Annotated in this window: 44 protein-coding genes, 1 other RNA gene and 4 pseudogenes (1 of these 49 only partly in view); 25 read left to right on the top strand and 24 right to left on the bottom strand. The window is 47.7% G+C overall.

The window, feature by feature from the left end:
* From KUA49_RS07495 to KUA49_RS07450, 10 genes and pseudogenes are all read left to right on the top strand, one after another.
* Positions 1 to 788 carry the end of a DEAD/DEAH box helicase gene (locus KUA49_RS07495; protein WP_218412231.1) on the top strand. It extends 1,051 nt beyond the left edge of the window, so the window shows 788 of its 1,839 coding nt (coding positions 1,052-1,839); its start codon lies beyond the left edge, outside the window; its stop codon occupies positions 786 to 788.
* A gap of 189 nt (positions 789 to 977) precedes the next feature.
* The gene (locus tag KUA49_RS07490) at positions 978 to 2,276 is read left to right on the top strand and encodes a ComEC/Rec2 family competence protein (protein WP_218412230.1); all 1,299 of its coding nucleotides are present in this window, start codon (positions 978 to 980) and stop codon (positions 2,274 to 2,276) included.
* Positions 2,277 to 2,344: 68 nt separating this feature from the next.
* Positions 2,345 to 4,903 carry an ATP-dependent helicase HrpB gene (gene hrpB / locus KUA49_RS07485; protein WP_218412229.1) on the top strand — a complete coding sequence of 853 codons (2,559 nt, stop codon included), beginning with the start codon at positions 2,345 to 2,347 and terminating at the stop codon, positions 4,901 to 4,903.
* Between the two features lie 40 nt (positions 4,904 to 4,943).
* The gene (locus KUA49_RS07480; protein ID WP_218412228.1) at positions 4,944 to 5,405 is read left to right on the top strand and encodes a peroxiredoxin; all 462 of its coding nucleotides are present in this window, start codon (positions 4,944 to 4,946) and stop codon (positions 5,403 to 5,405) included.
* Between the two features lie 9 nt (positions 5,406 to 5,414).
* Positions 5,415 to 5,966 carry a sugar O-acetyltransferase gene (locus KUA49_RS07475; RefSeq protein WP_218412227.1) on the top strand — a complete coding sequence of 184 codons (552 nt, stop codon included), beginning with the start codon at positions 5,415 to 5,417 and terminating at the stop codon, positions 5,964 to 5,966.
* A 13-nt stretch (positions 5,967 to 5,979) separates the two neighbouring features.
* Positions 5,980 to 6,708, top strand: a complete 729-nt coding sequence (locus tag KUA49_RS07470) for a sulfite exporter TauE/SafE family protein (RefSeq protein ID WP_218412226.1) — start codon at positions 5,980 to 5,982, stop codon at positions 6,706 to 6,708.
* Between the two features lie 4 nt (positions 6,709 to 6,712).
* Positions 6,713 to 6,841, top strand: a pseudogene (locus tag KUA49_RS07465) (GlsB/YeaQ/YmgE family stress response membrane protein); the annotation flags it as partial.
* A gap of 45 nt (positions 6,842 to 6,886) precedes the next feature.
* Positions 6,887 to 7,396, top strand: coding sequence for an HD domain-containing protein (locus KUA49_RS07460; RefSeq protein WP_218412225.1), 510 nt, complete (start codon positions 6,887 to 6,889; stop codon positions 7,394 to 7,396).
* 38 nt (positions 7,397 to 7,434) lie between these two features.
* Complete coding sequence (locus tag KUA49_RS07455) at positions 7,435 to 8,736, top strand: dicarboxylate/amino acid:cation symporter (protein ID WP_218412224.1); 1,302 nt, start codon at positions 7,435 to 7,437, stop codon at positions 8,734 to 8,736.
* A gap of 407 nt (positions 8,737 to 9,143) precedes the next feature.
* A complete protein-coding gene (locus KUA49_RS07450) occupies positions 9,144 to 9,584 on the top strand; it encodes an Hsp20/alpha crystallin family protein (RefSeq protein ID WP_153122300.1) in 441 nt (146 codons plus the stop codon).
* Positions 9,585 to 9,753: 169 nt separating this feature from the next.
* Here KUA49_RS07450 and KUA49_RS07445 read toward each other — a convergent pair whose 3' ends face one another.
* The 5 genes from KUA49_RS07445 to KUA49_RS07425 form a co-directional block, all read right to left on the bottom strand.
* Positions 9,754 to 10,974 (bottom strand): glycoside hydrolase family 27 protein, encoded by a 1,221-nt coding sequence (locus KUA49_RS07445; RefSeq protein ID WP_218412223.1) that lies wholly within the window; start codon positions 10,972 to 10,974, stop codon positions 9,754 to 9,756.
* A gap of 212 nt (positions 10,975 to 11,186) precedes the next feature.
* Positions 11,187 to 12,476 carry a hypothetical protein gene (locus tag KUA49_RS07440; protein WP_218412248.1) on the bottom strand — a complete coding sequence of 430 codons (1,290 nt, stop codon included), beginning with the start codon at positions 12,474 to 12,476 and terminating at the stop codon, positions 11,187 to 11,189.
* Between the two features lie 46 nt (positions 12,477 to 12,522).
* Positions 12,523 to 14,160 carry a hypothetical protein gene (locus tag KUA49_RS07435; protein WP_218412222.1) on the bottom strand — a complete coding sequence of 546 codons (1,638 nt, stop codon included), beginning with the start codon at positions 14,158 to 14,160 and terminating at the stop codon, positions 12,523 to 12,525.
* A gap of 444 nt (positions 14,161 to 14,604) precedes the next feature.
* Positions 14,605 to 15,069 (bottom strand): helix-turn-helix domain-containing protein, encoded by a 465-nt coding sequence (locus KUA49_RS07430; protein WP_256624794.1) that lies wholly within the window; start codon positions 15,067 to 15,069, stop codon positions 14,605 to 14,607.
* Positions 15,032 to 15,685 (bottom strand): hypothetical protein, encoded by a 654-nt coding sequence (locus KUA49_RS07425; protein ID WP_256624793.1) that lies wholly within the window; start codon positions 15,683 to 15,685, stop codon positions 15,032 to 15,034. The genes KUA49_RS07430 and KUA49_RS07425 overlap by 38 nt, the downstream gene beginning before the upstream one ends.
* A 198-nt stretch (positions 15,686 to 15,883) precedes the next feature.
* Between KUA49_RS07425 and KUA49_RS07420 the strand changes: the two are divergent.
* The 3 genes and pseudogenes from KUA49_RS07420 to KUA49_RS07410 all read left to right on the top strand — a co-directional run.
* Positions 15,884 to 16,024: pseudogene (locus tag KUA49_RS07420) on the top strand (IS1380 family transposase); the annotation flags it as partial.
* A gap of 174 nt (positions 16,025 to 16,198) precedes the next feature.
* The gene (locus KUA49_RS07415; RefSeq protein ID WP_218412221.1) at positions 16,199 to 17,254 is read left to right on the top strand and encodes an efflux RND transporter periplasmic adaptor subunit; all 1,056 of its coding nucleotides are present in this window, start codon (positions 16,199 to 16,201) and stop codon (positions 17,252 to 17,254) included.
* 20 nt (positions 17,255 to 17,274) lie between these two features.
* A complete protein-coding gene (locus tag KUA49_RS07410; RefSeq protein ID WP_218412220.1) occupies positions 17,275 to 20,427 on the top strand; it encodes an efflux RND transporter permease subunit in 3,153 nt (1,050 codons plus the stop codon).
* A gap of 221 nt (positions 20,428 to 20,648) precedes the next feature.
* Here KUA49_RS07410 and KUA49_RS07405 read toward each other — a convergent pair whose 3' ends face one another.
* From KUA49_RS07405 to KUA49_RS07385, 4 genes are all read right to left on the bottom strand, one after another.
* Entirely contained in the window at positions 20,649 to 20,984 is a 336-nt protein-coding gene (locus tag KUA49_RS07405) for a hypothetical protein (RefSeq protein WP_218412219.1), read from the bottom strand.
* Between the two features lie 346 nt (positions 20,985 to 21,330).
* Positions 21,331 to 22,101 carry an outer membrane beta-barrel protein gene (locus KUA49_RS17635; RefSeq protein WP_218412218.1) on the bottom strand — a complete coding sequence of 257 codons (771 nt, stop codon included), beginning with the start codon at positions 22,099 to 22,101 and terminating at the stop codon, positions 21,331 to 21,333.
* A complete protein-coding gene (locus tag KUA49_RS07390; protein ID WP_318331691.1) occupies positions 22,019 to 22,561 on the bottom strand; it encodes a carboxypeptidase-like regulatory domain-containing protein in 543 nt (180 codons plus the stop codon). The genes KUA49_RS17635 and KUA49_RS07390 overlap by 83 nt, the downstream gene beginning before the upstream one ends.
* Complete coding sequence (locus KUA49_RS07385) at positions 22,495 to 22,731, bottom strand: hypothetical protein (RefSeq protein ID WP_218412217.1); 237 nt, start codon at positions 22,729 to 22,731, stop codon at positions 22,495 to 22,497. The genes KUA49_RS07390 and KUA49_RS07385 overlap by 67 nt, the downstream gene beginning before the upstream one ends.
* Positions 22,732 to 22,911: 180 nt before the next feature.
* Here KUA49_RS07385 and KUA49_RS07380 point away from each other — a divergent pair.
* From KUA49_RS07380 to KUA49_RS07370, 3 genes and pseudogenes are all read left to right on the top strand, one after another.
* Positions 22,912 to 23,799, top strand: a pseudogene (locus KUA49_RS07380) (Rpn family recombination-promoting nuclease/putative transposase).
* Positions 23,800 to 24,215: 416 nt separating this feature from the next.
* On the top strand, positions 24,216 to 25,205 hold the full coding sequence (locus KUA49_RS07375) for a virulence-associated E family protein (protein ID WP_218412216.1): 990 nt from the start codon (positions 24,216 to 24,218) through the stop codon (positions 25,203 to 25,205).
* A 339-nt stretch (positions 25,206 to 25,544) separates the two neighbouring features.
* Positions 25,545 to 26,879, top strand: a complete 1,335-nt coding sequence (locus KUA49_RS07370; protein WP_117663441.1) for an NADP-specific glutamate dehydrogenase — start codon at positions 25,545 to 25,547, stop codon at positions 26,877 to 26,879.
* Positions 26,880 to 26,970: 91 nt separating this feature from the next.
* Here KUA49_RS07370 and KUA49_RS07365 read toward each other — a convergent pair whose 3' ends face one another.
* From KUA49_RS07365 to rnpB, 3 genes are all read right to left on the bottom strand, one after another.
* Positions 26,971 to 27,381, bottom strand: a complete 411-nt coding sequence (locus KUA49_RS07365) for a YkvA family protein (protein ID WP_203041009.1) — start codon at positions 27,379 to 27,381, stop codon at positions 26,971 to 26,973.
* A gap of 80 nt (positions 27,382 to 27,461) precedes the next feature.
* Complete coding sequence (locus KUA49_RS07360) at positions 27,462 to 27,899, bottom strand: hypothetical protein (RefSeq protein ID WP_203049604.1); 438 nt, start codon at positions 27,897 to 27,899, stop codon at positions 27,462 to 27,464.
* Positions 27,900 to 27,986: 87 nt separating this feature from the next.
* Positions 27,987 to 28,414: RNase P RNA component class A (gene rnpB / locus KUA49_RS07355), an RNA gene on the bottom strand.
* Positions 28,415 to 28,887: 473 nt separating this feature from the next.
* On the opposite strand from rnpB, the gene KUA49_RS07350 reads away from it, so the two are divergent.
* The 4 genes and pseudogenes from KUA49_RS07350 to KUA49_RS07335 all read left to right on the top strand — a co-directional run.
* The gene (locus KUA49_RS07350; RefSeq protein ID WP_218412215.1) at positions 28,888 to 30,357 is read left to right on the top strand and encodes a Do family serine endopeptidase; all 1,470 of its coding nucleotides are present in this window, start codon (positions 28,888 to 28,890) and stop codon (positions 30,355 to 30,357) included.
* 201 nt (positions 30,358 to 30,558) lie between these two features.
* Positions 30,559 to 31,422, top strand: coding sequence for an RNA polymerase sigma factor RpoD/SigA (locus tag KUA49_RS07345; protein WP_218412214.1), 864 nt, complete (start codon positions 30,559 to 30,561; stop codon positions 31,420 to 31,422).
* Positions 31,423 to 31,503: 81 nt separating this feature from the next.
* Positions 31,504 to 32,112 (top strand): hypothetical protein, encoded by a 609-nt coding sequence (locus KUA49_RS07340; protein WP_218412213.1) that lies wholly within the window; start codon positions 31,504 to 31,506, stop codon positions 32,110 to 32,112.
* 31 nt (positions 32,113 to 32,143) lie between these two features.
* Positions 32,144 to 33,022: pseudogene (locus KUA49_RS07335) on the top strand (hypothetical protein); the annotation flags it as partial.
* A 537-nt stretch (positions 33,023 to 33,559) separates the two neighbouring features.
* Here the strand turns inward: KUA49_RS07335 and KUA49_RS07325 are convergent.
* The 8 genes from KUA49_RS07325 to KUA49_RS07290 all read right to left on the bottom strand — a co-directional run bounded on the left by KUA49_RS07325 (position 33,560) and on the right by KUA49_RS07290 (position 42,254).
* A complete protein-coding gene (locus KUA49_RS07325) occupies positions 33,560 to 33,826 on the bottom strand; it encodes a PqqD family protein (RefSeq protein WP_203041014.1) in 267 nt (88 codons plus the stop codon).
* A gap of 49 nt (positions 33,827 to 33,875) precedes the next feature.
* The gene (locus KUA49_RS07320) at positions 33,876 to 36,068 is read right to left on the bottom strand and encodes a S9 family peptidase (protein ID WP_218412212.1); all 2,193 of its coding nucleotides are present in this window, start codon (positions 36,066 to 36,068) and stop codon (positions 33,876 to 33,878) included.
* Positions 36,069 to 36,164: 96 nt separating this feature from the next.
* Entirely contained in the window at positions 36,165 to 36,983 is an 819-nt protein-coding gene (locus tag KUA49_RS07315) for a gliding motility protein GldB (RefSeq protein WP_218412211.1), read from the bottom strand.
* A 218-nt stretch (positions 36,984 to 37,201) separates the two neighbouring features.
* A complete protein-coding gene (locus KUA49_RS07310) occupies positions 37,202 to 38,449 on the bottom strand; it encodes a DUF4861 domain-containing protein (RefSeq protein WP_218412210.1) in 1,248 nt (415 codons plus the stop codon).
* Positions 38,450 to 38,480: 31 nt separating this feature from the next.
* Positions 38,481 to 39,497: a glycosyltransferase family 2 protein gene (locus KUA49_RS07305; protein WP_218412209.1), complete on the bottom strand. Its 1,017-nt coding sequence runs from the start codon at positions 39,495 to 39,497 to the stop codon at positions 38,481 to 38,483.
* A 4-nt stretch (positions 39,498 to 39,501) separates the two neighbouring features.
* Positions 39,502 to 40,389: a TIGR01212 family radical SAM protein gene (locus KUA49_RS07300; RefSeq protein ID WP_218412208.1), complete on the bottom strand. Its 888-nt coding sequence runs from the start codon at positions 40,387 to 40,389 to the stop codon at positions 39,502 to 39,504.
* Between the two features lie 112 nt (positions 40,390 to 40,501).
* Entirely contained in the window at positions 40,502 to 41,896 is a 1,395-nt protein-coding gene (gene mtaB / locus KUA49_RS07295) for a tRNA (N(6)-L-threonylcarbamoyladenosine(37)-C(2))-methylthiotransferase MtaB (protein ID WP_218412207.1), read from the bottom strand.
* 184 nt (positions 41,897 to 42,080) lie between these two features.
* Positions 42,081 to 42,254 (bottom strand): hypothetical protein, encoded by a 174-nt coding sequence (locus KUA49_RS07290; protein ID WP_203041021.1) that lies wholly within the window; start codon positions 42,252 to 42,254, stop codon positions 42,081 to 42,083.
* Positions 42,255 to 42,716: 462 nt separating this feature from the next.
* On the opposite strand from KUA49_RS07290, the gene KUA49_RS07285 reads away from it, so the two are divergent.
* A complete protein-coding gene (locus tag KUA49_RS07285; protein WP_218412206.1) occupies positions 42,717 to 43,889 on the top strand; it encodes an MFS transporter in 1,173 nt (390 codons plus the stop codon).
* Positions 43,890 to 44,019: 130 nt separating this feature from the next.
* Here KUA49_RS07285 and KUA49_RS07280 read toward each other — a convergent pair whose 3' ends face one another.
* Positions 44,020 to 46,554, bottom strand: coding sequence for a prolyl oligopeptidase family serine peptidase (locus tag KUA49_RS07280; protein ID WP_256624791.1), 2,535 nt, complete (start codon positions 46,552 to 46,554; stop codon positions 44,020 to 44,022).
* 56 nt (positions 46,555 to 46,610) lie between these two features.
* On the bottom strand, positions 46,611 to 47,237 hold the full coding sequence (locus KUA49_RS07275; RefSeq protein WP_218412205.1) for a phosphatase PAP2 family protein: 627 nt from the start codon (positions 47,235 to 47,237) through the stop codon (positions 46,611 to 46,613).
* Between the two features lie 249 nt (positions 47,238 to 47,486).
* On the opposite strand from KUA49_RS07275, the gene KUA49_RS07270 reads away from it, so the two are divergent.
* The 4 genes from KUA49_RS07270 to KUA49_RS07255 all read left to right on the top strand — a co-directional run bounded on the left by KUA49_RS07270 (position 47,487) and on the right by KUA49_RS07255 (position 54,680).
* Positions 47,487 to 48,671: a trans-sulfuration enzyme family protein gene (locus KUA49_RS07270; RefSeq protein ID WP_218412204.1), complete on the top strand. Its 1,185-nt coding sequence runs from the start codon at positions 47,487 to 47,489 to the stop codon at positions 48,669 to 48,671.
* Positions 48,672 to 48,792: 121 nt separating this feature from the next.
* Positions 48,793 to 49,965, top strand: coding sequence for a MalY/PatB family protein (locus KUA49_RS07265; RefSeq protein WP_218412203.1), 1,173 nt, complete (start codon positions 48,793 to 48,795; stop codon positions 49,963 to 49,965).
* Positions 49,966 to 49,974: 9 nt separating this feature from the next.
* Positions 49,975 to 51,159, top strand: a complete 1,185-nt coding sequence (locus tag KUA49_RS07260; protein WP_218412202.1) for a metallophosphoesterase family protein — start codon at positions 49,975 to 49,977, stop codon at positions 51,157 to 51,159.
* Positions 51,160 to 51,212: 53 nt separating this feature from the next.
* Entirely contained in the window at positions 51,213 to 54,680 is a 3,468-nt protein-coding gene (locus tag KUA49_RS07255) for an AAA family ATPase (protein WP_218412201.1), read from the top strand.
* Between the two features lie 13 nt (positions 54,681 to 54,693).
* Here KUA49_RS07255 and KUA49_RS07250 read toward each other — a convergent pair whose 3' ends face one another.
* Together KUA49_RS07250 and KUA49_RS07245 are read right to left on the bottom strand one after the other, a co-directional pair.
* Positions 54,694 to 56,892 carry a helix-turn-helix domain-containing protein gene (locus KUA49_RS07250; protein WP_218412200.1) on the bottom strand — a complete coding sequence of 733 codons (2,199 nt, stop codon included), beginning with the start codon at positions 56,890 to 56,892 and terminating at the stop codon, positions 54,694 to 54,696.
* Positions 56,893 to 56,911: 19 nt separating this feature from the next.
* Positions 56,912 to 57,424, bottom strand: coding sequence for a nitroreductase family protein (locus KUA49_RS07245; protein ID WP_218412199.1), 513 nt, complete (start codon positions 57,422 to 57,424; stop codon positions 56,912 to 56,914).
* Positions 57,425 to 57,671 lie beyond the last annotated feature (247 nt).

The raw sequence follows: 57,671 nt of genomic DNA, 5'->3' as shown, positions 1-57,671 counted from the left end.
AGGAAGACCAGTACTGGTTCCAGCAGATAGAGAAGTTCCTGGAAAAAGTGGTAGAGAAGATGCCATTGCCGGAAGGTTGCGGCGAAGGCCCTGAATACATCAAGCTCAACAAGCCTAAGAAGAACAACGGCCGTGGTGGAAAGGGCGGAAAGCAAGGCGGAAAAGGCCGTGGCAAGAACGGAGAAAGCCGCAACAAGAAGAACGCCGAGAACAGAAACAACGGAGAAAACAAGAACAACGGCGAAAATGGAAACGAAGGCAACAATGCCAATAGTGAGGGTAAGACCAAGACCAGCGCCAAGAGCCGTCGCCAGAAAGACCGTGACCAAACTTCTCACAAGCGCAAGCCAAACAAACCAAACGACCGAAAGGAGAAGAATCCTCGCAACAACAGCGAGAATGGCGACCAGCCAAATGCTCCAAAGGATGCCAAACAGCAGAATGCCCCTAAGGCAGCCAAGCCACAGAACAACCAGCAGGCTGCTCCACAGAATGGCGAGCAGCAGAGCCGTAACAACAAGCGCCGCAACAACAACAAGCGCCGCTATGATGAGAACGGCAACCAGCAGCCTAATGGCAACCAGCGTCCTGGTACAGAGAACAATGTCCGCCCAGGCAGCAATGGCCGTGGCAGAGGCGTAGCCCAGAAAAAGCAGGGCACTTCCCAGCAGAAGCAGCAGAACACCGAGGGCTCCGGCAACCGCAAGTATGCTCCTGTGGTAAACCCACAGAAGAACGAGAACGCGGTGAAGAAATTCATCAAGCGTATCTTCGGATTCGGCAAATAATGATTAGATAACTCATCTGCAGCATCTGCTGTAGATTTACACATTATTATATATATAGGATAAACACTATATAAAATAGGATAAGCCCGATAAAAGTGTTGGACTATCACCAACCTTTTATCGGGCTTTTACAAAAACCCTGGAATCAGCCTATATCATCCCATCGGCTTTCCTGCAAAATCGGCAACTATGGACAGAATCAAGAAGCAACATTTCACCCCGCTCATGTCCTTCAGCCTCGTACTGACGGCAGGTATCATCACGGCTAAATATAGCTATGATTACCTCAGCATGCGCCATTGGCTCGCCATCTCCATCCTTCCCTGGAGCATCGCAGCCTGCTGCTATATGATGACCCAACTCATCCGCCGACATAACCCGTCTAGCCGCATCATCGACAAGCTCATCCACTATCAATGCCTCAACCTCTATCTTTGCATCTTCTGTCTCGGCAGTTGCATTACCACCCATCACATCGATCACCTCAATGCTCCCGTTCAGATAAAAGCCTACCAATCATTGTCCTCCTTTGAGCGTACCATCCTGAAAGCCCAAGACTTCAGACAACAGGCGGAACAACAACTGCACACCCTGCATATCGGGGAACAGGATTTCGCCGTCATCGCAGCCATGGCAATGGGCGACAAGTCGGCACTCAACCAGGAGACCAAGGAGGCCTATTCAATATCCGGAACCAGTCACATATTGGCAGTTAGCGGTTTGCACATCGGCATCATCTTCCAACTCATTATCCTGCTGCTAGGCGGCAAACGCCGGTCTAAGCTAACCATCATCCTATCCACCACCATCGTTTGGGCATACGTCATCTTTATCGGATTCCCAGCCAGTGCCGTCAGGGCAGCCACCATGCTCAGCATCTACAGTATGGTATTGCTCTCCTTGCGCCCCGACCCAACGCTCAACACACTGGCATTGGCCTACATCATCATGGTGCTGGTCAACCCGTTCAACATCTTCGACATCGGTTTCCAGATGTCCTTTCTTGCCGTGGGTTCCATTCTTCTGTTCTACCCCCTCTTCTTCTGTCTCCTCTCATCCCACAGCAACATCATCCGCGCAATATGGGGTCTTTTCTGTGTTTCCTTGGCTGCCCAGATTGGCACCCTGCCCCTCATCGTCTTCTATTTCGGCCGCATTTCCTGTTACTCCCTGATTACCAGTTTCATCGCCATCCCGGCAGCCACCCTCATTCTCTATCTCTGCGTCCTGCTTTTTATCCTTTCACCCCTTACCTACATCTCTTTTCTAGCCTCATCCATAGAAGGATTAATGCAGTTGGTAATGAACGTTCTCACCTCCATCACCCAATTCATCAACACCGCCTTCCGTCTGACGAGTATGTTGCCGGGGGCAAGCATCGAGCATGTGCATCTTTCCCTGCTCCAGCTAGCCATTCTCTATGTTGCCATCCTAGCCGGCTACTTCGCCTTTGTAAAATGGTACCGGCTGAAAGAGAAGATGGTCTGAAAATTTGTGTATCACAAAAATAATGCGTATCTTTGCAGTATCAATACAAATATTTGTATCTTTGCAGTATGAATTACGATAGAATCAAACAGCAGGCAGGTCATCTTCCTGCATTCCAGATAGCCGACGCCATCAACAGCACCCTGAAGGAGTCGGCAAACCTTGTTGTCACCGCTCCGCCGGGAGCCGGAAAATCCACCGTGCTTCCACTCACCCTCCTCGAAGCCACCCCACAAGGAAAGATTCTGATGCTGGAACCGCGCCGACTTGCCGCCCGACAGATAGCAGAGCGGATGGCAAGCATCCTGGGCGAACCCGTGGGCAAGACCGTAGGTTACCGGGTACGCTTCGAGAACAAGGTTTCCTCAGAAACCCGCATCGAGGTGCTCACCGAAGGAATCCTCACCCGGATGCTCATCCACGATGCCACGCTCGAAGGAGTGAGCGCCGTCATCTTCGATGAGTTTCACGAGCGAAGCATCAACTCCGACCTGGCGCTAGCTCTCTCCCGACAGGCCCAGGAAATCATACGCCCCGACCTGAAGATCATCATCATGTCGGCCACCATCGATGCTTCTGCCATCTGCGAAGCATTACAAGCCCCACTGATAGAGAGCGAAGGACGGATGTTCCCAGTAGAGACCATTTATTCCGAGACCGATATTGCGCGATACGATATATATAAAGAGGTGGCGGCTACCATCCTCAAGGCTGCAGATAAGCACGATGGTGATATTCTGGCTTTCCTTCCGGGACAGTCGGAGATTCTGAAATGCAAGGAGATATTGGATGCAAGCCTCAGCAGGGCTTCAGCTGAACTTACCGTTCCGCAGGTTTATCCGCTCTACGGCAATCTTCCACCCGAGAAGCAGCGCCTCGCCATCGCCCCTTCGAAAGAGGGAGAAAGAAAAATTGTGCTCGCCACACCTATTGCCGAAACCTCGCTTACCATCGAAGGCGTGAGGATCGTGGTGGATTCCGGACTTTGCAGAAAACTGGTTTACGACGCCCGTACGGGATTGAGCCACCTGGAAACCGTAACCATCAGCAAGGATATGGCCACCCAAAGAAGAGGACGAGCCGGACGTGTGGCTGAAGGAATCTGTTACCGATTGTGGACTCAGACCTCGGAGCATCTGATGGAAGACCAGCGCCGACCGGAAATAGAGGAAGCCGACCTTACGTCGATGGTACTCGATATTGCAGCCTTTGGCGAGAACAATCCCCAGTCGCTGCTCTGGCTTACTCCACCGTCAATCAGTAACCTACTCAATGCCAAGGAATTGCTTCTTTCTCTTGAAGCGATAGATCCGAATGGCAGCATCACCCCATTGGGCAGGAAGATGGCAACATTGCCTTGTCATCCGCGCATCGCCAAGATGATGATGAGTACAGAATCTTCTGCGCTCAAAGCTCTAGCCTGCGACGTTGCCGCCCTGCTGGAAGAGAAAGACCCGATGAGTGACTCTGAGGATTCAGACATGTCGCTGCGCCTCTCCATCCTCCGTTCGCAGCGACAGAAAAACAGTCTGGGCAGATGGGCTCACATCGCCCAGATAGCCCAGGAATACCGCAGGATGCTCAAGGTGAAGGAAGACAATGATCCGGTGGATGCAGAAGAGGTGGGCAGACTGATTGCCCTAGCCTATCCTGAGCGCATCGCCATGGCCATCGATAATATCGGCCATTTCAGAATGTCGAATGGTAAGACGTTCTTCATCGATTCAAGCGATGCGATGTCGGCGCAGCAATGGCTCGCCATCGCCTCGCTCAATGTATCTGCCCAGCCGTCGGGCACGAATGCTTCCACCCCGCTTCCATCTTCGGGAAAGGCAGGCAGGGTGTTTCTCTCGGCTCCCGTAAACATCAACGACCTCCCTACCCACGAGTTCGACAACATCTCGTGGGACAGTAAGGCGGGAATAATCAGGATGCAGAGAGAGCGACGCATCGGAACCCTGGTTGTGGATAGCAAACCGCTCCAGGATGCCGACAAGCAGCAGATTATCCATATCCTCTGTACCGCTATCCGGAAGGAAGGACTCAGCATGCTGGATTGGAACGAAGACGTTCAGCGGTTGCAGCGGAGAGTGGCGCAGGTAAGAGAGTGGCATCCGGAAATGGAGTTGCCCGATTTATCCACCGCACACCTGATGGAGACAGCCAGCGAATGGTTGCCCTTCTATCTGGACCAGGGCGGAAAGCTCAAGACGAGCACCGCCGAACTCAGGAAGCTCAATCTCCCGGAAATACTCTGGGCACAGATTCCATACGAGCAGCAGCAGGAAATAGACCGCCTCGCACCCACCCACATCGTGGTTCCATCGGGCAGTCATATCCGCATCGACTATCGTCAGGGAGCCGAGGCACCCATCCTCAGTGTCCGCCTGCAGGAATGCTTCGGAATGACTCAGACGCCAGCTGTTGATGATGGCAGGCAGCCACTGCTGCTGGAGCTGCTCTCTCCGGGTTTCAAGCCCGTTCAGCTTACGCAGGATCTCGCCAGTTTTTGGCAATCCACCTATTTCGAGGTGCGCAAGGAGCTGAAACGCCGCTACCCCAAGCACTTCTGGCCCGAGAATCCATTGGAAAGCGAGGCAGTAAGAGGGGTGAAAAGGAAGAAATAATAGATAGAAGAATAGTATAACTTTTAAATAATATATAATTATGAATGTAGGAGATAAAATACCAGAGATTCTTGGCATTGACCAGGACGGACGTGAGATCAAGGCAAGCGACTATCGTGGTCGCAAGATAGTGCTCTACAGTTATCCGAAGGCTAACACCAGCGGATGCACTGCCGAGGCCTGCTCCCTGCAGGCTCATAAGGAGGAACTGGCAGCAGCCGGTTACGAGATTATCGGCGTGAGCAAGGACAAGCAGGCGCTGCAGAAGAAGTTTGCAGAAACCAAGGGTCTGCAGTTCCCTCTTATTGCCGATACCGAGACCACCCTTTTGCAGGAACTCGGCTGCTGGGGCGAGAAGGTAATCTGCGGCAGAAAGACCATCGGAATCCTCCGCACCACCTATCTTGTCAACGAAGAAGGCATCATTGAGAAGATCTTCACTCCAAAGGAGATCAAGACCAAGATTCATGCAGAACAGATTCTGGATTATATCCATCAATAAAGAACAAAGATGACAGAATTTGAAAAAATGAGAAACAGCGAGCTCTATGATTTCAGCAACAAGGAAGGCATGAAAAGCATAGAGCACGCCAACCGTCTCTGCACCCGCTTGCAGACAATGACCTTGTTTGATGAAGACTATCATCAGGTTATGGAAGAACTGATTCCAGGCTTTCCTGCCTCCTCCACCATCTGCCCACCCTTCCACTGCGACCATGGTCACGGTATCAAGGTGGGTGAGAATGTCTTCATCAACTATGGCGCCACGATGCTCGATGAAGGCTGGATTACCATCGGCGACCGCACCCTGATAGGTCCGAACTGCCAGCTGGTAACCCCTAACCACCCCATCAACTATATGGAACGACGCAAGCCAGTAGAAACAGGCTTCCCCATCACCATTGGCGAGGATTGCTGGCTGGGCGCAGGAGTCATCGTCTGCCCTGGAGTAACCATCGGCAACCGCTGCGTAATCGGTGCCGGCAGCGTAGTGGTCAAGGATATTCCTGATGACTCCATGGCTGTGGGAAATCCTGCAAGAGTTATCAGAAAGCTCAGATAAATAGTACTAGAAAATGGATCAGATAGTAGTAGAACTCTTCCTGTTGAGCATCGGAGCCAGTTTTGTGCAACGCACCACTGGCTTCGGTTTTGGCATCTTCATCATGACGATGCTCCCCTCCATCATGCCCTCTTACGGTGAGGCAACAACCCTCTCAGGCATCCTGGCAATGACCACCTCCCTGATCATCGTTATTCAGAAATACAAGTACATCACCTGGAGGCGACTGCTGCCCATTCTGTTCACCTTCATCATCATTTCCATCGGAGCCATCTTCGTGCTCCGGCGGATGGAATATCATATTCTGAACATATTGCTAGGCATTACGCTGATCATCGTGAGCATCTACTTCGCCTTCTTCAGCAAGCGCATCAAGGTGAAGACTACGCTGCCCGTGCAGGTTACGGCAGGAACATTGAGCGGACTGATGGGAGGATTCTTCGGAATGCAGGGTCCCCCAGCCGTACTCTACTTCGTCAGTTCAGAGCCCGACAAGGATCGCTATCTGGCGATGACGCAGACCTATTTCCTGGCAGGCAATCTGATGATGACACTGGCAAGAGCCTACAATGGTTTCTTCACCACCACGGTCTCCATAGGTTATGTGTATGGAATAGCCGGAGTCTTCATTGGCAACCTGATAGGCTCATGGGTGTTCAGGCACCTCAGCGGTTCCCTACTCAAATACATCATCTATGCCTATATCGGAATCAGCGGATTAACCTTCCTGCTGGAGACGTAGCGTATATGCCGGCGCCATCATCAGCAGTCTGCTGAACATAGAACTGTTTGGCAAGGGTTATCTTACCAACTTCATTTTCTGCGTCATTGGCGCCATAGTGGTATTGTGGATTTGGAAGAAGCTTTTCGATTAACATCTTAAGTAGATATAAATATTGATTTAAAAAAAACATAAGATTATGACAAACAAGGAATTGACACTCGCCCAACTGATGAGGGCGATGATTAAGTACGATGGTGGCGATGCGCCACTCATCCAGCATTTCGTAAAGGTGCACGACTTTGCCCGTATGATTGCGATAGCAGAGGGAATGACCGGAGAAGAACTCTTCGTGCTCGAAGCAGCAGCCATTCTTCACGATGTAGGCATTCACGTTTCACAAGCCAGATACGGCAACTGCGATGGCAAGCACCAGGAAGAACTGGGTCCTGACGAGGCAAAAAAAGTACTGTCAGAAGTAGATGGATTCACAGCCGCACAGATAGAAAGAATCTGCTGGCTCATTGCCCATCATCATACTTATCAAGATATTACCAACCTCGACCATCGCATTCTGCTCGAAGCAGATTTCCTGGTGAATTCCTTCGAAGCCCACCTTGCTCCCGAAGGCATCATCACCTTCCGCGATCATGTTTTCCGCTCGGAGTCAGCAATCAGTATGCTGAATGATATGTGGGGGTTGGAATAAGGAGAATACTTTTGTCTAAAAAATAATAATTTAAAATCATGGTAAAAACAATAAATGATATAGGAAATAGACAGCCGGACAGCAATGCCGGCTGCAGTAACCAAAAAGGAGTGAAGAAAGTGAAGAATAAGCAAACCCGGCAGCTGATGCTTTGGATTGGCGCTTTGATAGTAGGCGCAGTCTTAGGTATGTTCGGCATCAGCTGGCTGGATGGTCTGATGAATTTCATCGCCACGATCTATACCCGCTTATTCCAACTTCTGGCAGTACCAACCATAGCCTTGGCTGTCATCACAACCCTGGCATCCTTGGGCAACCAGGCAGATACCGGTAAGATATTCCGCCACGCCATCACCTACACCCTGCTCACGACGATAGCTGCAGCAGCAGTGGGACTGGTACTCTACAACATCGTTTCTCCAGGCAATTTACCTACAGCCTTGGTGCAGAGCGGTATGGCAGATGTTCCCCAAAAGCTGGGAGAAACCAGCTATTATGACCATATTCTTGGGGTAATACCCAACAACATCATCAAGCCGTTTGCCGAAGGAAATGTACTCTCTATATTGATTTTGGCGGCAGCTGCAGGTATTGCTTTAACCAAAATGCCATCAAGCGATAAGAAAGAAGTCGTGATGAAGGGATTGTTTGGATTACAGGATCTGCTCTTCATGCTGATTCATGGATTAATCTGGGCTCTGCCTCTAGGTATAGTTGCCTTTGCAGCACAACTCTCAGCCCAGTTCTCCGCAGGAATCGTGATGGCTTCTCTAGGAAAGTACGTAGCTGTTATCCTGGGAGGTAATGTCATTCAATTCTTCATCATTCTCCCGCTCTTCCTCTTGGCAAGAGGCTTGAATCCAGTGCGCACTTTGGGCAAGATGATGCCGGCAGTATTAATGGCTCTGTTTACAAAGAGTTCTGCTGCTACGTTGCCGGTGACGATGCAGACAGCAGAAGATAGACTGGGAGTTTCCAATCAGGTTTCCCGCTTCGTATTGCCTATCTGTACTACCATCAACATGAATGGTTGTGCTGCGTTTATCCTCGTAACCTCCTTATTCCTGATGCAGAATGGAGGAATGCCTTTACCTTGGACTACGATGATTCTCTGGCTCTTCATTTCAGTTATCTCAGCAGTGGGGAATGCAGGAGTGCCTATGGGATGTTATTTCCTTACCCTATCTCTGATGTCCGGCATCAATGCTCCTATCGGCATCATGGGTATCATCCTGCCAATCTATACCATTATCGACATGGTAGAGACGGCAGAGAATGTATGGTCAGACTCCTGTGTCTGCGCCATGGTGGATAGGGATTTGAAAGAAGAGTCCACTTGAAAAAGTATTCTCATTAAAAGTTTAACATACATTCATTCTTCAAGCAACAGACGGGAACAACTGAGGAGGGAAAACGGAATATTTTGGCAGAAATGATTAAATTAATTATACTTTGATGCCACTTTTGCAGCATTTATTGCCAGTTCTGGCAAAAACCGTTCACTCCTGATATAAAAATTCACCTGGCACATAACTTGCTAATACCTAAGATGAAAACGGAAGCTGAAAGGGCAAGGGGAACGATAAGAACCCTAAGCAATTACATTAGAGGGTTTCTCGAAGGCCTTGAGTCCCGAAAGCCGAAGCGATCATTAAGAAAAAGGATAAATTAATAAACAATTAGAAATCCCGACAGAGCCGGAAGGCGAAGAGAGGATGAGAAAAATAAAATTCGGAGGTTTTACATTATGTTGTTAGCTCGTAGAAATAACAGTGTTTCAAATTGGTTGAACAGTTGGTTTAATGACAACTTCTTTGATACCGAATTGATGCCACACATGAACGCCACAGCTCCTGCTGTTAACGTAAAGGAGGATGCTACAGCTTACACGATGGAGATTGCAGCTCCTGGGTTGAAGAAGGATATGGTTAAGATGAACATTGATAAGGATGGTTATCTGAATGTATCTATCGAGAACAAGAACGAGAAGAAGGAGGAAAAGAAGGAAGAGCATTACCTGCGTCGTGAATTCTCTTACAGCAGCTACTCTCAGAGCTATGCTTTACCAGAGGATGCCAATCACGAGAAGATTTCTGCTGAGGTCAGCGATGGTGTCTTGAAGATTGAGATTCCTAAGGTAGCCAAGGAGGAGAAGAAAGACGATGTTAAGCACATTGAGGTAAAGTAATCACTCATAACGTGCTAAGCAGCTTTCTGGATGACATTTCATTGCACCCTAGAAAATAATTAAAACGGAGGGCTAGTCCTGGTAATGGGCTAGCCCTTTTTTTGTGCCGGTTCTCATATATATACATATATATAAGTGCCGGTTCCTCTATATCAATATCAAAAAACACCTATTTCAATACGAATACCTTCGTTTCATGGGCAGCTACACTACCCTTCCACTTGCTTGCCTTTCTGGCAATATCGCGATGCTGCCAGACATCTCTTACCGCATACTTGCCATTTAAGCCCAACTGCTTGAAATCTGCCTGTATGCTGATGGCTTTGTCGCTGCAGTTAAGAATGGCTACGGCATGGGTACCATTGGCCAAAGGACGAACATAAACCTGATAATCTGCCTGATTCACCTTGCGCTCTGCAGCTTTGCCCAGCGGATCCTGATTGATGGCGATAATCTCCCTGTTCAGAAGAATGCGCTTGTCCTCAGGCGAAAGCTTTCGAAGGTCGTTGCTCAGTGCCAATACCGACGACATCATGCACCACATACTCATCTGAGTCTGATATTCCGTATAGTTGCACCCTACTCCACCCAAATCGCTGGATGGGCCGCCCTTGCCGTTCAATCCCACTACCAGCATATCCATATCCGGCCACTGACCGTGGCGCACATCCTTGGCAAGCGGCGCGGTGACGTTCACGATATCGAGGATACCCATTCCACCCTGATGAACAATATCCTTCCACATGTCTCTTACATCATAGCTGGTTCGCCAGAGAGAACCGCCTACCTGCTCGCACCAATCTTCGCAGTTGCGCTGTCCCCACTCGCAGATACCGAGCACGATGTTTCTACCCGACTTGCTCAAGGCCTGGGCCATGGTACGATAGCGCTTCCGGGCAGTGGCGCTATCCTCAGGAGCATGGCAGTAATCATATTTCAGATAGTCGATGCCCCACGAAGCAAAGGTGCGGGCATCCTGCTCCTCAAAACCGTAACTGGCTGTCCATCCGCCGCAGGTAAGCTGAGCCGCATCAGAATAAATGCCCAGCTTCAAGCCCTTGGAGTGAACATAATCGGCAAGCGCCTTGATGCCATTCGGAAATTTCTCAGGGTCTGGAATGATGTTGTTGTGGCGGTCACGACCGCCCTGCCACAAGTCATCAATGAAGATGTACTCGTAACCAGCATCTCGGAATCCATGTTTCACCATGGCATCGGCAGTTTCCTTAATCAGTTTCTCGCTGATGTTCCCCTGAAAGAGATTCCAGGTCATCCATCCCATAGGGGGAGTCTTGGCCAACTGGTTACGTTCCAGAAGTGTTTCGCTTTTCTGTGCAAAAGATGATGTTGCAAGTAATGCTGCAAAAGCAATAGATAAGATTTTCTTCATATTGTATTTTAATTATATGGTTCGTATTGAAGGCAAAGATACAATTTATTATCTGAAAATCCTCACTTCATTAAATATATTTAACTAAAACTTAGAAGAAGTGAATATATGGTCTTACCAACGAGAAAAGCGGAAGCCCCCAAAAAGTAGAGAGCCTACCACGCTAACCCTCATTTTTGCGAGTTAGCGTAGTAGGTTCATAAAAGTAGGCATTACTGCAAGAAATCATCGTTGCTTACCTTTACACCAAGTGGTCCATAGTCGCCAAGAGCTTTGTGAGCAAGCTGCTTGTCGGGATCGGTCACATGGTCGATAGGTTCGCCAGTCTTATCCTTGTAAGCAGTAGGTGTCATGGTTGCGATGGAGTGTATCCATTTCCTGTCTGGAAGAATGTTCCTGTACATGACAGCCACAATCTCTCCGATAGGATTGCCGTCTATGTTCTTTTTCTCACTATCCCAAATGAAGAGATTGACATACTCTCCGTTGGCATTCATTTCGTTCACCTTGCTCTGTATGGCTGATAGCTTAGGATTCTTTTTCAGGCAAACCACAAATGTTGCTTTCTTGCCATCGGCATAGCGAGCCTTCGCATCATATACAGACATATATGAGCGTGTGTCGCTTGCTGAGCCAATGCAGATAGACCAGTAACGTGTCACAGCTTTTCTGTATTCCTCAGGCTTTGTTGGCACTGTGGCCGGTATGAAGGAGAATGTGAGCACAGAGTCCTCGCGCAAGTGCGTTCTTCCATAAAGGTATGCCGTGGAGTTGTTTGGATAGTACATGCTAACTGGAGCAAGGAAGAATGGCATCTCCCTGTTTTCGTCGGATTTCTGTGTAAACACCTTCGATGTTATCTTATAGACATTTGATACAACGTGTTCTGGCACGTAGGTCTCATGCAAGTTCATGTCGAGTGCGGTGATAGCTGGAAGTTCTACTCCTGCGTATTCGTCTTTTTGGCTTCCATCAGCAGTAGTTCCCAGGTAATGTCTGAGAGCAATGGCTACTTTGTTCACACCTTCTGCAACTTTCACCACATTCGATGAGCCAAGTTTGTCTATTACGCTTTGTGGCGTTCCGTTTGGCACCACATAGAGGGTGAAATAGTTCTTTCCCATAGTGGTTGCGACGAAAGGATTCGTGCTTCCGTTATCTGCCGAGATGTCCTGGTCATCGATGCCTGCGAAAACGTCTCCTGTCATATCATTGTATAGTGATATGCTGAAATATCTGCAATGAGGATATTCTCCTTTCAGACATAAAATCTTGTCACTATTTTGGTCTGCCTGATAGGTGTATTCCCAATAATTGGAATATAAGTCCGGGTATGCTCCGAGAACCTCACCATCGCCTTTCAGGGTTGGGCCCCATTGCTCCTTAGGCGACAGGGTAGGGATTTTTATATCGTTGTTGCTGTCGTCATCGGAACATGCGATGAATGTCATTGCCATAATACAACTTAGCAATGAGGTCATGATAATTTGTTTAATTTTCATACTTCCTGTTTTTTAAAATTAATATACTTTTTGTTCTCACTCTGTTTTACTTGATTTCCACTCTGAACGGTCCAGATACCGAGTTGTAGAGTAAGTCACCATTGTCAAAGAACTGTATGATGGCATATGCTCCATTGGCCCGATTGTCTTTGCCTAGGATTGTGCGGTGGCGTGTGGTGCCGGTGCGCCAGTCGAGTCCGGTTACTTCCCATCCTGTGGCATCGTTCCATCCACTTACGAATACCATTTCAGACGATGTGCTTACAGCAGGAATCATGCTTGGTGAACTGACGTCAGCACGTGTCCACTTAGCCTCCCACTTGTTCTCCTTTGTGTTCCAGCTCACGCATTCAACACCTCTAGGAGTCTCTATGGTAGGACCGATTGCTAGTACGCCTATAATCTTGTCGTTTATCTTTTCCGTTGTCTGGCTGATGTTGTTTACCACAAAAGCGTCGTATCCTGCGGTTACTACGGATTGCTCCGACTGTACCCATTCGGTAGAGGCTGGTAATCCGCACGTTATGTCGAACGTTCCTGCCAAACGCTTGTTGCCGGAATCTACAGGCTTGGCATCGGCAGGTATGGCGTCACGCCAGAAAGCTACGAGTTTCATTTTCTTTGCTCCGTCTGTTATCACTACGAGTTTGTCCTCGTCGTTGCCAAATCCCATTAGTGTAGGGGTTGCTCCTGTGCCATATCCGAGCTTGATACATGGTGCCATTGGACCTCCGTCATACTCGGCTTTCCATGCTCCATCGCTCTCGCTGACAGAGAACTTTCCATTCTTGCATATCAGCTTTTGCATGAGTCCCTTGCCGTTGGCCTCCTTGGCGTTGCTTGCCACATATACCCCGCCGTTCTCATCCACTGCTATTGAGTTCGTCAATATCTGGGTGCTTGCCAGTGGGTAGGTATCTTCTACCGTGGTCAACTCACGGTTGAGTACAACAAGAGCATTCTGTGCCGCCACGAGCAAATGTCCATCGTATGTCATGGTAGCTCCCACCAGCGTGTAAGAGTTGTTGATATACGGTGTGAGCTTAATCTGACTGTCTAGCTCTATGCCATCCTTCGGATTATTTGGGTTCTTCAGCTTGTATCTTGCCATGATGTGTCCAGCATTGGTATATACATAGTTGTCCTTGTCGCACAACACATAGTTTCCATTGGCTATAGACATTTGTGGGGCAGCGCCTAGCACTCCGGTTACGGCTGTAGCAAGTTCTGAGTAAGATGAGTAGCTGGAAGTCAAGATGTTGAGTTGCTCTTGAGTTTTCATTGTTATTCCAGGCAAACCAGCTTCTGCGAGTCTTTCAAAATTGCCGTTGGATACGTCTATGATAGACACTCTGTCGCTGCTCATTCCCCACATGTATTTTGGGGAAGTGGATGTGAGCGTCATGAGGTTCACAGGACCGCTGCTTGTTGTCTTGCATTTCGTCAGGTCGGCATAGAACGTGCCGTCCTTCACTTTTGCAGTGAAAGCATCGGTCTGAGCCGAATTGAAATGGGTGATGCTGTATTCCTCTTGTGCCAGCCAAGGGTTTGCCTTTGGCTTGGATAGTTCTGCCAGAGGAATGTTGGGATTTCCGTTTCCCCCATTGTTGTCATCATCAGTACAAGCAGTTAACATCGCCGCTCCTATTGCGAGGATGAATAATGATAGATACGATTTTTTCATAATTATTTATTGTTTTAAAATGAATACTCGTTTTGTAACAACAATTCCGAACCTACCAAAAGAAGGAAGAACAACAGTATATAAATATAAAACTGTTCTTGCTTGACGAAATCAGCGAAACTGAATTTCTTTTTCCAATGATTCCCAAGATAGAGACGGTAGTCGCGTATCATCACAAGGATGAACACTATGATAATCACAGTCACGATCACTACAACAATCATGATGAGATTTTCATCTGAAATTGAAATGGTTGGTTCTGCTCTTGTCATTTTCATTATCTGTTATGTTATTGATTCGATTGCAAAAATAGCTTTTTTATTTTGAAAGTGATAGTAGCTTTCCTATGGTAGTTGTAGCTTTTTCACAAAAAAAGTAGTAGCTTTCCTAGGAAAACTACTACTTTTTAAACAGTATTTAATGTATGATTACAAAAACACACACTTAGATGGAGACAAACTGTTTGCGCCATTGGCTAGGTGACATGCCCGTTTTCTGTTTGAATATACGATAAATCCATGTGTGGGATGAGAAACCGCACTCTGTGGAAATAGCGTCAATGCTATATTCGGGGTTGGCTTTCATCATGCGAACTGCCTCATTAAAGCGAATGTCGCTAAGCCAGGTTCTAAAATTGGTATATTCTGACTGGTTGAAGTATTCTGTCAGTTCGATTTTCTTGTATCCCAACTTGGTAGCTAACGAATAGATGCTAACTTCATAGTCCTTATAAAATCCCTCTTCACACCATTTCTTGAGGGCTAATTCTATTTCTATCTTTCTATTAGCTGTCAAGATATTTGTACCATAAGTATTCTTGCCGTCTTTTATATCTTCTGCGTCCGTGACTTTTGCCTCTGCGTCATTTTCCTCAGGAATGACTTCTTTTGGTGTGATGTAATAGCCCATAGCAATGAAAGTGTGGACGAAAAAGATGACAGAGAGTAACATCAAGGGACCTATTATATATAATTAAGGTATTGAAGAGGATTGCTACAGGCAGGAGTCCAGCAGTAAGGTATAGCAAAATGATGCTGGCTTGCGAATAGCGCACGTATGAAATCAAGTCACTTCCGAAATTTTCCATGAGCTTCTGCCTTCGGGTATTTGTTTCTTTGCGAATGATAAAGATAAAATATGCCATGCTAGCCACAAAAAGACCGAGCATCACATAGAGCATATTGCCAATGTGTAAACTATGACTTTTGAATATGCCAATGACGAAAACTAGGGCGATGAGTATGTACGCCATCATACTACGTAAACAATAACGGCGCACTTTGCTGCCTGTGCTCTCTATGTTGATGATGGAGAGAGTGATGGCAAATGCCACTGGGGTATAGAACAGTATGTTGAATGCTGCGCCCACATCGGTACCTTGTGCACGGAATCCATGAACCATCTGCAAGAGGTAGTGGACGGAGAAGAATAGCATGGATGCAACGAGAAGCCATCTTGATATTTCGTAGCGCCACACCTTCCATCTCACCTGCAAACTTGCCATGGCTAATTGCAATGCTAGCATGGCTGTAATGACGCAACATACAAGTTGCAATATGAATAACGATGTCATAATATTGTTATAACCTTAATTCCACAACACTATTATAAATCAAACCTTTTAAGCCCCAGAACAACAAAAAGTTGCTCAGGATTTTGCCATGTGAGAATTTTCACTTATCTTAGTGTTGCGAAAAGAAAACAAGCAAAACTCTGACATAACATGGCAAAGATACAAATTAAATCTGAGAAACTCACTCTTTTTGGAGGATTTTTTCGGGTCATGGAGCAATTTGACTCCACATTGTCTTCTGTAATCGACTCAACCCTCGGTCTAAGGTGTAGATTGTTCGGTTGGATGCATCAGAGGCGTAGTTTCAATGGAAGACGTGATTGAAACTATGAACAGCGTGGAAATCGTAGTAGTAGTAGAAGAAGAACTGTTTTTTTTATTTTTTTAATCCTATTTTCCCTATGCTTTCAGCTAAAATTCATACCTTTGCATTATCTTTGCAAAAAACAACAAAATGTAATCAATATGAAACAGAAAGATGTTATAACGGGATGGCTTGTCGCATTCATTATCAGCTGTATGATGCTGGCGGGATGCACCGAAAAAGCCAGAAAGCTAGAGAAGAAAAACGTGAAAGTTGAGACTATCTCCGTGGGGAATACAAACCTGGGGGGAGCGAAAGACTATGTGGGAACCATCGAGGAAAAGATTGGATCTACACTCAGCTTCGAGATAGCCGGAAACATCACTTCCATACGGGTGGAAGAAGGAGATAGAGTGAGCAAGGGACAGCTGCTCGCCACCATCAACCCTACCACCGTGAAGGAGGCTCACCGGGCAACACTCACCACCCTGAAACAGGCGCAGGATGCCTACAGAAGATTCCTGCCCCTGCACCAGTCGGGAACCATCTCGGATATGAAATGGGTGGAGATAGAAAGCAAACTGGAACAGGCAAAGGCGGCTGAAAGCATCGCCCGCCAGCAACTCTCCCACTCTACCCTCACAGCTCCTTTTGCAGGTGTCATCGCTGCCAAGAACGTGGACTTGGGAACCTATGTGCTCCCCGGACAGCCTGTGCTGAAACTCGCCAATGTGGCACAAGTCAACGCCAAGATATCCGTACCCGAAGCTGAAATATCTCATCTGCACGTGGGCGACAAGGTGAAACTGACGGTAGCCGCTCTTTCGGGTGCCATTTTCCGGGGAACGATTTCAGAAAAAGGCATCGATGCCAACCCCATCTCGCATACCTACGATGTCAAGGTGGGCATCACCAATCCGCAGGGCCGTCTGCTCCCAGGCATGGTATGCAACGCCCAGGTGCAGGGTAGCGCTGCTACCCCATTCCACATCACCGTTCCGTCACAAAGCATTGAACTGGATGTAGATAACTCCCGATTCGTATGGACCGTGGTAAACGGAAAGGCGCATCAGCAACCCGTAACTACCGGCGATTTCGAAGGCGATGGCATCGTCATCCTTTCGGGACTGAAGGCTGGCGACCAGGTTATCATCAATGGCCAGCAGAAAGTTTCGGAAGGAATGAATGTAGATACAGCAAAAAGCGATAACCGATAAAAAAAGTGGAGGGAAAAGATATGAATCAAGAGACAAACAAACCGGAGAGAGACACCGCCCTTCGCGACCACATCAAGGCACGCATCACCAGGAAGCCCAACCGCATCATCAAGCGCTCGTTCATCGAGTCGGCGATGTGCAACCACAACATCGTGATGCTTCTGATGGGCATGCTCGTATTTCTAGGCATACTCGGCATCTGCATCATGCCCAAGCAGGAGATGCCGCAATTCACCATCAGGCAGGGTGCCTGCGTAGCCGTATATCCGGGCGCTACATCCGGAGAGGTGGAAGAACGGGTGGCTAAACCGCTGGAGAACTTCATCTTCGGATACAAGGAGGTGAACAAGAAAAAGACCTATACCCAGAGTAAGGACGGCATGCTGATCGTGTTCCTGGAACTCAACGACGACGTGGAGGACCGGGATGCCTTCTGGAGCAAGTTCAAGCATGGCCTGCAGGCCTTCAAGAGCTCCCTTCCTACTGGTGTCCTTGCCCTGCAGGCTGTGGATGACATCGCCGACACCTCTGCCCTGCTCATCACGATGGAAAGCAAGCAGAAAACCTATAGGGAACTGAATACATACATAGACCAGCTGAAGGACAGACTGCGCCGCATTGATGCCATCTCGAACCTGCGAACCTACGGACTGGAAAACGAACAGATAAGCATCTGCCTGGACCAGAACAAACTGGCCAAATACGGCATCGGTCCCTATAAGATTCTGAACGACCTTGCCCTGCAGGGCTTCACCACCGTGAGCGGAAACCTGGAGATGGGCAACCTCAACCTGCCCATCCACATCACCGACTCCTACAACAACGAGCGGGATGTGGCGGAACAAACCGTATATTCCGACCCCAAGGGTAACATCGTGCGCTTGAAGGACATCGCACAGATTAAAAGAGAATATCCAAAACTGAATAAATACATCAAGAGCAACGGCAACAAATGCGTGCTCCTATCCATTGAAATGCGACCGGGAAACGACATCGTGAAGATGGGAAGAGACGTACACAAGATGATGGATGATTTTGAACAGTCCCTGCCCGGCGATGTACACATCAATACCATTACCGACCAGAGCAAGGTGGTAAGCGAATCGGTGCTAACCTTCCTGCGCGAGCTGCTCATATCGGTCATCTCCGTCATCATCGTGGTTATCCTGCTCATGCCGCGCCGCGTGGCAGAGGTATCAGCCCTCAGTATCCCTATCACCATCTTCTCGTCGGTGGGCATATTCTATCTTTTCGGCATGGAGCTGAACACCGTTACACTGGCTGCCCTCATCGTAACACTGGGTATGGTGGTGGATGATTCCGTGGTTATCATCGACAACTACATGGAGAAGCTGGGCCATGGCATGTCGCGCTGGCATGCAGCCATCGCCGCTCCTAGAGAGTTCTTCATGTCGGTGCTTTCTGCCACGCTCAGCATCTCGCTCACCTTCTTCCCATTCCTCTTTACCATGCATGGCGACATGGGCGATTTCGTAAAATCATTCCCCTGGGCCATGTTCATCATCCTGAGCATCTCGCTCATGGTTTCGCTGCTGCTCACACCTTATTTACAGTATATGGTGATTCACCAGGGCATCAGCAGCCTGCACAAGCCCAACGCCCGCAAAAAGCCGCTTGACTATCTGCAGATGGGGTACACCTGGTTGCTGAAACGCTGTTTCGCCTTTCCACGCACCACCCTCGCTGTGGGCATCATGCTGGTGAGCACCGGAGCCATCATCTTCGTACATCTTCCGCAGAGAATGATGCCTATCGCCGAGAGAAACCAGTTTGCCGTAGAGTTCTATCTGCCTAGCGGAACCACCGCTGCAAGAACCGCACGGGTGGCAGATTCTATGGCCCACATTCTGCAGCGCGACCCGCAGGTAACAGCCGTAACCACGTTTGTTGGCCAGGGTTCACCCCGTTTCCACACCACCTATGCGCCACAGATTGGCGGTGAGAACTTTGCACAGTTTATCGTGAATACGGTAGATAACGATGCCACAGAAGAGGTACTCGACCGATATGCCGACCGATACTCCAACTATTTTCCCGACTGCTACATCCGCTTCAAGCAGATGGATTACAACAACGCCACCTACCCTATCGAAGTAAGAGTGAGCGGCGACAGCATGGGCGACCTGAAGGCTGCCGCCAGGAAGATAGAAGCCTGCATGCACAAGATAGAAGGCATCAACCTGATTCGTACCAACTACGAAGAGCCCCTGCCTGGCATCAGGGTAACTCCAGATGCTACCGAGGCCAACCGGCTGGGTGTGAACAAGACCATACTCTCTGCCGACCTTGCCATTCATTTTGGCGATGGCATCCCGATGGCCACCCTTTGGGAAGGCGACTATCCGGTGAAGATGGTTCTGAAATCGGAAAACGACAGCGACCTTGCCAATGAATACATCCCCGTGATGGGAGGAACATCGAGCGTTCCACTCCGCCAGCTGGCTAAGATTTCGCCCGACTGGCACGACGGCAGCATCATACGCAGAAACGGCGTGCGTACCATCTCTATCATAGGTGAACCTTTAAGGGGATTCAATGCCAACCAATTGGCCAACGAACTGAAGCAGGAAGTATCCAAACTCCCGCTAGATTCCAGTCTTGATTGGGAGATTGGCGGTATGGCAGAAAAGGATGCCGAAACCCTTCCTCAGGTTACATCGGGCGTGATGATAGCAGCCTTGATCATCTTCTTCATCCTGCTCTTCCATTTCAAGCGCATCAGTCTGGCACTGGTGAATCTCTCGTCCATGTCGCTCTGCATCTTCGGTGCAGCGATAGGCCTTCTGGTTACGGGTTTCGACGTGAGTCTTACCTGCATATTGGGCATTGTGAGCCTGATGGGTATCCTGGTAAGAAACGGCATCATCATGCTCGACTATGCCGAGGAACTGCGCCGCGACAAGGGGTTATCGGTAAAGGAAGCCGCCTTCCAGGCTGGCGAGCGCCGCATGCGCCCTATCTTCCTTACATCGGCAGCCGCCTCGGTAGGCGTACTGCCTATGATGGTAGAGAACAATACGCTGTGGTCGCCAATGGGAGCCGTTATCTTCTTCGGTACGCTTATCTCGATGGTACTCATCGCCACCATCTTACCTGTGCTCTATTGGCTCGTGTTCGACAAGCACGGCAAGTATAGTTTGAGGAAGCAGTAAACGCAGAAGCCTGCCGGCATCACTGCCGACAGGCTTCACTTTTCATAAACCGAACCTAAAATCCTATTTATCTTTTGAGATAATAAAACTGCAATTTAAACCTAAATATAAACTTTTACCTTGATGAAAACTCTTTCTACTTCTTTATCTATCTATATATATGTACTGCAAAATGTGTTGCATTTGTGTATGCCTAGAATTGAGTTATATCTGAGAACTGCTTACTCAGAAACAGTTGCCTGTGCTGCAGGCTGCTCTGCCTGAGCAGTATCTACAGACTCTGCTGGAGTCTCAGATGTAGCCTCTGTTGCTTCAGAAGTAGCCTCTGTTGCTTCAGATGTTGTCTCTGCAGGAGTAGCCTGATCTGTAGAATCCTCTGCACCAGCCTGTGGCAAAACAGGAGTGCTGACCTCTGCTGAATCCTTAGGAGTTTCAGGTGCTACTGTATCAACTGGAACTACTTCAGAATTATCTATCATCATTTTGCCTGATGCAAATACGTTGCTTACTGAAACCATTACCATAGCTGCGATAGCTGCAAAAACGAACTTCTTCATAATCTTATCTATTTTAAATTGTTACTAATTTATTGTTATTTACTCTGTTTTGTGGATTCATTATCGAACCCGCTATTCATAGTTGCAACCAATGTGCCAAAAAATAGATAAAACCGTGATACCGTTGATTTACAGATATTTATCAACTTTGTGCCATAAATTAGGGTTGTGAAAATTGGGGAAATAGTGTGGAACTATTCCTCAAAAAGTTGGGGAATGGACAAGATAATGATAAGGAAAATGATGTAGGAACTGATAAACATGTTTGCCACCTACAGGTCTTGCACGATGCATCAATCTGTGACAGCAATTCTCATACAAAGAACCTCCCTCTTTTTTGTCTTTCCTAATGATGCTCTTCTCCGTAGCCACCGGTGTCGATGTGGTTGTGGCGATTATGCTCACGACTGTCGGATTTGCCGAAGGTATAGGTGGCTGCCAGACGTAATGTGCGACCTCCCGACCATTTGCGGATTGACTGCGAGTAGCCGTTCCCATAAAGGACATTGTTCGTCTCTTTTGAGTTGAAAATATCCTTGCAGAGAAACGATATGCCCCAAGAACCGATATTTTTGCGTACCCCGGCTTCGACATCCCAATCGGGTTCCAGCGTGCCCTGCGCGGTGATACGGCGCGAGTTATACCGGTCTGTGGCTTGGAAAGTCATGTCCCACGGCAATGCCTGTAATGAATAATCAAGCGCTGCTTCCCAGTTTCTGATTTTTACATCCTGATGCTGGCTTTGCCAGATGGATTCCTCCGTGCCGTCGGCCCAAGTCTCATTTTCATGAAACTGGTTGTCGTTGGGACCCCTCCATATATTATAACTCACGTTCATGTCGATAAAATGGTCGGAATTGAACGTGTGCTTGTAACCAAGCATGACGTTTGCGCCACGGGTATCGCCACTTTCACGCATATTATTGACATTGCCGACCCATTGCCCCGGCACATTGCTAAGGTGAGTGGTTGTCGTACGTCCCCATTTGTGTCCGAGCGTTCCGATTGCACTCAGGTAAACATCATTCCTGTCATCAGGTCTGAAATTCGTACCCAGACGAAGGAACACGAAGTATCTGGGCGCGGTTGTCATCGTCCATCCCCATCTTTTTGCCATTTATCCACACAAGGACATCGGCATTGCCACGCAATGATATTTCTCCCTCGCTGTTTACATCAACCGACGGGACAGCGGCAAGAAGTTCATCGGCAGAAGCACCGGTGGCGGCTATGTTTGAGCTTACATTGAAAATTCTGCGCTCCGCATTGACCGACAACTGGCTTTTCTGCCCGGTGACGACCACTTCCTGAAGCGACTTGGTGTCCTCTGCAAGTTCTATTTTTCCAAGATTTATCTCCGAATCCCCTATTGCGATTTCACGTTCCTGTGTGACATTACCAATCATGCTGACACGGACAATATATTTTCCCGAAGGTGCATTGAGGATGATAAACACTCCGTTCTCATCGGTTGTGATGCCAATAGGCAGCGGTGCACCCGTTTCCGGGTTCACAAGAACGACTGTAGCGAAGTCAAGAGGTTCGGATGTCGTCTTATAAAAAACTGTACCTGTGATGGTGGCGATGCGCCACGCAGACAGAAAGAATCTGCTGGCTCATTGCTCATCATCATACTTATAAGGATGTAACCAGCCTCGATTATCGCATTCTGCTCGAAGCAGATTTCCTGGTCAATTCCTTCGATGACCACCTTGCCCCCAAAGGCATCATCACCTTCCGCAATCATGTATTCCGTTCGGAGTCAGCTATTAGTATGCTGAATGATATGTGGGGATTGGAATAAGGAGAACAACAGCGTATTTATAATTTTTCGATTATTTATGCAAAAATCGATTAAATATTTGGAGTTTACAAAAAAACAACGTATCTTTGTCATCAGATTTAAGAACAATTAAAATCTAACAAGATGGCAAAGTACATCAACCCCTTCACCGATTGGGGCTTCAAGCGCCTCTTCGGTCAAGAATTCAGCAAGGATTTGCTGATTAGCTTTCTCAACGATCTGCTGGAGGGATAGCTCCACGTCAAGGACGTAGTATTCAAAGACAAGGAGCAATTGCCCCAGACCAAAGATCAGCGAGGCATTATCTACGATGTTTTCTGCGAAACCGACACTGGCGAGCGATTCATCCTGGAAATGCAGAACAAGTGGCAACCCAATTTTCTGGACCGCTCCATCTGCTATGCCTGCAGAAGTATTCTGGAACAGGTAGATAAGGGCAAGACAGAGAATCAGGATGCCTATAAGTTTCTGCCGATATACACAGTTTGCTTCATGAACTATATGCCAAAGGCAGGCGAAGTAAACAAGTTCAGAACAGACATCATATTGGCAGATAAGGAGAGCAAAGAGCAAGCTTCCAACAAGCTTCGCTTCATCTACTTGGCCCTGCCTCTTTTCAAAAAAGAGCCAGAGGAATGTGAGAGTGATTTTGATAAATGGATTTATGTATTGACTCATATGGAAGCATTAACAAGAATGCCTTGGACGGCACAAAAGAAGATTTTCGAGAAACTTGAGGAATATGCCGACAGTCACAGACTCTCGAAGAAAGAATGGGAAGCCTACGAGAACAGTCTTTGGATTGCTCGCGATAATTTGGCATGCATGGCTGCCGCAGAATCAGAAGCCAGAGCCGAAGGTATGGCAAAAGGAAGAGCTGAAGGAAGAGCTGAAGGCTCTAATGAGGCAAATATAAATGCTGCACAGCGTATGCTTGCTGATGGTATGTCGAAAGAACTTGTTATGAAATATACTGGTCTTTCACCTGAGCAAATCAGCAAAATCAATTAAAGAAATATAAATAGAAGAGAATAAAACAAGGGTGTATCAGAAAGCTTCATGGTTTCTGATACACCCTTATTTTATTTATTTTTCATTTTCCTTTCACATCACCAGCAATCTTCTGATATTCATCCGCTTAAGTGTGAAGGCATTTTTCATCAATGACATTTCTCGCCGCTTTCAATAAGAGTAAACGAAGGAACATATACTACAGGGAGAAGAAACCCTTACCTGAGGGAGAAAGAGATAGGAAAAAAAGGAGGGGTAATGCCTTCAGATGTAGGCTATTACTCCCTCAAGGAAACCCTCTTTGTTCCCCTTGGGTTTATTGCAACATTTATCGATGAAAGTGTTGCAAACGATGAATTATTGTTGTATCTTTGCAACGATATAAAACTTTAAGTATAAACTAATGGTAATAACACATGAACATTAGAAAAACACTGAAGAGACTGATTGACGATACCCAGTATGTCGCAGCGCTCGAAAAGCAGAATGATCTGCTGAAAGAAAAACTCCAGCAGGAAAAAGACAACCTTCAGAAACAGAAGGACGTCTTCAAAAAGGAGAAGGAACAGGAAGAGGCCGACGAAGAGGCTCAGTACAAGAAACGCAGCCGCAACTACCTGCGCCCCATCACGGATATGCAGAAATGGTTGCTGGAGAACTATGAGTTCCGATATAATGTCATCACCGATGTTTTCGAATATCGAAAGAAGAATGATGAAGAAAAAGGAATGGTGAAGACAGAAGAATATGATTCAGAAGGCAAAATCAAGCATGACTTCGAAATCATCGACAAGTATGCCATCAACACCATTGCCATCGAGGTGCAGGAGGCAGGCATCTTCGTGCGTGACCACTTCGTAGAGCGACTCATCAAGTCGAAGTACGCCCACCCCTATCATCCTATCCGCAGCTATATCGACAAAGTGAGAGGAACCTGGGACGGAAAGGACAGAATCGGTGACTTCCTTCGCCGCATCAACCCGTCGGACTATTGCCAGAAAATGGGAAGAATCTGGCTACGTGCCATGGTGGCGCAGATGGCAGGATACGACGAGAAACATGCCAACAGCGTAATGCTCACCCTGGTTTCAACGACACAGGGACTGCATAAGAGTACTTTTCTCAGAAGTTTATTATCCAACGAGCTAAGAGATTACTACACAGATGATTTCTCGCTCAACCAAAAGGGAAATGCTCAGAGAAAGATAGTAGAATTTGCCATCATCAATGACGACGAGCTGGACAAGGAGAACTTCAACCGGCTGCCCCGCTCGGCTTCGTTTACCGGCACCAGCAACAGGATGAATCAAATACTTGCCAGTCTCGTCTTTCTTCGGAGATCGGTGCTCTATGTAACCTATCGGTCCAGTTGCTCTTGGCATAATCTTTATAATATTAGAATGTAGCATGAAGAAATCTCCTTCGTGGAGTTCCTTACACCCTGCAAAGATACGAAAAAAATATAAGAACGCCAACAAAAAGATAGAGAAAAACGCTTTTTACTTACCATTTATTTTTCCAACCATTGCTTTGCAGACAGTTTTCTACCCGTTTTATCTTATATATAATAATGTGTACGCATACAATTATACTACATTAACTATTAGAAAAAGTTAAAAGAATATCTTTTTTCTACATTTTCTTCATTTTTTCTTTCTTTTTGTTGGTTATTTCAATAAAAATCTATACCTTTGCAAACAGAAAATAGAAAACAAGAATTTAAACACAATAAAAGATTAAAGATTATGAAAGCATCTGAAGTAATCGCGAATCTCCAAAGAAGATTCCCAAACGAGCCTGAGTACATCCAGGCAGTTAGTCAGGTTCTCGGTACTATCGAGGAAGAGTACAACAAGCACCCTGAGTTTGAGAAGGCAAACCTCATCGAGCGTCTCTGCATCCCAGACCGCATCATTCAGTTCCGTGTATCTTGGGTTGATGATAAGGGTAACGTACAGACTAACATGGGTTACCGCGTTCAGCACAACAACGTGATCGGCCCTTACAAGGGAGGTCTTCGCTACCACAAGTCTGTGAACTTGGGTATCCTGAAGTTCTTAGCTTTCGAGCAGACATTCAAGAACTCTCTAACAACTCTGCCTATGGGTGGTGCCAAGGGTGGTTCTGACTTCTCTCCACGTGGCAAGAGCAACAACGAGGTAATGCGTTTCTGCCAGGCTTTCATGACTGAGCTCTATCGTCACATGGGTCCAGACGAGGATGTTCCAGCTGGTGACATCGGTGTAGGCGGCCGCGAGGTAGGTTACCTCTTCGGTATGTACAAGAAGTTGACTCACCAGTTCCAGGGTGTATTGACCGGTAAGGGTCAGGAGTTCGGTGGTTCTTTGATCCGTCCTGAGGCTACTGGTTACGGTAACGTTTACTTCCTCTGCAACATGCTCGCTACCAAGGGCATCGACATCAAGGGCAAGACTGTATTGGTTTCTGGTTCTGGTAACGTTGCTCAGTACACTATGGAGAAGTTGCTCCAGTTGGGTGCTAAGCCTGTTACATGTTCAGACTCTGATGGTTACATCTACGACCCAGATGGTATCGACCGCGAGAAGCTCGACTACATCATGGAGTTGAAGAACGTAGAGCGTGGCCGTATCAAGGAGTATGCTGAGAAATATGGCGTGAAGTATGTAGAGGGTGCTAAGCCTTGGTTCGAAAAGGCTGATATCGCTCTTCCATCTGCAACTCAGAACGAGATTAACGAGGAGGCTGCCAAGGCTCTCATCGCCAACGGTGTATTCGCTGTAAGCGAGGGTGCTAACATGCCTACTACTCCAGAGGCTATCAAGGTATTCCAGGATGCTAAGATTCTCTACGCTCCAGGTAAGGCTGCCAACGCTGGTGGTGTGGCTGTTTCTGGTCTTGAGATGAGCCAGAACTCAGAGCGCCTGAAGTGGTCTCGTGAGGAGGTTGATGCCAAGCTTCACGACATCATGAACAATATTCACGCTAACTGTGTGAAGTATGGTACAGAGAATGATGGTTACGTTAACTACGTAAAGGGTGCTAACGTAGCTGGTTTCCTGAAGGTAGCTAAGGCTATGATGGCTCAGGGCATCGTTTAATTCAAGAAGACTACCAACTTGGTTATGATATAGAAAGAGGGCAATCCGAATTTCCGGATTGCCCTCTTTTGCTATGATAAACATCGATTATTTATACCGGTGTATCTTCAGGTTTCTCCTTGAAGAGGTCATCTGCCTCCTTAGGCAGCTCATCCTCATCAAACCATTGCGAAAGCTTGCTGTAGGCTTTCTGCTTGGCATCTTCTGAAACATCGCCCCAAACCTTCTTGAGCACGAAAAGCAGCACAGCAAGGTCGTCGCCCAAGCCGGCGATAGGAATGGCATCGGGGATGACATCCAGCGGACTGATGAGGTAGCCCAGGGCTCCTATAATCATCGCCTTGTCTCTCAGCGCCACCTTGTCGCTCTCTAATGTATAATAGAGAATGAGGGCTGCATAAACCATCTTGGCACCTGCACGCTTAGCCACGTGCGAAATCTTCTCGACAAATGCACTCTGAGTGAACTTGTCCTTATAAGCCATAAAGTCTGGTAAAGTCATGTTAATTTATAATTAATAATTAATAATTAATAATTTATAGTTTATAGTTTCGGGAAGGCTTCCGAAAGACTTCCTATGGGCTATGCCTTCGGCTCATAGAAGAGCACAGCCTTGATGAAGGTCTCCATCTGGGTTTCCTTGTGCTTGTTCACACGGTAGGCGATGATCATCTGAAGCAAAGCCTTGAAGAAGCAGGCAAGCAGCAGACCGATGATGAGGGCAATGACGGTGGTAAGGGCCTTGCCGTTCTCATAGATAGGCGACTTGTCGGGGAAACAAGACAAAATTAAAACTGGGATAACGGTGATGAAACCGCCCACCGTGAGCTGGGTGCGCTTGGAGCCACCCATATCGAGGATGGCCTGCTTATCGAAGAGATAGTCGTCCAAATCCATGCGGGTAATGCCATAGTTCTCGAACTTAGGGAAGTCGGCATTTGCACCATACTTCTCTATCTTGCTGGTCACCTTGTGCTCAAAATCATCCAATATCTGCTTTTCCGGTTCTCTGAGATTCATAATCCTGTTAGTTATATTAAAAACGTTTGAAATATCGCATCCTACATTATTATATATATAGGCGATGCGGAAAGAACTAAAAAGAAAGAAAGCAGTGCTCCTATAAGCCGAGTTCTGTACCTGCCCCAAGAAAGGAAACAGGTGCCTGTCATTTATCTAGTCCCAGAGTCACCCCTGGGCTCAAGCACTCTACCCTCCACAGTAGCCCAAAGGCAATCGGACGAGCCGCCCTCAATCTGCGGTTTACATGAGCTTACAGCTCCCAGATGGCACAGCCTGGCGATCACCCGCCAGCTGGTGGTCTCTTACACCACCTTCTCACCCTTACCCGACACTAAACCACGACGTATGCTGAAAGCTCCATCGCTACGGAATAAGTTTCGGGCGGTTGTTTTCTTCTACCGACACCTACTGTCACCAATAGCTTCTATTTTCGGAAGTGGGATGCCCTTTGCTGCCCGGACTTTCCTCTTTCATCCCCATCAGGGAATGCCAGCGACAAGCCGGAGCACTGCTTTCGAACTGCAAAGGTAACAAAAAAGTTCGACTTAACCGCTAATTTTGCCAAGTTTTTAAACTCTTTTCGCTTTTCTTTGCCTTCTCACTGCCGTTATTAGGATATTTGAGAAGGATTTCTGACTACTTTTCTACTAATCTTCTTTATATTCGTTTACAATTAGTGCTATTTTAATTCCATATACAGAAGTAGAAAACTTCAGAAAAGTAGCAAACAATTGTAAAAATGGGACTATTCTTGTTTAAGAGCCGTTAAAGTGTTAATTTCAAATGTTAAAACGGGATAAAAATTAGCACAAAGTTATCCGTATATCAAAAAATGATTCTATATTTGCATCCGAAAAGCTGAGGCTAGGGCTGACAGAAGTGACAGACTCAGGAAGTTTGGCACACTATTGGCTAGGCTGAAAGCTATAACATAAAAATGAAAGTAACAATAAAACGAAAGTAATAATAAAAAAGATATTGAAACATGAAAAAGGTAACTAATTATGTAATGGCAGTGCTATGCGTAGGATCGCTGGCATTCTCAACAGGTGCATTTATGAAGGTAAACGCTTCACCAGCCGTAACAGCTGAGGCACCAGGTCAACCGGTAGATTTGACTTACGCAGCAGAGAAGGCTCTGCCAGCCGTGGTACATATCAAATACGTTCAGAATTCAAAGATGAAGACCGTGGATGTGCAGAGCGACCCGTTCGGAGGTTTCTTCGACCCATTCGGATTCTTCGGAAACCCTGGCCAGGGAAATGGCGGAACACGCAAGCAGCAGGTGCAGACTCCTAAGAGAGAGGCCACAGGTTCAGGTGTCATCATCAGCGCAGACGGCTACATCGTAACCAACAACCACGTGGTGGAAGGTGCAGACGAGCTGACCGTCACCCTGAACGACAACCGCGAATATTCAGCACGCATCATCGGTACCGACAAGACCACCGACCTTGCCCTGATCAAGATTGACGGAAAGAACCTTCCTACCCTTCCTATCGCCAACAGCGACAACGTGAAGGTGGGTGAATGGGTCATCGCTGTGGGCAACCCATTCGGACTGAACAACACCGTTACCGCAGGTATCATCTCTGCCAAGGCACGTTCGCTGGGTGCTAACGGCGTAGAGAGCTTCATCCAAACCGATGCTGCCATCAACGCAGGCAACTCGGGCGGTGCACTGGTCAACACCCAGGGCGAACTGGTAGGTATCAACGCCATGCTCTATTCCCAGACCGGTTCTTATGCAGGTTACGGTTTTGCCATCCCTACTTCTATCATGAACAAGGTGGTAGACGACCTGAAGAAATACGGCAGCGTACAGCGCGTGATGCTGAGCATCCAAGGCAGCGACGTACTCAACTACATCAATGCACAGAAGGAGAACGGCAAGGATGTAGACTTAGGTACCAACGAGGGTGTTTATATTGCCAAGGTAGATGAGGACGGCAATGGTGCAGCAGCCGGACTGAAGGAAGGCGACGTCATCACCAAGGTAGACGGCAAGAAGGTGACCAAGATGGCAGAGTTGCAGGAGTCACTGAATGGCAAGCGCCCTGGCGACAAGATGAGCATCACCTACCTGCGCAACAAGAAGACCAACACCAAGACCATCACCCTGAAGAATGCCCAGGGCAACACTTCTGTGATTAAGAGTGCTGACCTCGACGTGCTCGGCGGCACCTTCCGCCCTATCACCGAGAGTCAGAAGAATCAGCTCAGCATCAAGTATGGTGTAGAGGTGATGAAGGTAAACAGCGGTGCCCTGAAGGACGCAGGCGTATCACGCGGATTCATCATCCAGCGCATCAACGACAACAATATCACATCACTCGACGACCTGCAGAAAGCAGTGAAGAGTGCTTCTACCAGCAAGGATCCAGTGCTCTACATCCAGGGCGTATGGCCTACCGGCAAGAAGGCTTACTTCGCTGTTCCTCTGCAGAAGGACTAACAGGAGCTGATGCAAAAGCATCGGAGTTGATGAAAAAAGCATGAAGAAGTGAGGCTTTCAATTCTCCTGCAAGAGGAGTGAATCGCCTCAGAAATGATAAAAAATAACAAAATAGCAGGTATTTTCAAAAATATCTGCTATTTTTTTTGTCGTTTCAAACAAAAAGTGTAATTTTGCATCAACATAAAATGAAATGTTACCATGAGACAACTAAAAATTTCAAAGTCGATAACGAATCGTGAAAGCGCATCGTTAGAAAAGTATCTCCAAGAAATTGGACACGAGGACCTTCTCACCACAGAGGAAGAGGTGGAACTCGCGCAAAAAATAAGGGAAGGTGATAAGAGAGCTCTAGAAAGATTGACCAAGGCAAACTTGCGTTTCGTGGTATCTGTGGCTAAGCAGTATCAAAATATGGGACTCAGCTTACCCGACCTTATCAATGAGGGCAACGTAGGTCTTATCAAGGCTGCCCAGAAATTCGATGAAACCCGCGGCTTCAAGTTCATCTCCTACGCCGTATGGTGGATCCGACAGAGCATTCTGCAGGCAATAGCCGAGCAGAGTAGAATTGTGCGCCTTCCGCTCAATCAGGTGGGAAGCGTGAACAAGATAGCAAAGGAACTCAACAAGTTTGAGCAGGAACATGAGCGCAAACCCAGCGTGGACGAGATAGCAGAGCGTGTTGACCTGCCGGAAGACAAAATCAGTGATGCACTGAAGGCAAATTCACGCCATGTAAGCATGGATGCTCCCATTGCCGACGGCGAGGACAGCAGCATGATGGACTACTATATTTCGGGGGATGCCCCAAGCACAGACGACCAGCTGGACAGAGAGTCCCTGCACAAGGAAATAGAAAGAGTAATCCTGAGCCTCAGCGAACGTGAGCAGAAGGTGATGAGAGCCTTTTACGGCATCGGAGAACCGGAGCTGACGCTTGATGAGATTGGAACAAAATATGATCTGACCCGAGAGCGAGTGCGCCAGATTAAGGAAAAAGCCATTCGCCGAATCAGACACAACACGAATAATCAATTGCTGAAATCCTACTTGGGAAGATAGGACGCCCCTTTTCACAAACCGGGCGATCTATGCAGACAGGTGGGACGACGGCTTCTAAAATATCAGTAGAAGAAAAAAAGAATGAAAGTATTAAGAATTGCATTAGCATTGGCCATCGTAGCCATCTCTTCGCTTGCAGCACAGGCAAAGGTTGAACCAACGACTGCATATATGTTTGGCTTTGCATCGTCGTTCAACGACTCTACCGTGTACATCACCAGCGTTCAGAAAGTAGATTCCGTATATCTCAGCCACAAGAACCTGTTTTTGGAAGGCAGAGACAACTACTCTTTCCAGCTTCGCGATTACCTGGAGTCAATCGGCGAACCTAAGAGAACCTGCATCGTGATGTTCGACCGCAACTTCAAGAAGGCAGAGAAGAAGTGGGCCAAGCTCTACGAGCGCTACACCAAGAAAACAAAGGCCAAGCGCCTGAAGAGCGGAGAAAAGCCAAAGGAACTTCCTTCACCATGGCAGGTGAAGAGCGTGGACGAGAACAAGTTCACCTTCAAGCCTATCACTCCTGACAATATGGAGGAACCAATGACCAAGCAGGAGCGGAAGGAAGCCAAGATGAAGGCTAAGGAAGAGGTGAAGAAGCAGAAGGCAGATGCAAAAAAGCAGAAAGCGGATGCAAAAAAGCAGAAAGCGGAAGCTAAGGCGGAAGCCAAGAATGCCAAATCCAAGTAAAAAAGCAGCTACCCCATAGCAAACCGAAAAAATGAAAGACAATTTTTACCGCGTCGCCGAGTTGGACATGCTGATACAGTTCGCAGAATCTGCCACCAACGACGAGCGACTCATAGAATCATTCGAACCCTTCAGAGTTTCTGCTCCGAAGGGCTCGATTTTATTCCACCTTACCGTAGATGACAGTACCCGACCTTATCCCAAGGAAAAACGCGAACGAATCAGAAACTTTGATACTGGCAGCGGACATACCTTGGTTGACAAGCTCGACAATGGCGGATACCAGTTTATCATCCGCGACATCTATGATGCCGACTGTGCACTGGTCATTACCAACGCCGACTTCAGCGAATGCCTCTGTGCGCTTAACGGCAGCATGAACATGCGCCGATTCGGTCTAAACAACACGCTGATGCTCATCTACGCCTTTTCATCCTGTCCATACGACACGCTGATGCTTCATGCTTCCCTGGTTCGCCAGAATGGCTACGGCTATGCGTTCATCGCCAAGAGTGGAACCGGAAAGAGCACGCACGTGAGCCTCTGGCTGAGACATCTGAAGGGCTGCGACCTGATGAACGATGACAACCCTATCCTGCGAATCATCGGGGGCAAGGTTTACATCTTCGGAAGTCCATGGAGCGGCAAGACACCTTGCTATCGCAACGTAAAGGCTCCGCTGGGTGCCATCACCCGCATCGACAGGGCTGAGGAAAACTCGGTAGAAAAGCTCTCGCCCGTGGCAGCCTTCGCATCGCTCTTGCCTGCCTGCTCTAGCATGAAATGGGACAAGGACATTTACGACCGCATCTGTGCCACCATCACCAAGGTGATAGAATCCATAGGAATCTACACCCTCCACTGTCTGCCCGACAAGGAGGCTGCCCTGGTTTGCAACAGGGCTATCAGCGTGAAGGAAAGTCTGGTTGAGGCTACCACCCGACTTTTGGAAGAAGGTCATACGGTGACGCTTCCGCTTCGCGGCTATTCGATGCGTCCTTTTCTGGAAGACAACCGCGACAAGGCGCTGCTCCGCAAAGCCACGCTGGAAGACGTGGTAGAAGGAAATGCCGTACTTGCCGAAGTGAAGCCTCATCATTACGTGCTCCATCGCATCGTGAAGGCTGAGGGAGAAAAGGTGACGCTGAGAGGCGACGGCAACTTCGGAGTGGAAGTCTGCCAAAGAAAGGATGTGAGGGGTGCCGTAATCGGCTTCTACAGGAAAGGAAGGAAATCCATCGACAGGACAGACGCCCTGAAATGGCGCATCTACTCCATAATGTGGACCCGCCTCTTCCCTATCCGTCGCTATCTGCTGGCAGCATGGAAGATATGGAATGGAAAATATAAGAAATAAAAAACGGGCAATCCTACAAGACGAGGATTGCCCATTTTTTTATAAATATCTATTTTATCCGATAAAGTCTATTACCCGACAAACAGCCTTTTACTCGATAATGCCAGCCTTCATCCACTGCGCCACGAGTGCATCAACATCCTTGGCTGCCGTATCAGCATCAACATCATATTCCTGGGTAAGCAACTCTACCAGATTGTTCTTGTCGAACTCCTTGCCCTGGATGCTGTTCCAGAGATAAGCAGAACTCTCGTTCATGCTGATGATACTGCTGAAGTCGATGTTCTCAGCACCTTCTGCCACTATCACGTTTTCTCCGCACACCTGGCGAAGATTAAAACCTTTCTTTGTTTTCATGCTATAGTTTTTATAGTTTATATTCATTTCCCATGGCACAAGCTCACTCTTATTTATTCAGGTGAGTCTTGAACCAGTCAGCCATCTGGCGAAGCAGATGATTACGGGTGTTGCCGCCAGAGATGCCATGGTTGCGATTGGTGTACCAAAGCTCCTTGAAATCCTTGTCTGCCTGCACCAAGGCCTCAGCATACTCAAAGGTGTTCTGCGGATGCACATTGTCATCTGCCACACCATGACAGAGAAGCAGGGCTCCATGCTGCTTGCCGGCACGCTCGATAGGATTGTCGTTATAACCCTTCTCGTTCTCCTTCGGAGTGCGCATATAACGTTCGGTATAAACAGAATCGTAGTAACGGTAGCAGGTAGGAGGCGCTACGGCTACACCTGCATAGAACACCGGACGCCCCTCGCTCATACTCATCAGGGTGTTGAAACCGCCATAGCTCCATCCCCAGATTCCGATGTTGTTCTTATCCACGTATGGAAGGCTACCCATGTAGAGAGCAGTCTCCACCTGATCCTTAGACTCCAGATTGCCAAGGGTAAGATAGGTGCACTTTTCGAACTCTGCACCACGTCCGCCTGTACCACGTCCATCCACGCAAGCCACGATGAATCCCTCCTGTGCCAGATAGTAATCGAAGGCTCCACCGGAACCCATGCTACCTGTGCTCCAGGCATTGAGCACCTGCTGGCTGCCAGGACCCGAATACTGGAAGAGGATAACTGGATATTTCTTGCTGGCGTCGAAATCTACAGGCTTCACCATCCAGCCATCGAGCTTCACGCCCTCGGAAGTGGTGAAGGAGAAAGTTTCACGCTTGCCCCAATTGTACTTCTGGGTCTTCTCAATCAACTTCTTATTGTCTTCCAAGGTTTTGATCACCTTTCCCTTATTGTTGCGGACGGTGTAGACGTATGGATGGCTATAGCTGCTCCAGTTGTTTACGAAATAGCGGTAATCGCCCGAGAAATAAGCCGAGTTGGAACCCTCCTGAGAAGTGAGTCGTTCCACCTTTCCGTTCTTGTGAGCCACATACACCTGGCGGTCGTGCGCATTGAGCATGGCTGCCTGGAAATAAACGTCGCCCGTCTTCTCGTCCATACCGTAAATGGCAGTCACATCATAGTTGCCCTTCTCCACCTGACGGATCAGTTTACCGTTCATATCGTAGAGATAGAGGTGCATATAGCCGTCGCGGTCGCTAGGAAGCAGGATGTTCTTCTTGCCCACGATGCTGTTCTCTACCACTTCTTCCTTCACAAACTTAGGAACGATTTCCTGGATGAGCTGCTTGCTCTTACCGGTGAAAGGATTTACGGAATAGAGGCGCATATCGTCCTGATGGCGATTCATCGTATAGACGATGAGGCTGTTGGCATCAGGAGAAGTCTTGATGCGAGGATAATAGCCGTCAGCATCTACAGGCACATCCAGAGCGATGGTCTTGCCCGACTTCATATCGTAGCTCCAGAGGCTCACCTTGGAATTATCCTGTCCTGCCTTAGGATATTTATAGGAATACTCGCCCGGATAGTCGTGGAACTCCTTTCTGGTAGGATTTGAACCCTCGAAGAGCTGGAGCGAATAGGTCTTCACATGGCTCTCGTCGAAACGGATCCATCCGATGGATGTTCCATCTGCGTTCCATGCAAAGGCACGGTTGAAGGCAAACTCCTCCTCGTAAACCCAGTCAGGAATACCATTGATAATTTCATTGAACTTACCATCCTTGGTTACCTGCACTTCCTTCTCGCCATCGGTAACGAAGATGTTGTTGTCCTTGACGAAAGCCACGTGGCGGGAGTCTGGCGACCAGGTAGCCACCTGCTGGTTCTCGCCCTCAGAGAGTTTCTTGATGGTCTTCGAAGCGATGTTATAGATGAAATACTCAGCCTTGAACGAACGGCGATACACCGCCTTGCGCTTGGTAAAGATAAGCATCTTCTTGCCATCAGGACTGATGACATAGCCATCTACATTCTGCATAGGCGCTTTGGCTGCATCAACGTCGAAGAGCACAGCCACCTGCTTACCCGTCTTGAACGAATAACTTACAATCTGCTTGCCGTCATTGCTGATAGAAGCATAGAGATCGGTTCCCTCGATAGGGTTGATACCGGTAACGTATGAGGCAGAGAATTCACCGGAGGTAATAGCCTTCAGGTCGAGCTTCTCTGCCGCTTGCATTGCTGATACCATCATGATACTTGCAATTAAAACTGAAAATCTTTTCATGTATTATTATGAATACTTTATGTTGTTTACTCTATCATTTAATCCCTGATGGAATGCGTTGAAGCCCTTGCGCTTTCCTAAACTACGTGAAACGGACTAATCCTTGTGCAACGCCTCGATAGGCGAATAGTCTTCATCCTGAAGCAACTCCTTCACGGTAATCTTCGGATTACGCTTCACAAAAGCCTGGATAGTCTTCACATACTTGGTTTCGAACACATCCTTGCCCATCGCCTTGTTCACAGCCCACATAATCTTGCCCATGTGAAGGTCACGGTCCAACTGCGCACGGGTATCAAAGTTCTTCATCTGATAGTTGCTGAGCAGATAGAAGGTAAGACAATCGGGCACGATATACTGGCGCTGCATGGTGCTGCGCTGCTGGGTTGTATAGAACTTCTTGTAGAGCGGATAATCCGGGCCCATATACTTATCGAGCGAGATGCCCACGGAATGCTCACCCACCACAATGCTCTGGTCTAAGGCACCTATCTGGGCATAGAAATAAGGCTGAGGAAGTTCTGGAATCCAATCGTGCAAACGGCCGAACGCCTTCTTGAGCTGGTCGTTGATATCATCCATGTTGGCGTATTCCGCCTCTGCATCGGCTATCAGAGCCTGCAGGGTGGAATCCTGATAGAACATCAGGAAACGGTTGCTGATGTTGGCATCAGTAATGGTGCCCAACTGCAGCATCTTCTCAATCAGCGTACGGGTTTCTATCGGATAATCGGTGTTCATCTGCTGAAGGGCTGAAAAATCACCAGTAGTGAGGTATCTGCTCTGCAAGCGGTCGTAGCGCTGCACCGTGAGAGGTACAGCATCGGCTTCCTCATTCGGCTTGAACTTAAACTCGCAAGCCGAACAAAGCAGTATGATTGCTAATATGACAATATAATCAAATATCTTTTTCACGATAATTCACATTCTTCAAGTTACGACTGCAAAAATACTAAAAATTATTTAAATTACCAAGTTTTTTTGCTAAAAAATCAAACTCATCCGTGAAAAAAGATGGGTTTTACTCTAAATTCATTAACAAAAAAGCCAATAATGGGCAAATAAGACTTTCTTTTTGCTCATTATTGGCTATTTGCGCAATATTTCAATGATCGGATGCTGCAATAAGTCTATTATCGGATGCTGCAGGAAACAGCCACCTTGACAGGCTCTTCTATCTGCTTCTTCCAATCCTTCAACCACTGATACCACTCCTTCTCGCCCTTAAAACCATAGGTTTCGTTGGCACTGGTATAAGCAAGCTTATAGCTCAGCTTATTACCGGTAGGTTTCACCACCTGGGTATAGCAATCCTTGTTGGCTGGTTCCTGGCTAACCAATGCCGACTGTGGCACGTAGATTCCCAAGCCCACAGTCTCCAGCTTATGCTTGCCGTCATCCTTGCCCGTTGGCCAGTCGCTTCCGTAACAGCCACGCAATCCCTTGCCATCAGCAAACTCGCTGGAGCCCTTCACATTGATAAGACCTGTGGCAAACTGATAATCGGAAGCATCCTTGTTGAAGAACACATCTACATCAAAATCGCGATGACCGGCATAGATGGTGTAACGGATAGTGGCATTCACAGGCTTCAAACCTGGAGCTGGCACCCAACCATTATCCACCACTTCGACGATGGCACGGAGCGGACCTTCGGAGATAACCCGCTGCTCCTGATACTTCACATCGTTGAGATGCAGCTGATTCTTGCCATCCCACCCACGCAGAGCGCCCAATCCGTAGGTGTTGCCTACCCAAAGGCAGTCGTCGCCAGAACCAGCCTGCAGCTGTTCTTCGGATGGATAGAACTGGGTATCATAGACAACCAGTCCCTTGTTAATCTTGCCATAGAGGTCGATGGTCTGGCGATTGTCGAAATAGACACGCATGGCAACCAGTTCACTCTCGAAGCAGACGCCATGAGAATGCACGTAGTGATAGACATCCTTGGTCTTCTTGTCGAAAGAGATGCTGCGCAGATAGATGTCCTGCTTGTTCTTTGCCAACTTCTTGTTCTTGCTAGGCAAGCAAAGTTCGGCAAAGGTACGGGCCGGATACTGTACCTGTTCGCCCTCCTGATAGAGCTGCACCTGATAGGTCTTGGTTTCTTTCTTGCCGAGGTCAACCAGGAAACAGAGCTCATCGTTGGTGCAATCGCGATTGGTGTCGTCGAGCTGGGAAGGAATCTCCTTGCCATCCACCTTAACCACGGCACGCTGAATAGCGCCAATGGATCCTAACTTACTGAGGTCGATAACCACCGGAGCATCGGTCTTAGCCGATTTGGAAGGGTTGGATACCGACACTTCGAAATTCGCCTGAGCCTGGGCTGATAAGGTCATCAGCGATACCAGCGCCATCATCATTTGTTTCTTCATCATAGATTCTTATTTTAAGTTTGTTTATGTAATCTTACAACTTCGAGAAGATTTTCTTGCCCTTAGCGTAGTACTGCCAAAGGATGGAACAGTCGAAAACCTGAGGGATTTCGCCCGCTACTCTATTCGCCTGAATCTTCTTGCGGTCTTCATCGAAATCATGTTTCCATGTCTGGAAAGCCTTGCGGGCCTTGAAAATAGCCTTGAGGTCACCCATGTTGTGTTTCAGGATGAGCATCTCGAAAGCAGCCAGATAATCCAAGAACCACCTCACCCTCATAACATGTTTCAAATCACTATCACTCAGATTCTTATAAAGCATCGTTAAATTGTTTCTGAAATTCAGAAAGGTCTTCATCGGATTACTTTTCGGCAAGGTCCCACCACCCACATGATACACTTCGCTCTCGGGAATGCAATAGATTTTTCTACCCATCAGGCGCAATCGCCAACAGAGATCTATCTCCTCATTGTGGGCGAAGAAGCGACCATCCAAGCCGCCAGCCTCCCAATAATCCTTGGAACGGATCATCATGCAGGCACCTGTGGCCCAGAGCACTTCCTGCTGGTAATCATACTGTCCATTGTCACGCTCCACGGTATCGAAGATGCGGCCCCGACAGAACGGGTAACCATACTTATCGAGGAATCCACCACAAGCCCCGGCATATTCGAAACTATCCTTGTCGTATTCCGCCAGGAGCTTAGGCTGGCAAGCTGCCACCTGCGGATGGGAATCCATGAACTCAATGAGCGGAGTGAGCCAATGATGCGAAACCTCTACATCACTGTTCAGAAGCACATAATACTCGGCTTCTATCTCCTTCAATGCCCGATTGTAGCCCTCGGCAAAACCGAAGTTCTGCTCCAGGACGATGGTCTTGACATGAGGAAACTGGGTTTCCAAGAGGAGCATGGATTGGTCTGACGAACTGTTGTCCGCCACCCATATCTCGGCATCCTGCCGTGAATACTCCACGACATTAGGCAGATACTTGGCAAGCATCTGCTGCCCGTTCCAGTTTAATATTACGATTGCAACTTTTGCCATACTTTTATAATAAACTCTTTAATTTATTATTCAGGAGATTGGTAAACTCGTAGTTCTTGAGTCCCCATTTAGGTGCGATAAGCAGATCTTTTGGCGATTGACTGACGAATCGCTCCAGCACCAGGTCTTTGCGGAGCAGCCGGATATACTTTACGATGACATCTATGTATTCCTCCACCGTATAGACATGGAAGGGATGCTCTGCATATTCCTGTGCCAACCGGGTTCCCCTGATAATCTGCATCTGATGAATCTTCAAGATGTCGATAGGGAGGGATGAGATGATGGGAGCCTGCCTGAGGCTCTCTTCTGCGTCCTCGCCAGGCAAACCGATGATGATATGAGCTCCCGTCAGGATTCCCCTGGCATGGGTTCGCTCCACAGCATCACGGCAGCAGGCAAAGTCGTGACCGCGATTGATTCGCCTCAAGGTCTCATCGTTGGCGCTTTCTATACCATACTCCACGAGAACGAAGGTGCGCCGGTTCAACTCCTCCAGATAATCCAGCAGTTCATCGCTCATGCAGTCAGGGCGGGTTCCTATCACGATTCCCACCACATCCTCCACCTGCAATGCCTCCTCGTACATCTGCCTGAGGAGTTCCACCTTAGCATAGGTATTGGTGTAAGCCTGGAAGTAAGCCAGATACTTCATATCCGGATATTTTCTGCAGAAGAAGGCCTTTCCCTCCTCCAACTGCTCCGTTATCGACTTCTTCCGGTCGCAATAACTAGGGTTGAACGTCCGGTTGTCGCAATAAGTGCAACCACCGCTCGATATTCTCCCATCCCTATTCGGACAGGAGAACCCAGCGTCTATCGAAATCTTCTGAACGCGGAAATCAGGAAACTGCTTCCTGATCCATGTTCCAAAATCGTTGTACAATGACATTGAACTTTGAGCTTTGAACTTTAAACTTTGAGCTTTGAACTTTATGGTTAGCCTTGAATATTAGCTTTTAACTTGATAATCAGCCTTTGAGCTATAAACTATCAACTATAAACTATAAACCATCAACTATCTCCCCCTTCAACGCCGTCTTGTCGTGATTGAAATCACCCAGGCGAACCTTGATGAGCTGGTTGTCATATTCCTCCTTGGCAAGGGCTGATGAAAGTTCTACACGAACATAGTTCCTGGTGAAGCCATGCATCGCCTTGCCTCTTGGTGCTTTTTCAAAAAGAACTTCAGCTTCCGTACCGATATACTGGGCATAGAACTCCTGAGTCTTCTGGTCGCTCAACTCCAAAAGGCGCTTAGAGCGCAACTTCTTTTCCTTCTCCTCTACCACGTATGGAATCTTTAAGGCAGCAGTTCCAGGACGCTCGGAATATGGGAACACATGGAGCTGCGTAACAGGCAGACTCTTCAGGAACTCATAGCATTCCTCAAAGCACTCTGGGGTCTCGCCACGACAACCCACCATCACATCTACACCGATGAAGGCATCAGGCATCTTTTCCTTGATGAGGTTCACCTTGTGGGCGAAGAGCGCCTTGTCGTAACGACGGTGCATCAGCTTGAGCACCTCGTCGCTTCCACTCTGCAATGGGATGTGGAAGTGAGGCATGAAGGCACGGCTCTCTGCGCAATAGGCAATGAGATCGTCATCGCAAAGGTCTGGTTCCAGACTGGAGATACGATAACGCTTGATACCCTCCACCTGATCCATCGCCTTCACGAGGTCGAGGAATCGTTCGTGGGTGGTCTGACCGAAGTCACCGATGTTCACACCGGTAATCACGATTTCCTTACCACCCTCGGCTGCCGCCTGCTCACATTGAGCCACGAGCGACTCGATGCTTGGGTTACGGGAGTTGCCACGGGCGAAAGGAATGGTGCAATAGGTGCAATAGTAGTTGCAGCCATCCTGTACCTTCAGGAAATAGCGGGTGCGGTTACCACGGGAGCATGAAGGCTGGAAAGTCTTGATCTCCTTGGTCTTCACGCTGTGGTGCTGATGAAGTGCAGAATCTGTCTGCTCCAGATCCTCTCCGTTGGCAGATAGTCCGTTCTCTGCAGCAAACTTCTTAGCCCACGCATCGCTGAGATATTGAATCAAGTGTGCCTTCTCATTGGCTCCAAGCACCAGGTCAACGCCTTCAATCTTGCTCACATTCTCCGATTCCAACTGCGCATAGCAGCCGGTAACGATAACGAAGGCACCAGGGTTCTGGCGCACCATGCGATGGATGGCCTGACGGCACTTATGGTCGGCAACTTCGGTCACCGAACAGGTATTGATGAGACAAATGTCTGCTTTCTCCCCCTTCTGAGCAGTAATGACACCCATATCTTCGAGCATCTTGCCAAAAGTAGAAGTTTCCGAGAAGTTGAGTTTGCAGCCCAAAGTATAATAGGCAGCCTTTTTGCCTTGGAAGGCACTTGAATCTATCATATATTTATCTTTTTCTTTGTTTCTTTTAAGCTTTTGCCCTTTACCTTTCCCTTCGGCCGGTGACCGTTGGTTTAGGGCGCATTGTTGATTGCTTTTATACCCCAGGGGCTATAAAACGAAAAAGCCGCTAGACCGAAGTCCAGCGGTTGTTTCTCTCATTTTTTCGTTCGTAAGTAATTCTAAATTACTTAACTGAATCAGTAGCAGCTGAATCAGTAGCAGCTGAATCAACAGCAGCAGTTGTGTCTACCTGAGCTGTGTCAGAATCAGCAGAAGCTGTGTTCTGAGCTGTTTTGTTACCACATGATGCGAAAGAGATAGCTGCGATAGCTACGAACATAAAAACTAATTTCTTCATTTTCTTTGCTTTTTAAATCTGTAAAACAATCATTCGTTTATTAAAACTGATGCAAAGGTAAGCATTTTTTTGATACGGCGTACTTTTTTTTGTGTTTTTTTTTAGGGGTATTTTGTAACAAAATTACAAACTATTGATATACAGCCAATTACAAAGTGCTAACAAAGGTTAAAGTTTTCAATATGCTCGGGAACAGCCCAAAATTAACACTTTTCGGTGTTTTTTAGCGCAACAAAGGTGTGCGCCAACACCCCTGCCGAAGTGAGAGTAGATACATATAATAAGGTACGCGCGAGGAAAAGAGCAGAAACTTTTCTTCGGAAAGAGCAACTTTTTCATCGAAGAGAGATGATTTTTTCAAGAAGAGAGATGATTTTTCCAAGAAATCGAGCCCAAAAACTTTGCTAGCCGAGAACTTTTTAGTAACTTTGCCCTCAGAAACAGAATCATAAACAAACAAAGATGATACAGCTAAAAGAAAATCGGGGCATTCCCCGCAGCATTCTCCTGATGATGGCCATCATCGCAGGACTCACCGTAGCCAACTGCTACTACAATCAGCCGCTTCTCGAACTGATCCGTCATGATCTGGGCATTACCGAGCAAAGCGCCAACCTCATTACCGTGATTACCCAAATAGGTTACGCACTGGGACTGTTTTTTCTCATTCCTCTGGGTGACATGTTCTCACGCAAGAAGCTCATCCTTGCGAATATGACCATTGCAGCCGTGATGGCCATCGTGATGGCTGTAGCGCAAAACGTATGGATGCTCTGGGGAGCTTCGTTGCTGATTGGTGCCTGTTCCGTGATTCCGCAGTTCTTCATCCCGATAGCAGGACAGTTTTCTGAGCCCAAGAACAAGAGCAGGAATATGGGTATTGTACTCTCCGGACTGCTCACGGGTATTCTTGCCTCGCGAGTAATCAGCGGCTACATCGGCGAATGGCTGGGATGGCGGGAGATGTTTTTCATTGCCGCCCTCGTCATGATTGCCTGCATGGGCGTGATGCTATTGATGATGCCAGAGATGAAGCGCAACTATGTGGGTACCTACAGAGGACTGATGACCACCGTGGCAGAGATCTTCATCCTCCACCCTTCCATCCGCATCTACTCCATCCGTGCAGCCTTCGGTTTCGGCAGCATGATGGCAATATGGTCTTGCCTCGCCTTCCATCTTGCCCAACCTCCTTTCAAGGCAGGAAGCGACATGGTGGGAATGCTCGGACTTTGCGGAATCATGGGAGCCATGGCGGCAAGTGGCGTAGGAAAGCTGGTTCCTAAGTTCGGCATTCATAAATTCAGCCTGCTTGGAGCAGGCATGCAGATCATTGCCTGGGGAATAGCCTTGCTCTTCGGCGACACCTATGCAGGACTCATCGCAGCCATCATTTTGGTTGATATAGGTCTGCAATGTCAGCAGCTCAGCAACCAGAGCGGTTGTCTGCAGGAGATTCCACAGGCATCCAACCGTGCCAATACCATCTTCATGACAACCTATTTCATTGGCGGTTCACTCGGTACTTTCTGTGCCGGATACGTATGGACCCGCGCCAACTGGCTAGGAGTCTGCATCGTGGGCATTACCTTTGCGTTCATTTCCTTAGCCATTACACTAAGTAACAAGAAATAAGAATATTGAAAAGAGATTATACTTGCAACAAGCAAGAACACAAAAAGAGATTATATTCCCCACAAAGCAGGAATATAATCTCTTTTGTTTTATAAAGACTGAAGCCAGCTTTTCGCTAGCCAGGCGTCAACTACATTTTTTCCTCACCATACATTTCCTTCCACCAGCTGCCATCATCCTGCAGCCACTTGGCGAACCAGGCAAAGATGGTATCCTGCCACTTGAGGCGCTTCTCATAATCGATGATGTGATGGTCCTGACCATCTACCAATACCATCGCCGTAGGACGACCGAGGAGTTTCAATGCCGTATAGAGCTGAATACTCTCGCCCACAGGCACATTGTTATCGGCAGTTCCGTGAACAAAAAGCAATGGTGTATGAATCTTATCTGCATTATAAAGCGGACTCTGATCTACGAAGAGATGCTTGTTGGTCCAAGGATACTCGTTAGCCATGGAAACCTCGCTGTAACTGTAGCCCCAATAACCTTCACCCCAATAGCTGGTGTGGTCGCTGATGCCGGCATGAGAGATGGCAGCAGCAAAGAGATTGGTCTTGGTCTGAAGATACTGCGTCATGAAACCACCATAGCTGGCACCGATGCAACCTATCTTCTTTCTGTTCACAAAACTATGCTCATCGCAGAAAGCCTGGGTGCTGGAGATAATATCCTCAGCCACACCCTCGCCCGCAGTATCCACATGACGGGCAGAGAACTTCTGACCGAAACCAGTAGCTCCGCTCGGATTCACTACCAGCACCACATAACCCATCGCAGCATATACATGATGAGGATAGCGGCTCTGGAACATTCGGGTAGTAGGACTACATCCGCCATAGTAATTCACTACCATCGGATACTTCTTGGAAGCATCGAAATGAGGTGGCAGATAGTAACGGCAGCAAAGCGTGTCGCCACGAGAGTTCACGAAATTCCAAGCCTTGCACTCGCCCAACTCGATATTCTTCAACAAACGGGCACTGAGATCATCAACAAGCTGAGACTTCTGCGCCTTCAGATTCATCTTGTAGAGTCGGTCGGCATTGGATACGCTCTGTCCGGAGAACGCCATTTCCGTAGCAGATGATGCAACAGAGAAGCTCTTGATGTTCTCCTCTGGAGTCTTGAACAATGTAAACTTGCCTGATTTCGGATTGAGCTGGAAGAGATGCATGCAATCCTTATCTTCTGCCGTGAAGTAGATGTTGCCATCTGCCTTACTCCAATCCACACTCTGCACGTTCGGATTGAAATCCTTGGTCAGCGGACGAACCTTCTTATCCGCAAGAGTCATCAGATAGAGCTGGGTATCAATCATACTTGGTGTCTGTCCCTCCTCTACATTCTTTCCGATACCACCGAATGCCTCAGGCGAACCCGTAACGAGAATGCTCTTACCATCTGGCGAGAACTGGGCGCCATTCAGAAACTCCCCCTTCTCTATCAAAGTCTCCACACTCATATCATTGAGATTAAGACGATAGTAGGAATTAAGAGTGGTAGGACGCTTGGTAAGGCGTTCTTCACTCTTGCCGATGAGCAGATAGCGGGAATCTGCAGAAATATCGCTGAGATAGACGTTGTGATAGCCGAAAGTGAGCGGCTGGAGAACACCCGACGCCAAATCAAACTTGGCAAGATAGCTACGGCTTCGCCATCCTGGTTGACGGTCATCAGGCTCCTTCACATCATACACCTGCGCATCTTTCTTTCTGCCCTCGGTATAAAGAGTGTAGATAAGCGTCTTCTCATCGGGAGTAAACTGGAACCATCCGTCTGGAATATTGGCAGCCAACACTTCGCGATCCATATTGAGCGGATTGATGGTGATGAGCTGCAGCTCGCCATCTGCCTTGCCTTCGCCGGCAATAGAGCTGTCGCTCGCCTTCTGGGTAAAGTACATCTTGTTGGTACGAGGCATCCATCTTACGCCCTCTTCGAAAGAAGCTACCACCTTGTTGGTCTGACTGTTTCGCAATTCGTTGATGCTATGATTCTTGCCCTGTCTATCTACCCAAGTCTTGCGCACTATCATAAACTTGCCGTTTGGCGACATCTGAACACTTGCATAGTTAGGCATGCAGATCACATCGTATATATTGAATGCGCGCTTGGTGCTGGCAGCAGATTCTCCTACGCTGAGCTGCTTGCCATCGGCTGCGGAAATGCTGATCTTGAAATCCTTGTCAGATGATTCAGTGAGGTACTTGATCACCACTGTATGACTAGATGGCATCAAGGTAGTTTCTGCCTTGCCACCATTCACGGTCACCTGCTCTCCATCAACGAAGAGGCGATATTGCTTCAAACCCTTCACCTCGATGGTAACCTTGGTACGGCTGATATTTGATACGGTGAAAGAAGCCAGGTGAATTGCATTCTGCTTGCTATCCGCCAGAAGCTGGGATGCAGCCACCTCTTTTCCATTATTCAATAAAGTAAACGAAAGTGGAGAGTCAAGCACACCCTCCATCGAAAATTTCTCCCCCTTCACATTTACGCTATCCGCCATCCAAGGGGTAGCCACAGGATAAGGGCCGGCATGCTTCAGCTTCTGCACTTCGATGGTCTCGGCATTCGCAGAAAGCGACAAGCCGAGCGAAGCACAGAGAGCAGCGCTAAAAGTAAGAGCCTTGAGGCTCAAGGTTGTTGTTTTCATCATGATTTTATGTGTATCTTTTATCTGTTCGATTCAATTTTTTCCTCTTTCAAAAAGCATTATAGTTTGATGGCAAATTCGATGCCTGTAGGAGCAACCGAGAGACTGAGGTTATCGTTCACCCCATTCTCCTTTTCCAACTCCCCATCCATTTCCTTTGCTTTCTTCTTTTTCTTTCCCAGAATCCAGTCACCCAGCAGATAGCCAGCCTCAGCAGAAGCCACACCAATGGCGGCACCAGCCACAACATCACCCCAGTGATGGCGATTTCGTCTTACTCTATCCACCGCCACGGTAGTAGCCACAGCATAACCTGCCACACCAATCCAAGGCGACACCTTGCGGTATTCATGCATCAGGACCGTGGCTCCAGAAAAGGCGACAGAGGTATGCCCCGAAGGAAACGAATGATTGTCCGTTCCATCTGGACGTTTCTCATGGATAGTATGCTTCAGTGAATATGTCACGGCAGCATTCACACCAAATGCCAGTACCTGGGCACCGATTCTTCGCTGCCAAGTACTTTCAGCCTCCACTCCACACGCCTTCAATCCAAAGACGGCAATGGTAGGAACAAAGCGAAGAACATCATCAATGCCGTCGCCATGATAACGCTTGTCCTGGGAGTAAACTGGAAGTACCATCAGCATACTCAAAGCTATTATAATCAACTTTTTTTTCTTCATGGGTACAAAGGTACTGCAAAAAATAGAATTTCCTGCTACTTCATCCCCAGAAAAGAAAGAAAACCTACCAATATTATATCTTTTTAAACAAAATATCTAACATTTATATAGGAAAACTAGAGTTTTTTTTGTAATTTTGCAGTCAAAATAGATAGAAGCGAGAAACAACCCAAAAGATTGTTCAACACACTCTTCGATTGCTTGATGCAAGAGATTAGTAAATACACATTATTATATATATAGGATAAAATGAAGAAACAGACCCAAGCCATTCATTTGGAATATGAGCGCCGCGATGCCTACGATTCGCTGAGCGTGCCAGTATATAACACCCTCGCCTACGAGTTTGACAATGCTGCCATCATGTCGGAGGCATTTACAGACAAAATCAAGGCTCCTGATTACTCGCGAGTAGAAAACCCTACGGTTACCAATCTGGAACGCCGTGTGGCTGCATTGACAGATGCCGCTCACGCCACTGCGTTCAACTCAGGCATGGCTGCCATCAGCAATACCCTCATGTCGCTAGCGGCACAAGGCAAGAACATCGTCACCTCGAAGCATCTCTTCGGTAATACCTATGCGCTGCTCGTGGCTACCCTGCGCCGTTTTGGCGTAAAGGTCCGCCTACGCGATTTAACCAATATCGAGGCTGTGCGTGAGGCTATCGACGACGACACCTGTTGCGTATTCCTTGAAATTCTGACCAACCCACAGTTGGAGGTTGCCGATTTGAAGGCTATTTCAGAAGTGGCTCACGAGAAGAATGTGCCTTTGGTGGTAGATTCTACCGTGATTCCTTTCACCCAATTTTCAGCAAAGAGCTTGGGCGTGGATATCGAGGTGGTTTCCAGTTCCAAGTATGTAAGCGGTGGTGCTACTTCACTCGGCGGTCTGGTCATCGACTACGGAACCCCTTACAATGGCGACTTCGCCAAGCGCCTCTATGGTGAGATGCTCTTCAACTTCGGTGCCTACATGACACCACAGGTAGCCTATATGCAGACCATCGGACTCGAAACGCTCGATGCCCGCTATCGTGTACAGAGCAGCAACGCCCTGGAACTCGCCAAAAAGTTGCGCACTCTGCCACAAATTCAATATGTGAACTATGTAGGTTTGGAAGATAATCCTTATCACGAGTTGGCACAGCACCAGTTTGGCAAAACAGCAGGAGCCATGATCTGCATCGACTTGGAAAGCAAGGAGGCATGCTTCAACTTCCTCAACAATCTGAAGCTCATCCATCGTGCCACCAACCTCTTCGACAACCGTTCTCTTGCCATCCACCCGGCAAGCACCATCTTCGGTGCATTCTCTGAGAACATGCGTAGATCAATGGATGTTAAGGACACGACCATCCGACTGAGCATAGGTCTGGAAGATGTAGACGACCTCTTCGAAGACATCAAGCAGGCGGTTGAAAGTTTATAGTTTATAGTTGAAAGTTGATAGTCTTCTTTTAGTTGATAGTTAATAGTTTACAGTTAACAGGTCAGAGAAAAAGGCTAATCATAAAGTTCAATGTTCAAAGCTCAAAGTTCAAAGTAAAAACATGTACGATTTCGATAAGATAATAGACCGTTCGGGCAGCGACGACCTCAAACATGGTGCCCTGCTGCCTCGCTGGGGACGCGACGACCTGCTGCCACTTTGGGTAGCCGATATGGATTTCGAGACCCCATCATTCATCACCGATGCCCTCAAGGCACGATTGGAACATTCGCTCTTCGGCTACACCATGGAGCCAGCCGATTATCTGCCTAGCATCATCGACTGGGTGCATGACCACCACCAGTGGGATGTGAAGCGAGAGTGGATCCGCTTCATTCCAGGTATAGTAAAAGGTATCGGACTCGTGGTGAATGTCTTCACCCGTCCTGATGAGAAAGTCATCATCCAGCCACCCGTTTATCATCCATTCCGCCTCACTCCAGAGGGCAACGGAAGAGAGGTGGTCTTCAATCCGCTGAAAATGAAGGAGGATGGATATTACGAGATGGACTTCGAAAACCTGGAGAAAGTTTGCGATGAAAAGTGCAAGATACTCATTCTTTGCAACCCTCATAATCCGGGCGGAATCACCTGGAGCAAGGAGACTCTTCTGCAACTCGCCGACTTCTGCTACGAGCACCATCTGCTCGTTATCAGCGATGAGATTCATGCCGACATGGCTCTCTTCGGGCACAAGCACATCCCATTCGCTTCGGTTTCTGACAAGGCTAGAGACATCAGCATCACCTTCCAGGCACCATCCAAAACCTTCAACATCGCAGGTATCGTGAGCAGTTACGCCATTGTTCCCAACGAACAGATTCGCAGGAAGTTCTATACATGGTTGTCTGCCAACGAATTAGACGAACCTACCCTGTTTGCTCCCATCGCCACCATTGCCGCCTTCCGCAAGGGAGAAGAATGGCGAAAGGCAATGCTTGCCTACATAGAGGACAACATCCGATTCGTAGAGGATTACTGCCGAGAGCATATCCCTGGCATCCGTCCGCTGCGCCCACAGGCTTCCTTCCTCATATGGCTCAACTGCCGTGACCTGAAGCTTTCACACGATGCCCTCCTCGACCTCTTCATCGACAAGGCACACCTGGCACTGAACGATGGCGAAATGTTTGGTCCTGGCGGCGAAGGCTCCATGCGACTGAATGTGGCAACACCAAGAAGCATCCTCCAGCAAGCCCTGAAGCAATTGGAAGATGCAGTTAAGAAACTATAGAAAGTTGATATGAAAATCTTACATACCAGCGACTGGCATCTGGGACATACGCTCTACAACTTCGACCGTACCGAAGAACAGACTGCCATGCTCGCCCAAATCATAGACATCGTAAGAGAGGAGAAGCCAGATGCGTTTCTCCTCTCGGGCGATGTATATCATACCTCTCAGCCCTCAGCTGCCGTACAAAAGATGTTCACCGACGCCATCGTGCAGATTCACGAGGCAAATCCCGACATGACCATCGTCATCACCGCAGGCAATCATGATAGCGGAACCAAACACGAGATTTTCAAGACTCCCTGGCAGGCATTAAAGGTGTTTTCTGTTGGAAACATAGACAAGGAGCATCCCGAAAATCACATCATCGAAGTGAAAGAAAAGAAGAAACCGCAAGACGAAATCAAGGGTTACATCGTAGCCGTTCCTTACTGCTACGAGCGAAGCATTCCCGAAGGATTCTTCCAGGAAATTCTGGATAAAGTGAAAGAAAGGAACCAGGAACTTCCTGTTATCATGATGGCGCATACCACCGTAAAGGGTTGCGACTTCAAGGGGCACGACAATGCTACAGAATATACTGTAGGAGGAATCGATTCTTTGGAAATCAGCGACTTGGGAGAAGGATATGATTATCTTGCCTTAGGTCATATCCACCATGAGCAGTGGATTCGTGGCAGCCACCATCGTATCCGCTATGCGGGAAGTCCGATGGCAGTAAGTTTTGATGAGAACTATGAGCATAGTGTGAGCCTCATCACCATCGGCAAGCATGGGGATGAAGTGGAACTCAAGAAGATTGCGATAGAAAACCCTAAGCCGCTGGTCACCCTGCCCGCTTCTGAAAACCTGCAAGGAAACTTCACTTCCTGGGATGAAGCAAAGAAGCTTTTGGAAGATTTCCCTTCTGATATCCCTGCCTATATCCGCCTGAATGTGGAAGTAGAAGATTTCCTTCCCGTGGCAGCCAACCAGGAGGCAGCACAACTTGTAAAGGATAAGCTATGCCGCTTCTGCCTCATCAACACCCGAAGAAAGCAACATTCCGAAGCATCCCAACCTCGAACAATGACCGTACAGGAATTCCAGTCGGAAGCACCTATCGACATCGCCCGCCGATACGCCGAAGATTGCGGCATTACCTTCGATGATGAACTCAAGGAAATGTTTAAAGAAATAACCGAACAGTTATAAGTGCCAGGATTCTGATTCTTCACACTTTGTTCTTTACTTTTCACAGCAATAATATGATTCTACAAAAACTCGAAATACATAACATCGCTTCTATCGAGGATGCAACCATCGACTTCGAGGCTCAGCCCCTAGCCGATAGCGAGGTGTTCCTCATCACCGGAAAGACGGGTGCAGGCAAATCAACCCTCCTCGATGCCATCTGTCTGGCGCTCTATGCCAGCACTCCCCGTCTCGAAAACACGAGCATGCAGGGAGAAATGCGTGACAACGAAAAAGATATCAAGATTAAAGACCCAGTGCAACTGATGCGCCGCAATACCGGTGAGGCTTTCGTGCGCCTTACCTTTATAGGCAGCAACGATGTGCATTACGAGGCACAATGGTCGGTGGCAAGAGCCCGCAACAAGGTGACGGGAAAGATACAGAACAAGAAATGGGCGCTCCGCAATCTGGATACCGATTTTACCTATGCCAAAGATAAGGAGATTCGTGAGGAGATAGCCCTCGCTATCGGTTTGGATTTCAAGCAATTCTGCCGTACCACTCTCCTGGCACAAGGTGAGTTCACCCGATTTCTTAACAGCAAGGACGATGAGAAAGCCGAGATTCTGGAGAAAATAACAGGTGTGGATGCCTACTCTAGAATTGGAGCCAAAATCTTTGAGCAAACTGTAGAGAAAAAGAAGATTTGGGAGGATTCCCAACAAAAGATTGAAGGCATTCAGATTCTGAACGATGAAGAAATCGCTCAGAAGAACAACCAGTTGCAACAGCTGGATGAGCAGAGCCAGCAACTCAAAACTACCTTGGAAAAGGAACAGAAAAAGCTTCGCTGGCTTCAACAGGAACAGGATTTCCGTCAGCGGAAAGAGCAGGCAAAAGAAGATCTGGCACATGTGAAAGCCATCGCCGAAAGCGACGAAACCCAACAGCAAGAGCAAACCATTGCCCTTTGGAACCATACCATCGAGGCTCGCGCCAAGATGAACGAAGCTGCATCATGCGCTAAGACCATCCTGCAACAAGAAGCCCAACTGCAATCTTTAGAGCAAACATTCCGACAGATTCAGGGAGCACAAAGCTATGAACTTCAGCAGGAGCAGACCATCGCTTTGTCTATCAGGAATATTGACGACAATTTGGCTCAAGAAGCACCCAAAGTGAATCTCTACGAAAATGCACAAACCCTGAATACGCTCATCAATTCCTATCTGAAGAACAAGAAGGATGCAGAGAACAACCTGCAGTATGCCAATCAGATTAAGAAGGAACTGAGCACCCAGTATCAGCCAAAGCTTGAGAATGCCAAGACGATGCTCGAAGAATGCCAGAAAACATATAACCAACAGGTTATCAAGGCACAGGAGGCAGAAACTGAGCTGGAACACCTTCATTTGCCTCAGCTTCGCCAGCAACAAGAAGCACACAAAACGCTTCTTAACGACATTCAAGCAGCCAAGAATCTCCTCGAACTCCTACACGAGGAGCAGAATCGTCATGTCCTTTCGAAGGAGAATCTGGTTCAACTTCAAAACTCTATCCAGGAAAAAGAAAAGCAGTTACAGGTTTTAACGCAGGAATCTCATGATGCAGAAATCCGAAAGAATGCCCTCCAGCTTGCGTATGAAAAGCAACGGGAAAGTATTAACAAATGGGCTAAAAGCATCAGAATAAAGTTGCAAATAGGCGACACCTGCCCCGTTTGCCAACAACGAATAGAAAATACCCTGCCCCACGAAGACAATATCGATGCCCTGGTTGTAGAAGCAGAAAAGCTTTATAAGGATGCCGAGAACGAATACAACAAGATATTAACAAGCCAAAATGCCCTGGATGCAGACATCAAGGCTTTAAAGAACAGTCTTGCCAACGAACAGAAGGTCTTTGCCAAATGCTGTGAATCGCTAGCCAAGGCTACCCAAAAAGCCCAGGAAGCTGCCAAAAAGATTCCGGAAGGAGAAAACGGCGAAGCACAGACTCGGGCAAACCTTGAAAAGGTATCTGCTCAAATTGCAGAAGCCGAAGCCAAGGAAAAAGAGGCTAAAAAGCTTAGAACGCTCAGAGACCAGAAACTTCAGGAATACGAAGTGCAAAGAAATGGGATGTTAGCCGCACAGCAGAAAGTGGATGATACCCAGCATCGTATTGAAGTTATCGAAGCTCAGATTTCCTTACAGAACAAAACCAGCGAGAAGGCACTGCAAGATATCCATTTACTGATTGGCGAAGCCGGAAAACTTTCATGGCAAAATGATTGGCATACAATGCTCACCGAGTTTGGAAAAGAGGTTGAAGATGGTGCCATCATCTACAAGATGAACACTGAGAAACAGCAGAAACTTGTTGCAGAACTTAAGCAATTTGAAGAGGGCAACAAGAATCTTGCCGCTGCTCTGGATGCCATCATCAAGCTCATGCCAACCTGGGGAACACCTTCAAAAGAGCCACTGATGCTGAAACGTATTCCAAAAGTACTTACCAGAGCTTCTGAATTGCAAAGCCAGATAACGGCTGCCCTGCAACAAATGAATGCGGCAAAAGAGAAGGAAGAAGACACCAAGAAATGGCTGAAGGAATTCATGGAGAAAAAACAGGAGATGTTGAAAGATTTCTCTGACAAAGAACAGGAGATATTGCTGGATGAGAACCTCTTACTGCAACTCGACACACTCCAACAGTGTGATATTGCCGAAAAGACGGAAGCTATCAATCGTATAAAACAGCAGTTGGTCAGCAAACAAACGGTTTGGGATGAACTGGAAAAAGCTTATCAACTCCATACAGGAGAATATGAAGCTTTGTTTGATGAAGATGAGAAGATGCCTATAGGAGAAAAGATGTCGGAAGAAGAATCCTTAGACACAAGAATTTCCACCAGCATCGCATCGCTCGAAGCCCAGCTTTCTGAATTGGGCAACCAGCGTGGAGGAATCATCAGAGACCTGGAAATCGACCGCTCCAACAAAGCGAAAGTCGGCTCACTTCTGCAGGAATCAGCGCAGAAGAAAGCCGACTTTGAAAAGTGGAGCCGTTTGAACCAGCTTCTTGGCGACGCCACTGGCAACAAGTTCCGTCGCATCGCCCAAAGTTATGTACTCGCCAGCCTCATCCACTCAGCCAACGGATATATGCGGACGCTCAGCGACCGCTATATATTAAAGGTGGTACCTGGCACCTTCGTCATATCTCTTGAAGATGCCTATCAGGGCTATGTGAGCCGAGCCGCCAGCACTCTTTCGGGTGGTGAAAGCTTCCTCGTCTCGCTCTCCCTGGCACTTGCACTCAGCGACATCGGCACCCAGCTCTCTGTGGATACCCTCTTTATCGACGAGGGTTTCGGAACCCTGAGCGGCGAACCGCTGCAACATGCCGTCAACACCCTGCGCAGCCTCCACTCCAAGTCGGGACGCCATGTGGGTATCATCAGTCATGTGGAAGAACTCAAAGAACGTATCCCCGTACAGATTCGGGTGAACCAGGAAGGCAATAATTCGAGCAGTACCATCGAAATCGTGGGCTAAGCATCTGCACGCATTATCCCTCGTCTTCCATCAATTCACAAATCAGCTTGATCTCGGAGTAGTCGATGCCATCCCCCATCGCCTCCTTGATCTCGCTGAAGTGCTCTATATCAGGATGAGCCTTCATAAAATCTCGAATCTTCTTCTCATGGGCACTTGATATCAGTGCACGCAAGCCAACCTTTCCTTCCTTCACGTATGGAATGAGATGACCGATGATAGTACTCCTGACAAAACCACGTTCCTCTGCAATCTGATCCACGGTCATACCTTGTTTATAAAGATTGTAACTGATTTCCTTTGTAGGGGTTTTCGGCTCCTTTGGACCATTCGAATTCTTTGGTTTTCTCGCTTTCTTACTAGAGCCAGAGCCATTCTTCCCTGAGCCTTCCACTGAAGATGCAGTCTCATCCATCAAGAGGAACTGTGCCTTCTTCTTCAGATAATCAGTCACGCTGAACTCGGCGCTCTGCTCATATCGCAGAAGTCTCTCCTTCAATCTTACATCTTCTGAAAAAACAGAAAAGCGGTCTTCAAACTGCTTTTTGCCCACCTTGTTGTCTGTATCAAGGTTCGACTTTCTGATTAAATCGCTCAGAATACTTATCTTATCCAAGAAATACTGGGCACCCTTGTGGATGCGGTCTTGCAGTTCGGCTTGACCCACATCAGGATTCTGCCCCAGCATACGAGTGTATTGCACACGGAATTTATCCGATACACTAATCAGATTCTTCAGCACCACCTGCAGTTTCTGATACTCGCCCACCACACGAGGATATTTGCCCGTAAAGAACTCCACCAGGCAACGCATCAAGTGCTCATAGCTGCTACTGATAGCATAGAAATCGAAGAGCTCACGAATGCAGTGCAACACATATTGCTGTTCCAGATAGCTGATTTGTTCCTTACTAGGCGAAGCAAGTTGGCTATTGAAGGCATCCACCGTCTGGTCGCTGATGATGGCGCCACGAGACAACGGCTGGCTGAGCACCATACCTTCCAAAGTCTTGCAGCGGCTCAACGCCACATAGGTCTGGCCATGGGTAAAGCTATGGGAAGCATCAATGATGGCATGCTCAAAGGTAAGACCCTGACTCTTATGAATGGTTATCGCCCACGCCAGTCGGAGCGGATACTGGCGGAAGCGTCCTTCCACGCTCTCCTCAATTTCCTTGGTTTCCTCATTCAGAGTATATTTCGAATTGGTCCACTCCATCTGTTCCAGTTCAAAATCCTGGTAGGTATCCTTGCTGCGCACGGTAATCTTGTCGCCGATGATGGTGCGCACCTCGCCAATCATACCATTATAGAAACGGTGCTGGGGATCGTTCTTGATAAACATCACCTGCGCTCCCGGTTTCAAGATAAGCTTGAAATCAGCAGGATAAGATGATTCCGGGAAATTGCCTTCCACCTCGGCAGTAAAGGAATACGCCTGCGACGGAAGAGCTGCAAGCTGCTGCTCGTTGATATACTGCGCAGGAGCATTATGGGTGGTCAGACGGATATAGTTGCCCTCCTTAGGCGGTTCGAAATTTGGGATATATCGCTGGTTCAGAGCCTGCAACGTGGCTTCGGAAGCCTTGTTCTCCCTAATCTGATTAAGAAGAGAAATAAACTGCTGGTCTTGCTGACGATACACCTTTTTGAGTTCGATGGTAAGATAGCCCGCCTGCTTCAAGGCATTGCTGCTGAAGAAGAAAGGGGTATCATAATACTGCCCTATCATCTGCTCTTCCTGCGGAGTAACCACAGGAGCAAGCTGATGCAAATCGCCTATCATGAGAAGCTGAACGCCTCCGAAAGGCAAGTCGTGGCGCTTGCGATATTGACGCAATACGGAATCGATGGCATCAAGCAGATCGCTGCGTACCATACTGATTTCGTCGATGACAAGCAGGTCGATGCTTCGGATGATGTTACGTTTCAGATTACTGAATTTATAGCGTTTCTGTTCGCCACTACCGAAGGTCGTACCTGGCACGTATGGCGAAAACGGAAGTTGGAAGAACGAATGAATGGTCATTCCTCCAGCGTTGATGGCAGCGATGCCCGTAGGAGCCAGCACCACCATGCGTTTAGGCGACAGTTCTTTCAATCGCTTGAGGAAGGTCGTCTTACCTGTGCCCGCCTTTCCCGTAAGGAAAAGGTTGGCACTTGTCTTTTCTATAATGTTCCATGCCAGGATGGATTCTTCGTTCATTTCCATGACCACTTCTTTTAAAATGCTAGATTTCCTCTACTATCTCGCTCATCTCCTTGCGCTTCTTCTCGGCACGAGGACAATCATCGGCAATATGCCCGATAGGAATGATGACCACAGCCTCATATCCCTCACGTGGGAATAGCAGCTGCATCTTCTCAGTATCATAATTGCATACCCAGCAGGTTCCCAAACCTCTTTCAGTAGCAGCCAGACAGAGGTGCTCGGTAGCTATTGCCACATCAATATCTCCATGAGGCTTCTCATCGTATCTGCGAACCCAATTCTCGTCCACATTTCTCATGCCCACGATATACATCGGAGCCGTCTTGAACCACTCGCGGTCGTAGCACTGCTGCAACTTCTGCTTAGCCTCATCCGAACGGACGATGAGCCAAAGCCAAGGCTGCCTGTTCACTGCCGATGGTGCCAAACGCACACATTCCATGATGTAATCCAAATCCTCCTGACTTACCGCCTCAGAGGTAAACTTGCGAGCCGAGAATCGTTCCTGGCTCAATGCCAACATATTTTTCATACCGTTTCGTTTTAAACTTTTTAATCCTTTTAATCCTTCTATAAACACATTCAATTTTTCAGAAATCGAAAGCATTTACCTTTTTAAAAGGCAAAATTACAAAAAATCCACGAAAAGCCCAAGCCTTTCGGAGATTTTCTTTCTAATCATCCTATGATTTTCCTGAATTTATTTACCCTTAAGGGAAAATATATTTAGCCTTAAGGGAAAATATTTTTTGCCTTAAGGGAAATTATCCTAGATAAAG

Origin of the sequence: Segatella copri, assembly GCF_019249655.2 — a bacterium.
GTDB lineage: Bacteria > Bacteroidota > Bacteroidia > Bacteroidales > Bacteroidaceae > Prevotella.
Note: the sequence above shows the minus strand (reverse complement) of the source record. Positions and strands in the feature narration are given on the sequence as shown.

What these genes read in the sequence shown, in the direction of transcription:
- KUA49_RS07255 (WP_218412201.1), top strand. Translation starts at nt 51,213, where the DNA reads ATGATTCTACAAAAACTCGAAATACATAACATCGCTTCTATCGAGGAT.
- KUA49_RS07250 (WP_218412200.1), bottom strand. Translation starts at nt 56,892, where the DNA reads ATGGAAATGAACGAAGAATCCATCCTGGCATGGAACATTATAGAAAAG.
- KUA49_RS07460 (WP_218412225.1), top strand. Translation starts at nt 6,887, where the DNA reads ATGACAAACAAGGAATTGACACTCGCCCAACTGATGAGGGCGATGATT.
- KUA49_RS07370 (WP_117663441.1), top strand. Translation starts at nt 25,545, where the DNA reads ATGAAAGCATCTGAAGTAATCGCGAATCTCCAAAGAAGATTCCCAAAC.
- KUA49_RS07310 (WP_218412210.1), bottom strand. Translation starts at nt 38,449, where the DNA reads ATGATGAAGAAACAAATGATGATGGCGCTGGTATCGCTGATGACCTTA.
- KUA49_RS07365 (WP_203041009.1), bottom strand. Translation starts at nt 27,381, where the DNA reads ATGACTTTACCAGACTTTATGGCTTATAAGGACAAGTTCACTCAGAGT.
- KUA49_RS07265 (WP_218412203.1), top strand. Translation starts at nt 48,793, where the DNA reads ATGTACGATTTCGATAAGATAATAGACCGTTCGGGCAGCGACGACCTC.
- KUA49_RS07245 (WP_218412199.1), bottom strand. Translation starts at nt 57,424, where the DNA reads ATGAAAAATATGTTGGCATTGAGCCAGGAACGATTCTCGGCTCGCAAG.
- KUA49_RS07325 (WP_203041014.1), bottom strand. Translation starts at nt 33,826, where the DNA reads ATGAAAACAAAGAAAGGTTTTAATCTTCGCCAGGTGTGCGGAGAAAAC.
- KUA49_RS07285 (WP_218412206.1), top strand. Translation starts at nt 42,717, where the DNA reads ATGATACAGCTAAAAGAAAATCGGGGCATTCCCCGCAGCATTCTCCTG.
- KUA49_RS07300 (WP_218412208.1), bottom strand. Translation starts at nt 40,389, where the DNA reads ATGTCATTGTACAACGATTTTGGAACATGGATCAGGAAGCAGTTTCCT.
- KUA49_RS07450 (WP_153122300.1), top strand. Translation starts at nt 9,144, where the DNA reads ATGTTGTTAGCTCGTAGAAATAACAGTGTTTCAAATTGGTTGAACAGT.
- KUA49_RS07320 (WP_218412212.1), bottom strand. Translation starts at nt 36,068, where the DNA reads ATGAAAAGATTTTCAGTTTTAATTGCAAGTATCATGATGGTATCAGCA.
- KUA49_RS07490 (WP_218412230.1), top strand. Translation starts at nt 978, where the DNA reads ATGGACAGAATCAAGAAGCAACATTTCACCCCGCTCATGTCCTTCAGC.
- KUA49_RS07290 (WP_203041021.1), bottom strand. Translation starts at nt 42,254, where the DNA reads ATGAAGAAATTAGTTTTTATGTTCGTAGCTATCGCAGCTATCTCTTTC.
- KUA49_RS07360 (WP_203049604.1), bottom strand. Translation starts at nt 27,899, where the DNA reads ATGAATCTCAGAGAACCGGAAAAGCAGATATTGGATGATTTTGAGCAC.
- KUA49_RS07415 (WP_218412221.1), top strand. Translation starts at nt 16,199, where the DNA reads ATGAAACAGAAAGATGTTATAACGGGATGGCTTGTCGCATTCATTATC.
- KUA49_RS07475 (WP_218412227.1), top strand. Translation starts at nt 5,415, where the DNA reads ATGACAGAATTTGAAAAAATGAGAAACAGCGAGCTCTATGATTTCAGC.
- KUA49_RS07275 (WP_218412205.1), bottom strand. Translation starts at nt 47,237, where the DNA reads ATGAAGAAAAAAAAGTTGATTATAATAGCTTTGAGTATGCTGATGGTA.
- KUA49_RS07280 (WP_256624791.1), bottom strand. Translation starts at nt 46,554, where the DNA reads ATGATGAAAACAACAACCTTGAGCCTCAAGGCTCTTACTTTTAGCGCT.
- KUA49_RS07440 (WP_218412248.1), bottom strand. Translation starts at nt 12,476, where the DNA reads ATGAAAATTAAACAAATTATCATGACCTCATTGCTAAGTTGTATTATG.
- KUA49_RS07270 (WP_218412204.1), top strand. Translation starts at nt 47,487, where the DNA reads ATGAAGAAACAGACCCAAGCCATTCATTTGGAATATGAGCGCCGCGAT.
- KUA49_RS07405 (WP_218412219.1), bottom strand. Translation starts at nt 20,984, where the DNA reads ATGAAGAAGTTCGTTTTTGCAGCTATCGCAGCTATGGTAATGGTTTCA.
- KUA49_RS07345 (WP_218412214.1), top strand. Translation starts at nt 30,559, where the DNA reads ATGAGACAACTAAAAATTTCAAAGTCGATAACGAATCGTGAAAGCGCA.
- KUA49_RS07305 (WP_218412209.1), bottom strand. Translation starts at nt 39,497, where the DNA reads ATGGCAAAAGTTGCAATCGTAATATTAAACTGGAACGGGCAGCAGATG.
- KUA49_RS07430 (WP_256624794.1), bottom strand. Translation starts at nt 15,069, where the DNA reads ATGGGCTATTACATCACACCAAAAGAAGTCATTCCTGAGGAAAATGAC.
- KUA49_RS07375 (WP_218412216.1), top strand. Translation starts at nt 24,216, where the DNA reads ATGAACATTAGAAAAACACTGAAGAGACTGATTGACGATACCCAGTAT.
- KUA49_RS17635 (WP_218412218.1), bottom strand. Translation starts at nt 22,101, where the DNA reads ATGGCAAAAAGATGGGGATGGACGATGACAACCGCGCCCAGATACTTC.
- KUA49_RS07470 (WP_218412226.1), top strand. Translation starts at nt 5,980, where the DNA reads ATGGATCAGATAGTAGTAGAACTCTTCCTGTTGAGCATCGGAGCCAGT.
- KUA49_RS07260 (WP_218412202.1), top strand. Translation starts at nt 49,975, where the DNA reads ATGAAAATCTTACATACCAGCGACTGGCATCTGGGACATACGCTCTAC.
- mtaB (WP_218412207.1), bottom strand. Translation starts at nt 41,896, where the DNA reads ATGATAGATTCAAGTGCCTTCCAAGGCAAAAAGGCTGCCTATTATACT.
- hrpB (WP_218412229.1), top strand. Translation starts at nt 2,345, where the DNA reads ATGAATTACGATAGAATCAAACAGCAGGCAGGTCATCTTCCTGCATTC.
- KUA49_RS07480 (WP_218412228.1), top strand. Translation starts at nt 4,944, where the DNA reads ATGAATGTAGGAGATAAAATACCAGAGATTCTTGGCATTGACCAGGAC.
- KUA49_RS07340 (WP_218412213.1), top strand. Translation starts at nt 31,504, where the DNA reads ATGAAAGTATTAAGAATTGCATTAGCATTGGCCATCGTAGCCATCTCT.
- KUA49_RS07350 (WP_218412215.1), top strand. Translation starts at nt 28,888, where the DNA reads ATGAAAAAGGTAACTAATTATGTAATGGCAGTGCTATGCGTAGGATCG.
- KUA49_RS07435 (WP_218412222.1), bottom strand. Translation starts at nt 14,160, where the DNA reads ATGAAAAAATCGTATCTATCATTATTCATCCTCGCAATAGGAGCGGCG.
- KUA49_RS07445 (WP_218412223.1), bottom strand. Translation starts at nt 10,974, where the DNA reads ATGAAGAAAATCTTATCTATTGCTTTTGCAGCATTACTTGCAACATCA.
- KUA49_RS07425 (WP_256624793.1), bottom strand. Translation starts at nt 15,685, where the DNA reads ATGCTAGCATTGCAATTAGCCATGGCAAGTTTGCAGGTGAGATGGAAG.
- KUA49_RS07455 (WP_218412224.1), top strand. Translation starts at nt 7,435, where the DNA reads ATGGTAAAAACAATAAATGATATAGGAAATAGACAGCCGGACAGCAAT.
- KUA49_RS07385 (WP_218412217.1), bottom strand. Translation starts at nt 22,731, where the DNA reads ATGATTGCGGAAGGTGATGATGCCTTTGGGGGCAAGGTGGTCATCGAA.
- KUA49_RS07410 (WP_218412220.1), top strand. Translation starts at nt 17,275, where the DNA reads ATGAATCAAGAGACAAACAAACCGGAGAGAGACACCGCCCTTCGCGAC.